Annotated in this window: 54 protein-coding genes and 9 tRNA genes (1 of these 63 running past the window's edge); 13 read left to right on the top strand and 50 right to left on the bottom strand. The window is 62.6% G+C overall.

Going from position 1 to position 55,691, the window contains the following annotated elements; translation table 11 throughout:
* Window positions 1-67: 67 nt before the first annotated feature.
* The 11 genes from N7650_RS22470 to gltX all read right to left on the bottom strand — a co-directional run bounded on the left by N7650_RS22470 (window position 68) and on the right by gltX (window position 6,721).
* Complete coding sequence (locus N7650_RS22470; protein ID WP_009403086.1) at window positions 68-511, bottom strand: Hsp20 family protein; 444 nt, start codon at window positions 509-511, stop codon at window positions 68-70.
* Between the two features lie 115 nt (window positions 512-626).
* A complete protein-coding gene (locus N7650_RS22475) occupies window positions 627-1,589 on the bottom strand; it encodes a tRNA-dihydrouridine synthase (protein ID WP_279900077.1) in 963 nt (320 codons plus the stop codon).
* A gap of 402 nt (window positions 1,590-1,991) precedes the next feature.
* Window positions 1,992-2,423, bottom strand: coding sequence for a GNAT family N-acetyltransferase (locus N7650_RS22480; RefSeq protein ID WP_279900078.1), 432 nt, complete (start codon window positions 2,421-2,423; stop codon window positions 1,992-1,994).
* A complete protein-coding gene (locus N7650_RS22485; protein ID WP_009403083.1) occupies window positions 2,420-2,860 on the bottom strand; it encodes a thioesterase family protein in 441 nt (146 codons plus the stop codon). The genes N7650_RS22480 and N7650_RS22485 overlap by 4 nt, the downstream gene beginning before the upstream one ends.
* 44 nt (window positions 2,861-2,904) lie before the next feature.
* The gene (locus N7650_RS22490) at window positions 2,905-3,738 is read right to left on the bottom strand and encodes an alpha/beta fold hydrolase (RefSeq protein WP_279900080.1); all 834 of its coding nucleotides are present in this window, start codon (window positions 3,736-3,738) and stop codon (window positions 2,905-2,907) included.
* Window positions 3,739-3,760: 22 nt separating this feature from the next.
* Window positions 3,761-4,300 carry a TetR/AcrR family transcriptional regulator gene (locus N7650_RS22495; RefSeq protein ID WP_279900081.1) on the bottom strand — a complete coding sequence of 180 codons (540 nt, stop codon included), beginning with the start codon at window positions 4,298-4,300 and terminating at the stop codon, window positions 3,761-3,763.
* A gap of 168 nt (window positions 4,301-4,468) precedes the next feature.
* Window positions 4,469-4,544: transfer RNA gene (locus N7650_RS22500), tRNA-Glu, on the bottom strand.
* Window positions 4,545-4,588: 44 nt separating this feature from the next.
* A tRNA-Ala gene (locus N7650_RS22505) sits at window positions 4,589-4,664 on the bottom strand.
* 53 nt (window positions 4,665-4,717) lie between these two features.
* A tRNA-Glu gene (locus tag N7650_RS22510) sits at window positions 4,718-4,793 on the bottom strand.
* Between the two features lie 72 nt (window positions 4,794-4,865).
* Window positions 4,866-4,941: transfer RNA gene (locus N7650_RS22515), tRNA-Ala, on the bottom strand.
* A gap of 298 nt (window positions 4,942-5,239) precedes the next feature.
* The gene (gene gltX, locus N7650_RS22520; RefSeq protein WP_009406800.1) at window positions 5,240-6,721 is read right to left on the bottom strand and encodes a glutamate--tRNA ligase; all 1,482 of its coding nucleotides are present in this window, start codon (window positions 6,719-6,721) and stop codon (window positions 5,240-5,242) included.
* Between the two features lie 143 nt (window positions 6,722-6,864).
* Between gltX and N7650_RS22525 the strand changes: the two genes are divergently transcribed.
* Window positions 6,865-7,905 carry an HlyD family secretion protein gene (locus N7650_RS22525; protein WP_009406801.1) on the top strand — a complete coding sequence of 347 codons (1,041 nt, stop codon included), beginning with the start codon at window positions 6,865-6,867 and terminating at the stop codon, window positions 7,903-7,905.
* Between the two features lie 49 nt (window positions 7,906-7,954).
* Window positions 7,955-9,445: an MDR family MFS transporter gene (locus N7650_RS22530; RefSeq protein ID WP_170394683.1), complete on the top strand. Its 1,491-nt coding sequence runs from the start codon at window positions 7,955-7,957 to the stop codon at window positions 9,443-9,445.
* A 93-nt stretch (window positions 9,446-9,538) separates the two neighbouring features.
* On the opposite strand, the gene uvrB is transcribed toward N7650_RS22530, so the two are convergent.
* Window positions 9,539-11,554: an excinuclease ABC subunit UvrB gene (uvrB, locus tag N7650_RS22535; protein ID WP_009406804.1), complete on the bottom strand. Its 2,016-nt coding sequence runs from the start codon at window positions 11,552-11,554 to the stop codon at window positions 9,539-9,541.
* A 285-nt stretch (window positions 11,555-11,839) separates the two neighbouring features.
* On the opposite strand from uvrB, the gene N7650_RS22540 reads away from it, so the two are divergent.
* Window positions 11,840-13,036, top strand: a complete 1,197-nt coding sequence (locus tag N7650_RS22540; RefSeq protein WP_279900084.1) for an aspartate/tyrosine/aromatic aminotransferase — start codon at window positions 11,840-11,842, stop codon at window positions 13,034-13,036.
* 61 nt (window positions 13,037-13,097) lie between these two features.
* Window positions 13,098-13,173 (top strand) — tRNA-Asn (locus N7650_RS22545).
* Window positions 13,174-13,309: 136 nt separating this feature from the next.
* On the opposite strand, the gene N7650_RS22550 is transcribed toward N7650_RS22545, so the two are convergent.
* From N7650_RS22550 to N7650_RS22625, 16 genes are all read right to left on the bottom strand, one after another.
* Window positions 13,310-13,870: a DUF1285 domain-containing protein gene (locus N7650_RS22550; protein ID WP_279900085.1), complete on the bottom strand. Its 561-nt coding sequence runs from the start codon at window positions 13,868-13,870 to the stop codon at window positions 13,310-13,312.
* A gap of 11 nt (window positions 13,871-13,881) precedes the next feature.
* Window positions 13,882-14,484 carry a DUF4823 domain-containing protein gene (locus N7650_RS22555; protein ID WP_064304868.1) on the bottom strand — a complete coding sequence of 201 codons (603 nt, stop codon included), beginning with the start codon at window positions 14,482-14,484 and terminating at the stop codon, window positions 13,882-13,884.
* A gap of 84 nt (window positions 14,485-14,568) precedes the next feature.
* Window positions 14,569-15,537, bottom strand: coding sequence for a radical SAM protein (locus tag N7650_RS22560; RefSeq protein ID WP_009406814.1), 969 nt, complete (start codon window positions 15,535-15,537; stop codon window positions 14,569-14,571).
* Window positions 15,538-15,665: 128 nt separating this feature from the next.
* The gene (locus N7650_RS22565; RefSeq protein WP_009406816.1) at window positions 15,666-16,304 is read right to left on the bottom strand and encodes a TetR/AcrR family transcriptional regulator; all 639 of its coding nucleotides are present in this window, start codon (window positions 16,302-16,304) and stop codon (window positions 15,666-15,668) included.
* Between the two features lie 333 nt (window positions 16,305-16,637).
* Entirely contained in the window at window positions 16,638-17,426 is a 789-nt protein-coding gene (locus tag N7650_RS22570; RefSeq protein WP_009406818.1) for a TatD family hydrolase, read from the bottom strand.
* A 37-nt stretch (window positions 17,427-17,463) separates the two neighbouring features.
* Window positions 17,464-18,450, bottom strand: a complete 987-nt coding sequence (locus N7650_RS22575; RefSeq protein ID WP_279900086.1) for a DNA polymerase III subunit delta' — start codon at window positions 18,448-18,450, stop codon at window positions 17,464-17,466.
* The gene (tmk, locus tag N7650_RS22580; RefSeq protein ID WP_279900087.1) at window positions 18,443-19,075 is read right to left on the bottom strand and encodes a dTMP kinase; all 633 of its coding nucleotides are present in this window, start codon (window positions 19,073-19,075) and stop codon (window positions 18,443-18,445) included. Before tmk ends, N7650_RS22575 begins: the two co-directional genes overlap by 8 nt.
* Window positions 19,076-19,094: 19 nt before the next feature.
* Window positions 19,095-20,243 carry an endolytic transglycosylase MltG gene (mltG, locus tag N7650_RS22585; protein ID WP_279900088.1) on the bottom strand — a complete coding sequence of 383 codons (1,149 nt, stop codon included), beginning with the start codon at window positions 20,241-20,243 and terminating at the stop codon, window positions 19,095-19,097.
* A gap of 2 nt (window positions 20,244-20,245) precedes the next feature.
* Window positions 20,246-21,061 (bottom strand): aminodeoxychorismate lyase, encoded by an 816-nt coding sequence (gene pabC, locus N7650_RS22590; RefSeq protein ID WP_279900089.1) that lies wholly within the window; start codon window positions 21,059-21,061, stop codon window positions 20,246-20,248.
* Window positions 21,061-22,305 carry a beta-ketoacyl-ACP synthase II gene (fabF, locus tag N7650_RS22595; RefSeq protein ID WP_279900091.1) on the bottom strand — a complete coding sequence of 415 codons (1,245 nt, stop codon included), beginning with the start codon at window positions 22,303-22,305 and terminating at the stop codon, window positions 21,061-21,063. Before fabF ends, pabC begins: the two co-directional genes overlap by 1 nt.
* Before the next feature lie 106 nt (window positions 22,306-22,411).
* Entirely contained in the window at window positions 22,412-22,648 is a 237-nt protein-coding gene (gene acpP, locus N7650_RS22600; protein ID WP_009406829.1) for an acyl carrier protein, read from the bottom strand.
* A 195-nt stretch (window positions 22,649-22,843) separates the two neighbouring features.
* A complete protein-coding gene (gene fabG, locus N7650_RS22605) occupies window positions 22,844-23,584 on the bottom strand; it encodes a 3-oxoacyl-ACP reductase FabG (RefSeq protein WP_009406831.1) in 741 nt (246 codons plus the stop codon).
* Window positions 23,585-23,598: 14 nt separating this feature from the next.
* On the bottom strand, window positions 23,599-24,537 hold the full coding sequence (gene fabD, locus N7650_RS22610; RefSeq protein ID WP_279900093.1) for an ACP S-malonyltransferase: 939 nt from the start codon (window positions 24,535-24,537) through the stop codon (window positions 23,599-23,601).
* 127 nt (window positions 24,538-24,664) lie between these two features.
* Window positions 24,665-25,645 (bottom strand): phosphate acyltransferase PlsX, encoded by a 981-nt coding sequence (gene plsX / locus N7650_RS22615; protein WP_064305031.1) that lies wholly within the window; start codon window positions 25,643-25,645, stop codon window positions 24,665-24,667.
* A 33-nt stretch (window positions 25,646-25,678) separates the two neighbouring features.
* Window positions 25,679-25,861 (bottom strand): 50S ribosomal protein L32, encoded by a 183-nt coding sequence (gene rpmF / locus N7650_RS22620; protein WP_009406838.1) that lies wholly within the window; start codon window positions 25,859-25,861, stop codon window positions 25,679-25,681.
* 13 nt (window positions 25,862-25,874) lie between these two features.
* Window positions 25,875-26,402, bottom strand: a complete 528-nt coding sequence (locus N7650_RS22625) for a YceD family protein (RefSeq protein WP_064304877.1) — start codon at window positions 26,400-26,402, stop codon at window positions 25,875-25,877.
* 96 nt (window positions 26,403-26,498) lie between these two features.
* Here N7650_RS22625 and N7650_RS22630 point away from each other — a divergent pair, with 96 nt between their 5' ends.
* On the top strand, window positions 26,499-27,077 hold the full coding sequence (locus N7650_RS22630; RefSeq protein WP_009406842.1) for a nucleoside triphosphate pyrophosphatase: 579 nt from the start codon (window positions 26,499-26,501) through the stop codon (window positions 27,075-27,077).
* A gap of 235 nt (window positions 27,078-27,312) precedes the next feature.
* On the opposite strand, the gene N7650_RS22635 is transcribed toward N7650_RS22630, so the two are convergent.
* From N7650_RS22635 to rluC, 3 genes are read right to left on the bottom strand one after another with little or no spacing between them, the layout of a single operon-like run.
* Window positions 27,313-28,296, bottom strand: coding sequence for a S49 family peptidase (locus N7650_RS22635; protein ID WP_009406844.1), 984 nt, complete (start codon window positions 28,294-28,296; stop codon window positions 27,313-27,315).
* Between the two features lie 7 nt (window positions 28,297-28,303).
* Window positions 28,304-28,981, bottom strand: coding sequence for an HAD family hydrolase (locus N7650_RS22640; protein WP_279900097.1), 678 nt, complete (start codon window positions 28,979-28,981; stop codon window positions 28,304-28,306).
* A complete protein-coding gene (rluC, locus tag N7650_RS22645; protein ID WP_279900098.1) occupies window positions 28,971-29,927 on the bottom strand; it encodes a 23S rRNA pseudouridine(955/2504/2580) synthase RluC in 957 nt (318 codons plus the stop codon). Before rluC ends, N7650_RS22640 begins: the two co-directional genes overlap by 11 nt.
* A 731-nt stretch (window positions 29,928-30,658) precedes the next feature.
* Between rluC and rne the strand changes: the two genes are divergently transcribed.
* Window positions 30,659-33,844 (top strand): ribonuclease E, encoded by a 3,186-nt coding sequence (rne, locus tag N7650_RS22650; protein ID WP_279900100.1) that lies wholly within the window; start codon window positions 30,659-30,661, stop codon window positions 33,842-33,844.
* Window positions 33,845-34,266: 422 nt separating this feature from the next.
* Here rne and murB read toward each other — a convergent pair whose 3' ends face one another.
* From murB to N7650_RS22690, 8 genes are all read right to left on the bottom strand, one after another.
* On the bottom strand, window positions 34,267-35,286 hold the full coding sequence (gene murB, locus N7650_RS22655; protein WP_279900102.1) for a UDP-N-acetylmuramate dehydrogenase: 1,020 nt from the start codon (window positions 35,284-35,286) through the stop codon (window positions 34,267-34,269).
* On the bottom strand, window positions 35,283-35,747 hold the full coding sequence (locus N7650_RS22660) for a low molecular weight phosphotyrosine protein phosphatase (RefSeq protein ID WP_279900104.1): 465 nt from the start codon (window positions 35,745-35,747) through the stop codon (window positions 35,283-35,285). Before N7650_RS22660 ends, murB begins: the two co-directional genes overlap by 4 nt.
* On the bottom strand, window positions 35,747-36,511 hold the full coding sequence (gene kdsB / locus N7650_RS22665; protein ID WP_009406872.1) for a 3-deoxy-manno-octulosonate cytidylyltransferase: 765 nt from the start codon (window positions 36,509-36,511) through the stop codon (window positions 35,747-35,749). Before kdsB ends, N7650_RS22660 begins: the two co-directional genes overlap by 1 nt.
* Window positions 36,508-36,693, bottom strand: a complete 186-nt coding sequence (locus tag N7650_RS22670; protein ID WP_003247142.1) for a Trm112 family protein — start codon at window positions 36,691-36,693, stop codon at window positions 36,508-36,510. Before N7650_RS22670 ends, kdsB begins: the two co-directional genes overlap by 4 nt.
* Before the next feature lie 37 nt (window positions 36,694-36,730).
* Window positions 36,731-37,741, bottom strand: coding sequence for a tetraacyldisaccharide 4'-kinase (gene lpxK / locus N7650_RS22675; protein WP_009406886.1), 1,011 nt, complete (start codon window positions 37,739-37,741; stop codon window positions 36,731-36,733).
* Window positions 37,741-38,172: a biopolymer transporter ExbD gene (locus N7650_RS22680; RefSeq protein ID WP_009406888.1), complete on the bottom strand. Its 432-nt coding sequence runs from the start codon at window positions 38,170-38,172 to the stop codon at window positions 37,741-37,743. The genes lpxK and N7650_RS22680 overlap by 1 nt, the downstream gene beginning before the upstream one ends.
* Entirely contained in the window at window positions 38,169-38,804 is a 636-nt protein-coding gene (locus N7650_RS22685; protein WP_009406890.1) for a MotA/TolQ/ExbB proton channel family protein, read from the bottom strand. Before N7650_RS22685 ends, N7650_RS22680 begins: the two co-directional genes overlap by 4 nt.
* 64 nt (window positions 38,805-38,868) lie before the next feature.
* Entirely contained in the window at window positions 38,869-41,082 is a 2,214-nt protein-coding gene (locus tag N7650_RS22690; RefSeq protein ID WP_279900107.1) for a DNA internalization-related competence protein ComEC/Rec2, read from the bottom strand.
* A 141-nt stretch (window positions 41,083-41,223) separates the two neighbouring features.
* On the opposite strand from N7650_RS22690, the gene N7650_RS22695 reads away from it, so the two are divergent.
* A complete protein-coding gene (locus tag N7650_RS22695) occupies window positions 41,224-41,763 on the top strand; it encodes a DUF2062 domain-containing protein (protein ID WP_037062198.1) in 540 nt (179 codons plus the stop codon).
* On the opposite strand, the gene N7650_RS22700 is transcribed toward N7650_RS22695, so the two are convergent.
* The 3 genes from N7650_RS22700 to N7650_RS22710 all read right to left on the bottom strand — a co-directional run bounded on the left by N7650_RS22700 (window position 41,731) and on the right by N7650_RS22710 (window position 44,207).
* The gene (locus N7650_RS22700; protein WP_279900109.1) at window positions 41,731-42,510 is read right to left on the bottom strand and encodes an ABC transporter permease; all 780 of its coding nucleotides are present in this window, start codon (window positions 42,508-42,510) and stop codon (window positions 41,731-41,733) included. The two genes, N7650_RS22695 and N7650_RS22700, sit on opposite strands and share 33 nt — an antisense overlap.
* The gene (locus N7650_RS22705; protein WP_279900110.1) at window positions 42,507-43,439 is read right to left on the bottom strand and encodes an ABC transporter ATP-binding protein; all 933 of its coding nucleotides are present in this window, start codon (window positions 43,437-43,439) and stop codon (window positions 42,507-42,509) included. Before N7650_RS22705 ends, N7650_RS22700 begins: the two co-directional genes overlap by 4 nt.
* 144 nt (window positions 43,440-43,583) lie before the next feature.
* Complete coding sequence (locus N7650_RS22710; protein ID WP_009394827.1) at window positions 43,584-44,207, bottom strand: glutathione S-transferase; 624 nt, start codon at window positions 44,205-44,207, stop codon at window positions 43,584-43,586.
* A 176-nt stretch (window positions 44,208-44,383) separates the two neighbouring features.
* Here N7650_RS22710 and N7650_RS22715 point away from each other — a divergent pair, with 176 nt between their 5' ends.
* Together N7650_RS22715 and N7650_RS22720 are read left to right on the top strand one after the other, a co-directional pair.
* The gene (locus N7650_RS22715; protein ID WP_279900111.1) at window positions 44,384-46,831 is read left to right on the top strand and encodes an acyl-CoA dehydrogenase; all 2,448 of its coding nucleotides are present in this window, start codon (window positions 44,384-44,386) and stop codon (window positions 46,829-46,831) included.
* Between the two features lie 76 nt (window positions 46,832-46,907).
* A complete protein-coding gene (locus N7650_RS22720) occupies window positions 46,908-47,318 on the top strand; it encodes a PA2817 family protein (RefSeq protein WP_009398349.1) in 411 nt (136 codons plus the stop codon).
* 138 nt (window positions 47,319-47,456) lie between these two features.
* Here N7650_RS22720 and N7650_RS22725 read toward each other — a convergent pair.
* The 4 genes from N7650_RS22725 to N7650_RS22740 form a co-directional block, all read right to left on the bottom strand.
* A tRNA-Gly gene (locus tag N7650_RS22725) sits at window positions 47,457-47,532 on the bottom strand.
* 4 nt (window positions 47,533-47,536) lie between these two features.
* Window positions 47,537-47,612: transfer RNA gene (locus N7650_RS22730), tRNA-Glu, on the bottom strand.
* Window positions 47,613-47,719: 107 nt separating this feature from the next.
* A tRNA-Gly gene (locus tag N7650_RS22735) sits at window positions 47,720-47,795 on the bottom strand.
* Between the two features lie 2 nt (window positions 47,796-47,797).
* Window positions 47,798-47,873: transfer RNA gene (locus N7650_RS22740), tRNA-Glu, on the bottom strand.
* Window positions 47,874-48,204: 331 nt separating this feature from the next.
* Between N7650_RS22740 and N7650_RS22745 the strand changes: the two genes are divergently transcribed.
* A complete protein-coding gene (locus tag N7650_RS22745) occupies window positions 48,205-48,972 on the top strand; it encodes a hypothetical protein (protein ID WP_037059958.1) in 768 nt (255 codons plus the stop codon).
* Between the two features lie 148 nt (window positions 48,973-49,120).
* Here N7650_RS22745 and N7650_RS22750 read toward each other — a convergent pair whose 3' ends face one another.
* The gene (locus tag N7650_RS22750; protein WP_009398347.1) at window positions 49,121-49,603 is read right to left on the bottom strand and encodes a GAF domain-containing protein; all 483 of its coding nucleotides are present in this window, start codon (window positions 49,601-49,603) and stop codon (window positions 49,121-49,123) included.
* Window positions 49,600-50,490, bottom strand: a complete 891-nt coding sequence (locus N7650_RS22755; protein WP_009398346.1) for an ATP-binding protein — start codon at window positions 50,488-50,490, stop codon at window positions 49,600-49,602. The genes N7650_RS22750 and N7650_RS22755 overlap by 4 nt, the downstream gene beginning before the upstream one ends.
* Before the next feature lie 123 nt (window positions 50,491-50,613).
* Here N7650_RS22755 and N7650_RS22760 point away from each other — a divergent pair, with 123 nt between their 5' ends.
* Complete coding sequence (locus N7650_RS22760) at window positions 50,614-52,932, top strand: response regulator (protein ID WP_279900112.1); 2,319 nt, start codon at window positions 50,614-50,616, stop codon at window positions 52,930-52,932.
* On the opposite strand, the gene N7650_RS22765 is transcribed toward N7650_RS22760, so the two are convergent.
* Both N7650_RS22765 and msrB read right to left on the bottom strand, forming a co-directional pair.
* Window positions 52,925-53,404, bottom strand: coding sequence for a glutathione peroxidase (locus N7650_RS22765; protein ID WP_009398344.1), 480 nt, complete (start codon window positions 53,402-53,404; stop codon window positions 52,925-52,927). The two genes, N7650_RS22760 and N7650_RS22765, sit on opposite strands and share 8 nt — an antisense overlap.
* Before the next feature lie 28 nt (window positions 53,405-53,432).
* On the bottom strand, window positions 53,433-53,825 hold the full coding sequence (gene msrB / locus N7650_RS22770) for a peptide-methionine (R)-S-oxide reductase MsrB (protein WP_009398343.1): 393 nt from the start codon (window positions 53,823-53,825) through the stop codon (window positions 53,433-53,435).
* Between the two features lie 201 nt (window positions 53,826-54,026).
* Here msrB and N7650_RS22775 point away from each other — a divergent pair, with 201 nt between their 5' ends.
* Window positions 54,027-55,238 (top strand): pyridoxal phosphate-dependent aminotransferase, encoded by a 1,212-nt coding sequence (locus N7650_RS22775; protein WP_009398342.1) that lies wholly within the window; start codon window positions 54,027-54,029, stop codon window positions 55,236-55,238.
* 213 nt (window positions 55,239-55,451) lie between these two features.
* Window positions 55,452-55,691, top strand: partial view of a protease HtpX gene (gene htpX, locus N7650_RS22780; protein ID WP_009398340.1) — the 5' end (the start) only. Its footprint extends 648 nt past the window's final position; the window shows 240 of its 888 coding nt (coding positions 1-240); its start codon is at window positions 55,452-55,454; the stop codon falls past the right edge of the window.

Here is a 55,691-nt window from a genome sequence, read left to right on the forward strand (position 1 = left end):
TAGGCCCGGAAGAACAACAAAAAAGGGCGCCTGCATGAGGCGCCCTTCTCTTTCACCTACCCCGCACTCAATTCAGCGCAGGCTGCTCCCCGTTGATCGGGATGCGCTTGGCCTTCGCTTCTTCCGGTACCACGCGCAGCAGATCGACGCTGAGCAGGCCGTTGGCCAGGGCCGCCGATTTGACCTCGATATGGTCGGCGAGGCGGAAGGACAGCTTGAAGGCACGCTGGGCAATACCCTGGTGCAGATAGGTGACGCTTGCATCGCTGTTGTCGCGTTTGCCGCCAGAGACGGTCAGCACGCCTTTTTCCACTTGCAGATCGAGGTCTGCCTCCTGGAAGCCGGCGGCGGCAACAACGATCCGATAATGGTCATCGCCATGTTTTTCAACGTTGTAGGGTGGGTAGCTGCTACCCGACTCGTTACGCGCCGCGGATTCGAACAGGTCATTGAAACGGTCGAAACCAACGGAATGGCGGAACAGTGGAGCAAGAGAGAAAGCGGTAGTCATGGTTACATCTCCTAAACATCAGCGAGTTGGATTTTTTACGCGACCCGACTTCGGCATCGCGTACTCCCTAGATGTGGACCACCGCAACGATTTCAAGCAACACCGATAAAATTTTCTATGCAGCGGCGACGAGCGGCTCGACGCCCAGCAACTGACCGATCCGCTCGCAATCGGTTTCCCGGCGAAGCTCGGTAAACAGCACGTTGGCCTGCGGGTAGCTGCGGGTCAGCATCGCCACCCACTGCTTCAGCCGGCCCGGCGCCGAACGCGGCGTCAGCTCGACCCGGACCCGGCGCCAGAAATCCTGGATCAGCGGCATCAGCTCGGCCCAGTCCATCGGCAAGACATCGACACCATCGCGCACTGCAGCGATCTGCCGAGCCAGATCCGGACGGGAAACCAGGCCACGACCGAGCATGATGTCCTTCACCCCGCTGACCTCGCGGCAGCGCCGCCAGTCATCGAGGGTCCAGACCTCGCCGTTGGCGAAGACCGGCACCTTGACCACGTCCTGCACCTTGGCCACCCATTCCCAATGGGCGGGCGGCTTGTAGCCCTCGACCTTGGTTCGCGCATGCACCACAAGGTGGGCCGAACCGCCTTCGGCCAGGGCCCGGCCGCAATCAAGCGCACCATCCGGGGTTTCGAAGCCAAGGCGCATTTTCGAGGTCACCGGGATATGGGCCGGTACGGCCTTGCGCACTTCGCTGACGATGCGGAACAGCAGCTCGGGCTCCTTGAGCAGTACCGCGCCCCCACGGGACTTGTTCACGGTCTTGGCCGGGCAGCCGAAATTCAGGTCGATCACCGGTGCACCCAATTCGCAGGCCAGGGCGGCGTTGTCGGCCAGGCAGGCCGGGTCGGAGCCCAGCAACTGCACGCGCATCGGCACACCGGCAGGCGTGCGCGACCCCTGAGCCAGCTCCGAGGCCATCTTGTGGAACGTAGCCTCGGGCAGCACCCGGTCGCAGACCCGGATGAACTCGGTCACGCACCAGTCGATACCGCCGACGCGGGTCAGCACGTCGCGCATGATGTCATCGACCAGCCCCTCCATCGGGGCCAGGGCAATTTGCATGGGGGAAGCCTCGGAAAAAAGTGCGTGCATGGTAAACGGGGATGTTTCTTACGGCCATATCGGAAGGAGCTGACATGACGGGCGCACAGTTTATCTTGAAAGTACCGCAGACCCTGTGGGAGCTGGCTTGCCAGCGATTGCGATAGTGAATTCACCGACGCAATCGCTGGCAAGCCAGCTCCCACAGGGTCCGCATTTCTAATCGGAGATCGATCACATGTCCACGTTCCTTGCCCACAGCCACCACCCGCGCACCAACGGCCGAGGAACAGGACATGCAGATCAGAAAACACAACTACGACCTTCTCAATTTCGAACCTGACCCGCCTCCCGGCCCGGGATTTCGCTTGCCGGAGCCTCCTCGGAAAAGGCGGTCCTTCATTCAGAAAGTCCGGGAAATGCTCAAGCCAGGACCTTCTCCATGAACACCCGATTGAAGCCATGCTCAGTGCCGCGATGGGTTTCGCGGTAGCCGAGGCGCTGGTAGAGCGCCACATTGCCGGTCATGGCGGCGTTGGTGTACAGGCGAATCAGGGAGAAACCGGCTTCGCGGGCACGGGCTTCGGCGAAGTCGACCAGTTGGCGTCCAAGGCCCCGCCCCTGGCACGCCGGGTCCACGGCCACGTTGGACAGCAGCATCGCCGCCGGCTCGGGGCACAGCACCAGCACCGCGCAGTCTTCCAGCAGCCAGACCTGCCCCCGCCGAATCAGATCGCCATAATCATCATCCAACGGCCCCGGACGCACGCCGATGCTTTCGATATACGGCAGGTAAGCCGCCTCGACGATCCGACGCACAGCCGCCTCGTCGCTATCGAGCGCCTGCCGTATCACGCCTGCTTTTCCAGCAAGGCCTGCCCATAACCTTCGAGGAATTCCTGCGGCATGCGCTTGGGTTTGCCTGTGGACAACTCGATACAGACGAAGGTGGTCCGGGCGCGCAGCAAGGTAATGCCGTCGCGCGGGCGGACCAGTTGGAAATGCCGGGTCATCTTCAAGCGCTGGTCCCAGTCGATGATCCAGGTTGCCAGTTGCAGCTCGTCGTCTTCGTAGGCACTGGCGAGGTAGTCGATTTCGTGACGGACCACGGCCATGGCGCGGTCCAGGCGACGATATTCGGCCAGGTCCAGCCCCAGGCGCTGGGAGTGGCGCCAGGCGCAGCGCTCCAGCCAGGTGACATACACCGCATTATTGGCGTGCCCCAATCCATCGATATCCTCGGCACCGACCCGCAGGTCGATGACGAATGGCGTTGCCAGATCCCAGCTCATGCCCGCTCCCGTTTGTAATGAACGGGCATGAGTGTAACGGATGATCAGGCCGATTGGCGCAATGGCATTGCCGTGCGCTGCAGCAGGTCCAGGACACCGGCGACCACCTGCGGATCGGCGAGAACCCGTTGATGGCCACCCTCCTCCAGCATCAGCAGACGGCTGTCGAACCAGGCGTCGTGGATTCGTTGCGCCTCGCCTGCAGGTACCAAAGCATCATCCTTGGCATGTACGATCAGCCCCGGCTGATCCAGTTGATAGCCATTGACATCCAGACGCTCGATGGCGACACCAACATCCCGCTCGACCTTGCGGATAAAGGCCGAACGCGCCCTCGGCGGCAGGTTCAGGCGGCGGGCGAAACCACGCACCACGCCGAGCAACCGTGAAGGTGCGGCGATGCTGACCACGGCTTCGGCACGCAGCCCCCATTGCAGGGCAAGCAGTACACTGGCGCCGCCCATGGAGTGGCCGATCACCGCCTTCAAGGGCGGCAACTCCGCCGCAGCCTCCAGCACGGCCCGCGCGAACAGCCCGACATGGGCAACATCACCGGGCGAGCGACCGTGAGCCGGCCCATCCAGTGCCACTGCCGTGTAACCGGCCTCCACCAGCGCCTCGATCAGGCGAGCGAACTGGGTCGGGCGCCCTTCCCAACCGTGCATCAGCAGGACCGTGGGCCCTTGCCCCCAGCGCAGGGCGGAAAGCCCGAAACGCAGGGTGATGCGCTCGGCCCGGGCCAGAACCGGCAATTCCCAGTCACGGGGCGGCCTGGTGTACGGGGTCATGAAGGCACGGTGCATCTTGCTGGCTATATGTCCGGGGACCAGTCGCCCCAGGGTGCCGTTGACGCCGCGAATCCAGCTCAGGGTATTCATCGCTTCGCTCCAGTGGGGTGGTTCAGATCACCGCCGATTTGGCGGCGCGCAAAATGCGATCGGACAGTTCATCGGTGCCCAGGGCCCGGGCCAATGCCAGGCCGCCCACCATCAGGGCGAGGTCGGCAAGGAATTTGTCGGCATCTTCGGGGCTGTCCACCAATTGCGCGGTCATCAGCTCGATATGTTCGGCCAGCACCAGGCGGAAATCCTCAGGCAACCGGGTCATCTCGCTCAGGGAGGTGGGCAACGGGCAGGCATCGACCTTGGAGTCACGGTGCTTGCGCGACAGGTAGAACGCAGCGACCAGGGCACGGCGAGCCTGGCCATCCAGCGCCGGATCGACCTGGGACAGCAAGGCACGGCGTTCACCGAGCAATTGGCTGAAGGCCTCCAGCATCAGAGCTTCCTTGCTGTCGAAGTGAGCGTAGAAGCCACCGACGGTCAGGCCGGCAGCGCTCATCACCTGGTTGACGCTGGCATCGGCAGGGCCCTGCTGGATCAATGCGCTGCGGGCAGCGTCGAGGATACGTTCACGGGTCTTGGCTTTCTTGTCGCTCATGATGGGCACCAGAAAATATTATGGGTTTAATATTATGCTCATAATATTTTCTGGCAAGTTTTTTTTGTGGCCGCTTGTCGCGTCCCGACAAAAAACTTTTTCGAGGGAAAAAACAAAAGGCTCATTCAATAATCGAATGAGCCTTGAAATTCCGCAGAGCGGATAAATTGGCGTCCCCTAGGGGACTCGAACCCCTGTTACCGCCGTGAAAGGGCGGTGTCCTAGGCCACTAGACGAAGGGGACTTGTAACCTTCGTGCAGATCCGTTTTCACGAATCCTGGCGGAATTGGTGGAGCTAAGCGGGATCGAACCGCTGACCTCCTGCATGCCATGCAGGCGCTCTCCCAGCTGAGCTATAGCCCCGGATTTCTAGCCTCTCGGCCCAGCGACCTCTTTCGATATCGCTTGTGCAAAACTGGCGTCCCCTAGGGGACTCGAACCCCTGTTACCGCCGTGAAAGGGCGGTGTCCTAGGCCACTAGACGAAGGGGACGAACCTTCTTACCTTCAAGACCCGGTTGCTGGACCCGGTCTTGCTTGCCAGCCTCGGCTGCCAAGCGGAATTTGGTGGAGCTAAGCGGGATCGAACCGCTGACCTCCTGCATGCCATGCAGGCGCTCTCCCAGCTGAGCTATAGCCCCACAATGTCGCTTTGAACTTGATTCGCTTGGCTGGGTGCTTCGCGTTTCGTTTTCGTTCATCGCTGTGGACGGGGCGCATATTAAGAGCGGATGACAGAGCTGTCAAACTTATTTTCAACAAAATTCAAAAAATTTTTCCCAGATAACAACCACTTACCTGCCTTGGGCGAGAAAAGCCCCGTGTTTGCTGGGTGTCGCCGCCTTCGGCAGTGATCGAAACGACCGTGGGGCGAGCCCCCTGCCCAGGCAAAAAGCCCACGGCAGAGGGCTCGCCCCACGAAAGAACGAGCGAATGCGATCAGGCGATGGTGCCCAACAGCTTCTCCCATTCCTTGTTTTCTTTCTTCGAAACGCCGCCCAGCAGGTCGAGAGCCTGACGCAAGCGATAGCGGGTCAGGTCCGGGCCGAGGATCTCCATGGCGTCGAGTACCGAGACCGAACTGGCCTGGCCGCTGATGGCAGCGAACATCAGCGGCATGGCATCGCGCAGCTTCAGCTCCAGCGCCTCGACCACTGCCTGGATGCAGGCGGTGATGCGGTCCTTTTCCCACTGCCGCAGGCTTTCCAGTTTCCACAGGATCAGCTGGATCACCTGGCGTACCTGGTCCGGGGACAGTTTCTTGTGCTCGAACAGCTTCGCATCCAGCTTCAGCGCACCTTCGAAGAAGAAGCCGCCCAGCGGCGCAATCTGGCTGAAGGTCTCGACCCGGCCCTGCACATGCGGCGCGATTTTCATCATGTAGTCGCGGTTGAACGCCCACTTCTGCACCCGTGCGGCGAACTCTTCCACCGGCAGGTCACGCAGCCACTGGCCGTTGAGCCAGGACAGCTTCTCGATATCGAAGATCGGACCGCCCAGCGAAACACGGGACAGGTCGAAGTGCTCGACCATTTCGGCCAGGGAGAACTTCTCGCGCTCGTCCGGCATCGACCAGCCCATGCGGCCCAGGTAGTTGAGCATGGCTTCCGGCATGAAGCCCATGCGCTCGTAGAAGGTCACCGAGGTCGGGTTCTTGCGCTTGGACAGCTTGCTCTTGTCGGGATTGCGCAGCAGCGGCATGTAGCACAGCTTGGGTTGTTCCCAGCCGAAATACTCGTACAGCTTGATCAGCTTCGGCGCCGACGGCAGCCACTCCTCACCGCGCAGCACGTGGGTGATGCCCATCAGGTGGTCGTCGACCACGTTGGCCAGGAAATAGGTTGGCAGGCCGTCGGTCTTCATCAGCACCTGCATGTCCATGCGGTCCCACGGGATCTCGACATCGCCACGCAGCATGTCCGGGACCACGCAGACGCCTTCGCTCGGCACCTTCATGCGGATCACGTGCGGCTCACCCGCAGCCAGGCGGCGCTGCACCTCCTCGGGCGAGAGCAGCAGGGCGCGACCGTCATAGCGCGGTGTTTCACCGCGGGCCATCTGCTCGGCGCGCATCTGGTCCAGCTCTTCGGCCGTGCAGAAGCACGGGAAGGCGTGCCCCATATCGACCAGCTGCTGGGCGTACTGCTTATAGATTTCACCCCGCTCGCTCTGCCGGTACGGGCCATGCGGGCCGCCGACATCCGGGCCCTCGGCCCATTCGATACCGAGCCAGCGCAGGGCATCGAAGATCTGTTGTTCGGATTCGCGGGTCGAACGCAACTGGTCGGTATCTTCGATACGCAGGATGAACTCGCCGCCGTGCTGCTTGGCAAAGCAGTAGTTGAACAGGGCGATGTAGGCGGTGCCGACATGGGGATCGCCGGTAGGCGAAGGCGCGATGCGCGTGCGAACGGTGGTCATGAGAGTCTCGAACAGGAGGTGAAACAAAGCCGGAATGTTAACAGGGAGCAGGCGCCGGGCTCCAGTAATGGGCGTGATCGTCACTTGCACCGCTGGATCCGATCTTTGTTAAATTTGCTTACATTCTTGGAACGATCGTCCTCATGCCTGCCCAACTCAAGCGTCGCCTGCTGGTTTTTCTTTTTCTGGTCCTGTTGGTCGCCCTCGCCTTCTTCGCCCATTGGTATCTGAAGGGGCGCTTTTACGAAAGCACCGACAATGCCTATGTCCAGGGCGAAATCACCCGTGTTTCCAGTCAGTTGAGCGCGCGGATCGACAGCGTGCTGGTGCAGGACAACCAGCACGTGAAAAAAGGCGACCTGCTGATCCGCCTGGAAGCCGATGACTTCCGCTTCGCCGTCGAACGCGCCCGCGCCACCCTCGACACCCGCCAGGCCGAGCGCCTGCAGGCCGAGAGCCGGTTGACCCAGCAATCCAGCCTGATCGCCGCTGGCCAGGCCCAGGTTTCCGCCAGCCAGGCTACCCTCGGCCGCACACAACTGGACCTGAACCGCGCCCAGGCGCTGCGCAAGCCGGGCTTCGTTTCCGAGGAGCGGGTCACCACCCTGTCTGCGGAAAGCAATGTAGCCCGCTCCCAGGTCAGCAAGGCCCAGGCCGACCTGCAGGGCCAACGCCAGCAGGTCAGCGCCCTGGAAGCCGAACTCAAGCGTCTCGATGCGCAGATCGCCACGGCCCGCACCGACCTGGCCCAGGCCGAACTGAACCTGGCCCGCAGCGAAATCCATGCGCCGATCAGTGGCATGATCGGCCAGCGCGCCGCCCGCGACGGCCAGTACGTGCAGAACGGCGCGTACCTGCTATCCATCGTTCCCGACGAGGACATCTGGGTGCAGGCCAACTTCAAGGAAACCCAGATCGGCAGGATGCAACCCGGCCAGCGTGCCGAACTGGTGTTCGACAGTTACCCCGATACCCCGATCGAAGGCCGCGTCGATAGCCTGTTCGCCGCTTCGGGCGCCCAGTTCAGCCTGTTGCCACCCGACAACGCCACAGGCAACTTCACCAAGGTCGTACAGCGTATTCCGGTGAAACTCACCTTCGCCGCCGATAATCCACTGCATGGCCGGATCCGCCCGGGCATGTCGGTCACCGCCACCGTCGACCTGCACGACGATGGCCGGTGACCAACTGATCCGCCCCGTCGGCGAACCCAGCCGGCGCGACTGGATCGCGGTGATGAGCGCGATGCTCGGCGCCTTCATGGCCGTGCTCGACATCCAGATCACCAACGCCTCGCTGAAGGACATCCAGGGTGCGCTGTCGGCGACCCTGGAGGAAGGTTCGTGGATTTCCACCTCCTACCTGGTAGCCGAGATCATCATGATCCCGCTCACCGCCTGGCTGGTGCAGTTGCTCTCGGCGCGGCGCCTGGCGGTATGGGTGTCCCTGGGTTTCCTGGTGTCTTCGCTGCTCTGCTCGATGGCCTGGAACCTGGAAAGCATGATCCTGTTCCGCGCCCTGCAGGGCTTCACCGGTGGCGCGCTGATCCCCCTGGCGTTCACCCTGACCCTGATCAAGCTGCCGGAACACCACCGCGCCAAGGGCATGGCGATGTTCGCCATGACGGCCACCTTCGCCCCGTCCATCGGCCCGGCCCTGGGTGGATGGCTGACGGAAAACTGGGGCTGGGAGTACATCTTCTACATCAACATCCCACCGGGATTGTTGATGATCGCCGGGCTGATGTACGGCCTGGAGAAAAAGGAAGCCCACTGGGAACTGCTCAAGAGTACCGATTACGCCGGCATCGTCACCCTGGGTGTCGGCCTCGGCTGCCTGCAGGTTTTCCTGGAGGAAGGTCATCGCAAGGACTGGCTGGAATCGAGCCTCATCGTGGGGCTGGGCAGCATCGCCCTGATCAGCCTGATCACCTTTGTCATCATCCAGTTTTCAAGACCCAACCCGCTGATCAACCTGCGCATCCTCGGCAACCGCAACTTCGGCTTGTCGAGCATCGCCAGCCTGGGCATGGGCGTGGGGCTGTATGGTTCGATCTACCTGCTGCCGCTGTACCTGGCACAGGTCCAGAACTACAACGCCTTGCAGATCGGCGAGGTGATCATGTGGATGGGCATTCCGCAGCTGTTCCTGATTCCGCTGGTGCCCAGGCTGATGAAGGTGATCCCGCCCAGGGTCCTGTGCGCATTGGGTTTCGGTCTGTTCGGGCTGGCCAGCTTCAGCTCCGGCGTGCTCAACCCGGATTTCGCCGGGGCCCAGTTCAACCACATCCAGATCATCCGCGCCCTTGGTCAGCCGATGATCATGGTAACCATCTCGTTGATCGCCACCGCCTACATCCAGCCGCAGGATGCCGGGTCGGCATCTAGCCTGTTCAACATCCTGCGCAACCTGGGCGGCGCGATCGGCATCGCCTTGCTGGCAACGCTGCTGGATGCACGGACCAAGGTGTACTTCGATTACCTGCGCGAATCGATAGTGCCAACCAATCCCCAAGTGGCGGAACGGTTGGGGCAACTGGCGGAGAAACTGGGGAGCGATGGGGCAGCACTGGGGCGGTTGAGCGAAATCACTCATCAGCAGGCGCTGATCATGGCGTACAACGATGCCTTCCATTTTGTCGGGATCGGGTTGGCGATCAGCATGGTTGCGGTGTTGATGACCCGGACGTTGCCGCAAGGGCTCAAGGCTGGAGAGGCTCATTGAACTTCAGGGCCTAATCGCTGGCAAGCCAGCTCCCACACAACCCTGTGGGAGCTGGCTTGCCAGCGATGAGGCCCTCAACAGCAGCAAAGAACTTCAGGCAGTAATCAGCTTCTCCCGCAACTTGGCAATGTCGTCGCGCATCTGCGCCGCCGCTTCGAACTCCAGGTCCCGCGCCAGCTGGAACATCTTTTCTTCCAGCTGCTTGATGCGCTTGGTGATCTCCGCCGGCGAACGCAGCTCGGCTTCGTACTTGGCGCTCTCCTCCGCCGCCTTGGCCATCCCTTTGCGCTTCTTGCTGCGCGAGCCCGGCACGTTGGCGCCTTCGAGGATGTCGGTGATGTCCTTGACCACGCCCTTGGGCACGATGCCGTGCGCCTGGTTGAAGGCGATCTGTTTTTCCCGGCGCCGCTCGGTTTCGTCGATTGCCCGCTGCATCGACCCGGTGATCTGGTCGGCGTAGAGAATCGCCCGGCCATTGAGGTTGCGCGCGGCGCGGCCGATGGTCTGGATCAGCGAACGCTCCGAACGCAGGAAGCCCTCCTTGTCCGCATCGAGGATCGCCACTAGCGACACCTCGGGCATGTCCAGGCCCTCGCGCAGCAGGTTGATCCCCACCAGTACGTCGAACGTGCCCAGGCGCAGGTCGCGGATGATCTCGACCCGCTCCACCGTGTCGATATCCGAGTGCAGGTAGCGCACCCGCACGTCGTGATCGGCGAGGTAGTCGGTCAGGTCCTCGGCCATGCGCTTGGTCAGGGTGGTAACCAGCACGCGCTCCTCCACCGCCACGCGCTTGCGGATTTCCGAAAGCAGGTCGTCGACCTGGGTCAGCGCCGGGCGGATCTCCACCTGCGGGTCGACCAGGCCGGTCGGTCGCACCACCTGCTCGACCACACGACCGGCATGCTCGGCCTCATAAGGCCCCGGGGTCGCGGAAACGAAAATGGTCTGCGGGCTGACGCTTTCCCACTCGTCGAAGCGCATCGGCCGGTTGTCCAGCGCCGACGGCAGGCGGAAGCCGTATTCCACCAGGGTTTCCTTGCGCGAACGGTCACCCTTGTACATCGCCCCGACCTGCGGAACGCTGACGTGGGATTCGTCGATCACCAGCAGCGCATCCGGCGGCAGGTAGTCGTACAAGGTGGGCGGCGGTGCCCCGGCCGGCCGGCCGGACAGGTAGCGCGAGTAGTTTTCGATACCATTGCAGTAACCGAGCTCGAGGATCATCTCCAGGTCGAAACGGGTGCGCTGCTCAAGACGCTGGGCTTCCACCAGCTTGTTGGCCTTGTGCAGGTACTCCAGACGGTCCTTGAGCTCCTCCTTGATGCCGTCCACCGCGTCCAGCAGCGTCTCCCGCGGCGTGACGTAATGACTCTTGGGGTAGAAGGTGAAGCGCGGCAGCTTGCGGATCACCTCGCCGGTCAACGGGTCGAAGGCCGAGAGGCTCTCCACTTCGTCGTCGAACAGCTCGATGCGGATGGCTTCCAGGTCCGATTCGGCGGGAAATACGTCGATCACGTCGCCACGCACGCGGAAGGTGGCACGGGCGAAGTCCATTTCATTGCGGGTGTACTGCAGGTCGGCAAGGCGGCGCAGCAAGGCGCGCTGGTCGAGTTTGTCGCCGCGGTCGATATGCAGGACCATTTTCAGGTAGGTTTCGGGGCTGCCGAGGCCGTAGATGCAGGAAACCGTGGTGACGATGATGGCATCGCGCCGTTCAAGCAGCGCCTTGGTCGCCGACAGGCGCATCTGTTCGATATGGTCGTTGATCGAGGCATCCTTCTCGATGAAGGTATCCGACGACGGCACGTAGGCTTCCGGCTGGTAGTAGTCGTAATAGGAAACGAAGTACTCGACGGCGTTGTTGGGAAAGAACGCCTTGAACTCGCCGTACAACTGCGCGGCCAGGGTCTTGTTCGGTGCCAGGACCAGGGTCGGCCGCTGCACCTGGGCGATGACATTGGCGATGCTGAAGGTCTTGCCCGAGCCGGTCACACCGAGCAGGGTCTGGTGCGCCAACCCCGCCTCGATGCCCTCTACCATCAGGCGGATGGCTTCCGGCTGATCGCCGGCCGGCTGGAAACGGGTGACCAGTTGAAACTCGGACATGACGGACCTCTGCGCGAATGCGGATACAGGCAACTGTATTTTTAGCCAGTAGTTATACCCAATTAATGCCGCTATGTGCCAGTTTCAACCCTGGCCGTCCACGGTTGACCGGGGGATTCGACTAACGGTCGAAAAATATTCCCCCAAACAGCAGGAAAAGCTGCGCCCGACTGTCGCAGTGACCGAGCGGTATCACTATACTGACTCCCCGTTTGTGCACCGCTCTAGTGCATTCGGCTGGAGCGTGCAGACCCTACTCACCCTCCATTCAGAGCCAAGGTAATAATGAGCCTGTTTTCCGCTGTCGAGCTGGCACCACGCGATCCCATTCTGGGCCTCAACGAAGCATTCAACGCCGACACCCGCACCGAGAAAGTCAACCTCGGCGTAGGCGTTTACTGCAACGAAGAAGGACGCATCCCACTGCTGCGTGCGGTCATCGAAGCCGAAACCCAACGTGCCGCCCAGCACGCTTCCCGCGGCTACCTGCCGATCGACGGTATCGCCGCCTACGACCAGGCCGTGCAGAAACTGCTGTTCGGTGCCGAGTCGCCGCTGCTGGCCGAAGGCCGCGTAGTCACCGTCCAGGCCGTCGGTGGTACCGGCGCCCTGAAGATCGGGGCCGACTTCCTCAAGCAACTGTCGCCGAACGCCGTCGTCGCCATCAGCGACCCGAGCTGGGAAAACCACCGCGCCCTGTTCGAAACCGCCGGTTTCCCGGTGCAGAACTACCGCTACTACGACGCTCCGAGCAACGACGTCAACCGCGCCGGCATGCTGGAGGACCTGAACAACCTGCCAGCGGGTTCGATCATCGTCCTGCACGCCTGCTGCCATAACCCGACCGGCGTCGACCTGAGCCTGCAGGACTGGAAAAACGTCCTGGAAGTGGTCAAGGCCAAGGGTCACGTGCCATTCCTGGACATGGCCTACCAGGGCTTTGGCGATGGCATCGCCGAAGACGCCTTCGCGGTCCGCCTGTTCGCCGAATCGGGCCTGGAATTCTTCGTCTCCAGCTCGTTCTCCAAGTCGTTCTCGCTGTACGGCGAGCGCGTCGGCGCCCTGTCGATCGTCACCAGCGCCAAGGAAGAAATTGCGCGCGTGCTGTCGCAGGTCAAGCGCGTGATCCGCACCACCTACTCCAACCCGCCAACCCACGGCGCCAGCATCGTCGCTGCCGTACTGAACAGCGCCGAGCTGCGTCAGATGTGGGAAACCGAGCTGGGCGAAATGCGCGGCCGCATCCACGGCATGCGCAAGCAGATGGTCGAGCTGCTGGCCGAATACGGCGCCAAGCGCGACTTCAGCTTCGTCGGTCGCCAGCGCGGCATGTTCTCCTACTCGGGCCTGAGCGTCGAACAAGTGGCCCGCCTGAAGAACGACTACGGCATCTACGCCCTGGACACCGGCCGCATCTGCGTGGCCACCCTGAACCAGAGCAACATCCACGTGGTGACCAAAGCCATCGTCGAGGTGCTGTAAGCGATAAATTCCCGGGGGAAGCTTGACTTCCCCTTGGGAATCAGTAAGATACGCCCCAGATTCCGCGATAGCTCAGTCGGTAGAGCAAATGACTGTTAATCATTGGGTCCCTGGTTCGAGTCCAGGTCGCGGAGCCAAATACTGAAAACCTCCAGATGCGCAAGCACTGGAGGTTTTTTTATTTCAGCCACAAGCTGCAAGCTTCAAGCTGTAAGAAAAAGAGTAAGCGGCGCAGTCGCTTTTTCTTGCAGCTTGAAGCTTACGGCTTGCAGCTCAAAGCCGCCCGATCGGATAGAACTCGCCGCCGCTCCATACCCCGAGCCAGACCTCACCGTCGATCTCGCGGGACTCCGCCAGCTCCACCAGTTCATAGAACACATTGCGGTGAATCAAGGCTTCAAGGTTGGCCCGTATATGCACGTAGGGCGAAGGTTCCTGTGTCAGCGGATCAATGACGAAACGCAGCGGATGATCCGGACCGGCCTCGACCTGGTCCTCCACATTGCTGGTAAAGCGCAGCACCTGCGCTTCACCACTGCCCTGCACGTCCACGCTGACCGCCACGAACGGCGCATCATCGACCTTGATCCCGACCTTCTCCACCGGCGTGACCAGGAAGTAATCGTCACCGTCACGACGGATGATGGTGGAGAACAGCCGCACCATGGGTTTGCGGCCGATCGGCGTGCCTTGATAGAACCAGGTGCCATCACGGGCGATACGCATGTCGATATCGCCGCAGAAGTCCGGGTTCCACAGGTGCACGGGCGGCAAGCCTTTTTCCGCCTTTGGAATCTGCGCCAGCAGGTCGCCCGCCTTGCCCGTATCCGCCATGCTCAAGCCCCTCAGTTACTCAGTCCCAGAAGAGCACGAGCGTAGTCCTCCAGAGGCTGGGCAAGCAAATCTTCCGGCTTGTTGTCATGGAATGTCAGCAATCCGCCGCGGGTGTGGATGCGCGCCGTGTCGATGAGGTAGCGGGTGCTGGTTTCGATCAGCATCAACTGGATGGTGCCGGTATCGATACCCAGGCGATCCACGGCTTGCTCGTCATACCATTCATCACCGTTGCCGATACGGTTGTCCGCCTTGGCGAAACGGGTATAGAGCAAGTAATGGGCGCCGACGGAGCGCGCTTCGCCCAGCGCATCTTCCAGGCCGATCGGCCCTTGTGCGCGGCGCACCAACGGGAAATATTCGACGAAGCCCTTGAACGCCTCTTCCGCCACCACGTTGGGACGCGGATAGGCCCGACCCGGCGGCACGAAAACGCCCTGGGCGATGAAAATGAACGAGTCGGGTTGCAGGCGCAGCGACATCGAACGCTGGGTATTGCTGTGGTCCAGCAGACCGGCATCGCTCATGTGATAGCGGGTGGCTTCACCCATATCGCTGACATTCATGCAGCCACCCAGCGCGACGAACGCCAGCAGCAGAACCAGGCTACGCATCTTTCCTCCAGAGGCCGGCGACGGAAAACCGGCGGACAGCCCGTGGATGCAGGTTCTGTTCCAGCTTGCCGTCCCTGGAGGGGTTCAACCGCCGATGATCTTCATCACAGTGGCGCCACCAGAAAAGGCCACGCTCTGTTTGTCGCCAAGCGCCTTGACCAGCAGGCCCTGCAACGCCGGCAAAGCCTGGTGGCGAGGCCGGTCGAGCAGGTCGCCGATGTAGTGGCGGTTGCTTGACGACAGGCAACCGTGCAACCAGCCGGTGGAAGAAAGGCGAAGGCGCGAACAGGTACGGCAGAACGGCACGCTCTCGTTGGCGATCACACCGAAACAGCCCTGCCCCGGAATCCGATAGCGCAAGGCAGTGGCATCGATCGGCGCTTCGGCCTGGGCGTACTCATAGCGCTCGCCAATCACTTGCAGCAGGGTCTCCAGGCCGACGAACTGCTGCAGGAAGGCGTTGTTGTCACGTGCCAGGTGGCCCATGCGCATCAACTCGATGAAACGCAGTTCATAGCCGTGCTCCAGGCAATACTCCAGGAGCGGCAGCACCTGGTCGAGGTTCTGCCCGCGCAGCGGCACCATGTTGACCTTGATTTTCATCCCCGCAGCCGCCGCTTGCGCCATGCCATCGAGCACGCTGGGCAGGTCGCCTCCGCGGGAGATGCTGCGAAATGCCTTGGCGTCGAGCGTATCGAGCGACACGTTGAGCCGTCGGATCCCCACCTCGCTCAGCAGCGGCAGCTTGCGCGCCAATAACTGGCCGTTGGTGGTCAGGCTGATGTCGTCCAGGCCGAAGCCGGCCACGGTCCTGAGGAAGGTTTCCAGCTTGGGACTGACCAGCGGTTCGCCGCCGGTTACCCGCAGGCGTTCGATGCCGGCTGCTTCGATCAGCCAGGCCACGCCGCGAGCCAGGGCTTCGGCGGAAAGCTCGTCCTGGGCGGCGACCAGACGCTTGCCGTCGGGCACGCAGTAGGTGCACGCGTAGTTGCAAGCGGCGGTAAGGCTGACACGCAAATTGCGAAAACGCCTGCCTTGACGGTCGACGATCATGGAGAACTCCGGGATGGAATGATTCGGGCCTGCAAAACCTGACTCAAAAATCAGGTTTTTGCAAGCCTCGCCTCCAAAGTATATTCCTGCCCCGTCATCACCGACAGCGACGGTGTCGCAGGCAGGTATCAGTTCGCCGCTGGTTCCGGGTCGCGCTTGCGCTTGTTGCCCATGCGCACGCCGATATCCATCAGGAACTGGAAGAAGCCCTCCTGGTCCTCCAGCACGTTGCTCCAGAATGGCGAGTGGTACAGCGCCACGGCGCCGTGTACCAACGCCCAGGCGGCGCAGTAGTGGAAATACGGCGGTACATCCTCGAGCTTGCCCTCACTGATGCGGCCCTTGATCAGCAGGGTCAGGCGGTCGAAGTTCGAGGCGCGGATCTTGTGCAGTTCCTCGACCATTTCCGGTACCTGGTGCCCCTTGACCACCTTTTCCTCAAGGCGGTCGAACAGGCGGTAGCGCTGAGGATCGCGCATGCGGAACTCGAAGTAGGCGCGCGACAGGGCTTCCTTGTCGCGGTCGACATCGGCGGAGTGCAGCAGTTGGTTCAAATCCCGCTCGTAGTCGAGCATCAGGCGCAGGTAGATCTCCGCCTTGGACTTGAAGTGCTTGTAGATCGTGCCTTTGCCGATACCCACAGCATCAGCGATCATCTCGACGGTGACGCTATCTTCACCCTGTTCGAGAAACAGCTTGAGTGCGGTATCGAGAATCTCTTGCTCACGGCGACGAAATTCACGGACCTTGCGAGGTTCTTTCTGCATAAGAAGGACTGGATCAAAATCGAAGCCAAGTATTATGCCTAACTTGCGGGAAAATGCACGGATCATCCAAGCATGTTCATGGCTTCGAGAACCTTTGCCAGGAGCGATGCGCTCTCAGCAGCGGCGGGCGTATTCCAAATCTGTTTAAAAAACGAGCAGCCTGGGCTGGAAGCCCATCAATCCTGATTAATACTTGAATTGTTGGCGGGGCATATCCCCCAAGTGTCTCGCCGATAAAGGTGATCAGGGAGTGTTCGCCTTTGTTTTACTCCTAATGGTCTTGACCCGGATTCCCCCCCCAGAACCCGGGTTTTTTTTGCCCGTTCGCCGGGCTCAGGCCGCGGACACGCGGGCCAGCGGGAACAGCCGGCGGAAGTTGGCGGTGGTCTGCTCCGCCAGTTGCTCGTAGCGCTCGCCCCGCACCAGGGCAATGAACTCGGCAACATCACGTACGTATTCCGGCAGGTTCGGCTTGCCACGATGGGGAATGGGCGCAAGGTAGGGCGAGTCGGTTTCCACCAGCAGGCGGTCGGCCGGCACCTGGCGCGCGACATCCCGCAGCGCGTCGGCATTGCGGAAGGTGACGATGCCGGACAGGGAAATGTAATAACCAAGATCCAGCGCCGCCCGGGCCATGTCCCAATCCTCGGTGAAACAATGCAGCACACCGGCCTGGGGCAAGTCGGCCTCGCGCAACAGGGCCAGGGTGTCGGCCCGCGCGGCACGGGTGTGGATAACCACCGGCTTGCCGGTGACGCCGGCAGCCTCCAGGTGCAGGCGGAACGAAGCTTGCTGCAACTGCGCCGCGTCCGGCTCGTAGTGATAGTCAAGGCCGGTCTCACCGATGGCCACCACGTTCGGATGGTTCAGCTCCTGCAGCAGCCAGTCCAGCGCCGGCTCGGCCCCCGGTGCCAGGTCCAACGGATGGACGCCCACCGAACAGTCCACATCGGCGTAACGCTCGGCCAGGGCCTTGACCTGGGCGGCATTGTCGGCGCTGACCCCGATGCACAGGAAATGCCCGACCCCACGGGCACGCGCCGCGTCCAGCGCAGCATCCAGGGAGCCATCATGGGCAGCGAGATCAAGACGGTCGAGGTGGCAATGGGAGTCTACGAGCATGGCGAAGTCACGATTCGAAAAGAGAAATTGAGGAAATTCAGCGCTGCCCGGGCAACATGGCCCAGGAAGCCAGCAGGGCCTCCAGCAACAGCAAGCGGTTGAGATTGGCCTTGCCGAGGACTTTCTGACGCTGTTCGAGAATCCAGTCCTGGATCTCCAGCACCCTGCCCTGCGGGCTTTTCTGCGCGAGGTATTGCACGACCTTGCGCATATCGGCCAGGCCAAGGCCCTCCTCATCCTGGGTCAACTGGTAGCGCAGGATCAGGTTCGACCAGTCGCAGAACCAGTCGAACAGGTGCAACAGGGAGACATCCTTCCAGGATTCGGCAAGCTGGCTGGGCGATTGCTGCTGCTTGAGCAGTTTCTTCACCCCGTCGACCACTTGGGCACGGTGCTCCCGCACACCCTGGCCTTGCAGATCGACTGCCATCAGCGGTGACCCGGCGGCCAGGCTCAGCAGCTCGATGCGTTCCTGCTCCTCGCATCCAGGCAGGGCCGAGGCCAGCCAGGCCTGGCTTTCGGCCTCCTTCGGTTGCGGGCAGGCAATCTGCTGGCAGCGACTCTTGATCGTCGGCAGCAAGCGGCTTGGCTGGTGACTGACCAACAACAGAACGGTATCGCCAGAAGGCTCCTCAAGGCTTTTGAGCAAGGCGTTGGCGGCATTTACGTTCATCGCCTCCACCGGCTCGATCAATACCACCTTGCGTCCTCCCAACTGAGCGGTCTGGGTGACGAAGCCGACCAGGTCACGAACCTGGTCGACCTTGATCGGTTTGTCCGCCTCTTCCGGCTCCAGCACGTAGTTGTCAGGGTGACTGCCTGCCGCCAGCAGCATGCATGACTTGCATTGTCCACAAGCCCGGAGTTCCGCAGGACGCTGGCACAACAGCAGCGCCATCAGGTTCTCGGCCAGGGCACGCTTGCCGATTCCCTGGGGACCATGCAGCAGATAGGCATGGGCATGCCGGGCGCGGCCGGCCAATTGCTGCCAGAGCGCCGCCTGCCACGGATACGCTTCAGCCACGGCAACGGTCCACGATCTGCCCGATCAGGCCGTCCAGCGACTGCTGCACCGCTGGCAGCGGCTGCGCCGCATCGATCAGGCAGTAACGTTGCGGGTCGGCCTTGGCCCGGTCGAGGTAGGCCTGGCGCACGGCTTCGAAGAAACCCTGGCCTTCCTGCTCGAACCGGTCCAGGCGCCCCCGGGCGGCGGCCCGGGAAAGGCCGACTTCAACCGGAAGGTCGAACAGCAGCGTCAGGTCAGGCTGCAACCCTTCCTGGACGAACCGTTCGAGCGTGGCGATACGCTCCACGTCCAGGCCACGACCACCTCCCTGGTAGGCATAGGTGGCATCGGTGAAACGATCACAAAGCACCACGGCACCACGAGCCAGGGCCGGGCGGATCACTTCGGCCAGATGCTGGGCCCGGGCGGCGAAGACCAGCAACAGTTCGGTATCGGCATGCATTTTTTCATCACTGGGCGCGAGCAACAGCTCGCGGATCCGCTCGGCCAGGGGAGTGCCGCCCGGTTCGCGGGTCAGCAGCACATCCAGGCCGCGGTCGCGCAGATGCCGCGCCAGATAGTCGCGGTTGGTGCTCTTGCCGGCGCCTTCCGGGCCTTCCAGGGTAATAAACAAACCGCTCACTCGGCGTCCTCGAAAATGGTCATTGCTGGATAGCGTCCCCGGCGGCCGGCGTCTCGACCGGACCAACGGCGGGTGGCACCGCGGGTGCCTCCTGCGGTACGGGCTCGTCCTTCCGGGCCTTGTCATCACCGTTGAGCGGCGCCGGGCTGGAACGATAGTCGGCGCGACGCTTCAACTGATATTCGCGTACCGCCGAGTTGTGGGCGTCGAGATCGTCGGAGAAGACATGGCTGCCATCACCGCGGGCAACGAAATACAGGCTGGTACCGGGCGCAGGATTGAGTGCGGCATGGATCGCCTCGCGACCGACCATGGCGATGGGCGTCGGCGGCAGGCCGCTGATCACGTAGGTGTTATAGGGCGTGGGCTCACGCAGGTCGGCGCGGGTGATCTTGCCGTTGTAGCGCTCGCCCATGCCGTAGATGACGGTAGGGTCGGTCTGCAACTGCATGCCGATCTGCATGCGCCGGACGAACACCCCGGCGATCTGGCCACGCTCATGGGGTACCCCGGTTTCCTTTTCGACCAGCGAGGCCATGATCAGCGCCTGGTAAGGGTCACGATAAGGCAGTTCGGCGGGACGATCGGCCCACTCCTTGGCCAGCACCTCTTCCAGGCGGGCATAGGCCTGTTGCAGCAACTCGACATCGGAGGTGCCGCGAACGAACTTATAGGTATCGGGGAAGAAGCGGCCCTCGGGGAAAACCGTCGGATGACCCAGTTCGTCCATCACCTCGGCATCGCTCATGCCGTCCAGGGTGTGCTTGATCTTTTCATGCCTGGCCAGAGCTGCGCGCACCTGGCGGAAGGTCCAGCCCTCGACCAGGGTCAGGTTGTACTGGACCACGTCGCCACGGCGCCAGGCGTCGAGCAGATCGCGGACGGTCATGCCCGGCGTCATGCGGTACTCACCGGTATGCAGCGCGGTACCGGCCATATTGAAACGCCAGTAAAGACGCAGCCAGAAGGCGTCCTTGATCAGGCCCTGGCCTTCCATGCGATAGAACATGCGATTGGGGTTGGTGCCGGTGGGGACATCCAGCAGTTCCTCGCCACCAAGGTGCAACGGCTGGTCCACCGACGAACTGACCTTCCAGGCGGAATAGCCGAGCACCAGGCCGCCCAGGATCAGGATGATCTCCAGCAGCAACAACAATTTACGTCTCAAAATCAGGCATCCAGCAGCGTGCGGGCGATGGCCTGCAGTTTACGGGTGAGAGGCCCCGGCGACCAGTTCAGCGATGCGAACGAGCGCACCGGCCAGACACCGTAGACACTGTTGCAAAGAAACAATTCATCCGCCTGCTCGAGGTCGTCCAGGGTCAGGTCGCGGATCTGCACGGCAATTCCTTCGCGGCCGGCGGCGTCGAGCAGCGCCGCGCGCATGACGCCTGCCACGCCACAGCGACTCAGGTCAGCGGTAAGCAACTGCCCGCCATGTACCAGGAACAGGTTGCTGTATACCCCTTCGATGACACGACCGGACATATCCAGCATCAATCCTTCAGCGTACTCGGCGCCCTGCCATTCGGCGCGCGCCAGTACCTGTTCCAGGCGATTGAGGTGTTTGAGACCAGCCAATAGCGGCTGCTCGGCAAGGCGGGTGCGACAAGGGAAGAGGCTTACGCCCTGGTCAGCATGTTCAGAGGGATAAACCGGTGCGGGATTGCCCTGGAGAATCCGCCGCGGCATGGCCCCGGCGACAGCTGCGTAACCGCGCTGGCTATCGCCCCGGGTCAGGATCAGCTTGAGCACGCCGTCGCCGAGCAGCACGGCATAGCGGCAGCACTCGTCACGAATCAGTTGGAGATCAACCTCGATGGCCAGGCGCTGGCAACCCAAGGCCAGGCGATCGAGGTGATAATCGAGCAGCGAGGCTTTCCCCGCCTTGACGGCGATGGTCTCGAACAAACCATCGCCATAGGCCAGGCCGCGGCTTTGCAGCGCCAGGGTATCGGCGCCCTGCCCATCGACCCAGGCCTGCATCAGCCGACGAACCGACGGAACACCAGCGAGCCGTTGGTACCGCCAAAACCGAACGAGTTGGACAGCACCACGTCGATTGGCATGTTGCGCGCTTCATGAGGCACGAAGTCGAGGTCGCAGCCGACATCCGGTTCGTCGAGGTTGATGGTTGGCGGCGCCACCTGGCTGTTGATCGCCAGGACGCTGAAGATCGCCTCTACCGCTCCGGCCGCGCCCAGCAGGTGCCCGGTCATGGACTTGGTGGAACTGACCGCCAGGTTGTAGGCGTGCTCGCCGAATACCGACTTGATCGCTGCCACTTCCGCCAGGTCGCCGGCAGGCGTCGAGGTACCGTGGGCATTGATGTAGTTGACCTGCGTCGGATCGACCTGTGCGTCACGCAGCGCATTGGCCATGCAGCGGGCGGCACCGGCACCATCCTCGGGTGGCGAGGTCATGTGGTAGGCATCGCCGCTCATGCCGAAACCGACCAGTTCGGCATGGATGGTCGCACCGCGGGCCTTGGCGTGCTCCAGCTCTTCGAGCACCAGGGCACCGGAACCGTCGGACAGGACGAAACCGTCGCGGCCCTTGTCCCAGGGACGGCTGGCGCGGGTCGGGTTGTCGTTGCGCGTGGACAGCGCACGGGAGGCGCCGAAGCCGCCCATGCCGAGGCCGCAAGCGGCCATCTCGGCACCGCCGGCAATCATCACGTCGGCTTCGCCGAAAGCGATGTTGCGCGCGGCCATGCCGATACAGTGCGTACCGGTGGTGCAGGCGGTGGCGATGGCATAGTTTGGCCCCTGCACACCCAGATGGATGGACAGGAAACCGGAAATCATGTTGATGATCGAGCCAGGCACGAAGAAGGGCGAAATGCGCCGCGGACCTTGCTCGTGCAAGGTACGACTGGTGTCTTCGATATTGGTCAGGCCGCCGATGCCCGAGCCCATGGCCACGCCAATGCGCTCACGGTTGGCATCGGTGACTTCCAGGCCGGCATTGCGCACCGCCTGAAAACCGGCCGCCAGGCCGTACTGGATGAACAGGTCGAGTTTGCGAGCTTCCTTGAGCGACAGGTACTGCTCGACATCGAAGCCCTTCACCGAGCCACCGAAGCGGGTGGAATAGGCAGAAAGGTCAGTATGCTCGATCAGACCGATGCCACTGCGGCCAGCCAGAATGCCCTGCCAACTGCTCGGTACATCGGTACCCAGTGGCGACAGCATGCCCATACCGGTGACCACGACGCGTCTACGCGACACAGCGCTCTCCTTTTTCTATATGTCTACATCTCTTGCAAAGAAAAAACCGCACGCCAGCAAAGGCAGTGCGGTTTTTCCCTGACAAGAAGTAACGACTAAAGCAGTCTTAGCCCTGGTGGCTGTTGACGTAGTCGATAGCAGCTTGAACAGTAGTGATCTTCTCGGCTTCTTCGTCAGGAATCTCGGTCTCGAATTCCTCTTCCAGAGCCATCACCAGCTCAACGGTGTCAAGCGAATCGGCACCCAGGTCCTCAACGAAGGAAGACTCTGGCTTCACTTCTTCTTCCTTGACGCCCAGTTGCTCGGCAACGATTTTCTTGACGCGTTCTTCGATGGTGCTCATACCTTGTTTTCACTCCTAATGGACATATGTCAGGCAGCTGGCCGGTGTGTAAGTTTATAGAAAGGCGCCTGCTTTTCAAGCTAAACGCGCCCTCCTGCATCGCACCTGCCGCTACCCCTGGAATTTGGTTGCAGCTTTATAACGGATTTTAGTCAGCACGTATGACATTTTTTTAAAACAATCCGTCACATTTAACTACATGTACATCCCGCCGTTGACCGGAATGGTTGCGCCGGTCACGTAAGCCGCACCGTCGGAAGCCAGGAATGCGACCACCTTGGCGATCTCATCGGCCTGGCCCAGACGGCCCAGCGGAATTTGCGTCTGCAGCGCTTCACGCTGCGCTTCAGGCAGCTCACGGGTCATATCGGTGTCGATAAAGCCCGGAGTCACCGAGTTCACGGTGATGGCGCGGGAACCCACTTCGCGGGCCAGCGCGCGGCTGAAGCCCTCCAGGCCAGCCTTGGCGGCAGCGTAGTTGGCCTGACCGGCGTTGCCCATGGCACCCACCACCGAACCGATGCTGATGATACGGCCCCAGCGCGCCTTGGTCATGCCGCGCAGGACCCCCTTGGACAGACGGTAGAGGCTGTTCAGGTTGGTATCGATGACATCGAACCACTCGTCATCCTTCATGCGCATCATCAGGTTGTCGCGAGTGATGCCGGCGTTGTTGACCAGGATAGCCGGCGCACCGAACTGCTCCTGGATGGTCGCCAGGACCGCGCTGACGGATTCGTCGCTGGTGACGTTCAGTTCCAGGCCGGTACCGGTGATGCCATGCTCCTTGAGGGTAGCGGCGATACGCTCGGCGCCGGACGCAGAGGTAGCGGTACCGATCACGGTAGCGCCCAGGCGACCCAGCTCCAGGGCGATGGCCTGGCCGATGCCACGGCTTGCGCCAGTGACCAGTGCAACTTTACCTTGCAGACTCATGCAGGCTCTCCTAATCAGGCCAGCGCCGCGCGAGTGGCGGCGAAGGCATCCGGGGTATTGAGGTTGTGGGTGGTCACGCCGTCGGCGCACCGCTTGTTGAGACCGGCAAGCACCTTGCCAGGACCGCACTCGACCAGTTGCACCGCGCCCTGGGCAGCCAGGGTCTGCACGCACTCGACCCAACGGACCGGCTTGTACAGCTGCTCCAGCAGGTCGCGCTTGAGGGCATCCAGGTCAGCCGGCACCGCCGCGCTGACGTTCTGCACCACGGGAATGGCCGGGGCCTTCCACTCGATGGCGCTCACCGACTCGGCGAAGCGCTCGGCGGCCGGACGCATCAGTTCGCAGTGCGATGGCACGCTGACTGCCAGTGGCAGGGCACGCTTGGCACCACGGGCCTTGCAGCCCTCCATGGCACGATCGACCGCAGCCTTGGCGCCGGCGATGACCACCTGCCCCGGCGAGTTGAAATTGACGGCGCTGACTACTTCGCCCTGGGCCGCTTCGGCACAGATGGCTACGACATCGGCGTCATCCAGGCCGAGGATGGCAGCCATGGCGCCCTGCCCGGCCGGAACGGCTTCCTGCATCAGTTGACCGCGACGCTCGACCAGCCTGACCGCATCGGCCAGGCTCAGGCTGCCAGCGGCGACCAATGCACTGTATTCACCCAGGCTGTGACCGGAGACGAATGCCGGACGCGCACCACCCTCCGCCAGCCACAGGCGCCACAGGGCAACCGAAGCGGTCAGGATGGCAGGCTGGGTTTTATCGGTTTGGTTGAGTTGCTCTTCCGGACCCTGCTGGACCAGCGCCCAGAGATCGTAGCCCAGAGCCTCGGAGGCCTCACGGAAGGTCTCGATGACCAGTGGATACTGGGCGCCCAGCTCGGCGAGCATGCCGAGGGACTGCGAACCTTGACCGGGAAAGACGAATGCGAGGGATGCAGACATTGAACAAGCCCCTAGTGATCTTGTCGTCGAAAATGAGTGTCCAGCCGTAGCTGGACACAAGAAAATCGAAAGTTGGATGGTAACGAGAACCAAGCGGTCACATTTAACCACTTCCCGGCGATTATGCCTAAAGCAACAGATCCTCGAGTCGACCGTGCAAACGCTCGGGCAGGTTTTCCTGGATTTCGATCAGGGCCCGCTGGATTGCACTCTGGAAACCCTGCACACCGGCGGAACCATGGCTCTTGATGACGATGCCCTGGAGCCCGAGGAAACTTGCGCCATTGTGTCGCGCCGGCGCCAGGTCAGCCTGCAGGCGCTTGAGCAGCGGCATCGCCATGGCCCCGACCAGGCGCGATGCCATGCTGCTACGGAACAGCGCTTCGATACGGGCGCCGATCATGGTCGCCAGGCCCTCGCTGGATTTGAGCAGGATATTGCCGACGAAGCCGTCGCACACCACCACGTCGGCTTCGCCGCGATACAACCCGTCGCCCTCGATGAAACCGATGTAGTTCAGGCCGCGGGCCTGCTGCAGCAGATTGGCCGCCAGCTTGACCTGCTGGTTGCCCTTGATGTCCTCGGTACCGACATTCAGCAGCGCCACCCGCGGGCGGGAGATCCCCAGGGCCTGGGCTGCCACCGAGCCCATCACGGCGAACTGGTAGAGATGCTCGGCACTGCAATCGACATTGGCGCCAAGGTCGAGCAACTGGCAGTAGCCGGTGCGGGTCGGGATCGCCGCGACCATGGCTGGACGATCGATGCCGGGCAGGGTCTTCAGCACATAGCGTGAAAGCGCCATCAAGGCGCCGGTATTGCCGGCACTGACGCAGGCCTGAACCTTGCCATCGCGCAATAATTCGAGAGCGACGCGCATCGACGAATCGGGCTTGCCACGCAACGCCTGGGAGGGCCGCTCATCCATGCCGATCACTTCGCTCGCCGCAACAATCTGCAGCCGCGCGCGATCCGCTGCCGACTGGCCAGCGATCAGATCTTCAAGGAGGGAGGGTTGACCGACGAGGGTCAGGTGAAGCGAGGGGGTAGCCGAGAGACAAGCGAGACTTGCCTGGACAATGCTGCGGGGACCGAAGTCCCCGCCCATTGCGTCGATCGCAATGATCTGAGCGGACAAGGATTACTCGTCAGCGCCCTTGTCGATCACTTTACGGCCACGGTATACGCCTTCTGGCGAAACGTGGTGACGCAGGTGAACTTCACCGGTGGTTTTCTCTACGGACAGGGCGTTGGCTTCGAGGGCATCGTGCGAACGGCGCATGTCACGGGCAGAGCGGGATTTTTTGTTCTGCTGAACAGCCATAATTGATTAACTCCTAAACGTTTGGGTCACGCTTTAACTGCGCCAATACACTGAACGGGTTGGACCGCTTTACCTCGTCCTCGCTCGGTTCGGGCTCATCGGCGCCCGCCGGCTGCTGGCATTCTTCCGGATGATGAGCAGGCACGATGGGCAAGGCGAGCAACAGCTCTTCCTCGACCAGCGCCCGCAGATCCAAAGGATCCTCGCCCAGTTCCAGCACGTCATAACCTTTCGGCAACGACTGGGTATTCGCACCCTCCTTCACCACGGCGTAAGTACACTCGCTGTGGATCGGCAGGGTGACCAGCTCAAGACAACGCTGGCAAACCATCTTGACCTCGACGTTCAGGTCGGTGTGGAAAACCACCGCGCCCTGCTCGTCTCGCTCAAAATCGAATTTGGCCTGCACCGTACCGACATTGTCGGAAAGCGGGTCGCAGAGTCTCTCCAAATCGGCGAGCGGTACGCTTCCTTCGATGGAAACGCCACGATCGGCCAATTTGCGCGGGTCAACGTGAGGTGGAATCGGGTCATTCAACATAGGCGCAGCATTCTAGGGATGCCCCCCGCCCCTGTCAAAGGAAATTCCGTCCCGGCCCAACATGTTAGAATCGGCGAACCTGCACTGGAGTATTTCATGCTACCGCTGATACTGGCTTCCAGCTCACCCTACCGGCGCGAATTGCTGGCGCGCCTGCATCTGCCATTCGATTGGGCCTCGCCGGATATCGACGAACGGCGCATCGACGACGAGCCCGCCGTCGACCTGGTCAAGCGCCTCGCCCGGGAAAAGGCCCTGGCCCTGGCCGACCGGCATCCGGCGCACCTGATCATCGGCTCCGACCAGGTGGCAGTACTCGGCGAGCAGATCCTCGGCAAACCGCACACGTTCGACAAGGCCTGCGAGCAGTTGCTGGCAGCAAGCGGAAACCATGTCACCTTCCTGACCGGGGTCGCCCTGCTCAACAGTGCAACCGGTGAATGCCAGGTGGACTGCGTTCCGTTCAGCGTGCACATGCGCGACCTGGACCTGCCGCGCATCGAGCGCTATCTGCGCATCGAGCAACCCTACGATTGCGCTGGCAGCTTCAAATGCGAAGGGCTGGGTGTCAGCCTGTTCCAGGACACCCACGGCTGCGACGCGACCAGCCTGATCGGACTGCCGCTGATTCGTCTGGTGGATATGCTGATAAAGGAAGGCGTGAGCGTACCCTGAGCAGCAAAAGCACTGCGGACCTTGTGGGAGCGGGTTTACCCGCGATTGCTGTAGTGAACTCACCATAGCAATCGCGGGTCAACCCGCTCCCACAGGGTACGCGTCGCGCCTTGGAACTGTCTCTGTGCGACAGCGCAATCTGAAAGACTGGGCGGACTCCCACAGGTTTTGTGTCCAGCTTGATGCCCAACAAAAAGCCGACCATCGAGGTCGGCTTTTTATCAGCAGGAAAGAATCAGCGCAGGCTCGGCCCCTGGAACCCCATCCACATCGCCAGGTGCTCGGCGACGCTGGCCCCGAGGCGCTTGGAGAAGCGATCGAACGGCGACTCCTCGATGGTGAAGTCCACAAGATCCTTTTCACCCACCACTTCCCTGGCCACATAGCCAGCACTGCCCAGGGCATCCACCAGCCCCAGATCCACAGCCTGCTCGCCAGACCAGATCAACCCACTGAACAGCTCGGGATGTTCCTTGTCCTTCAAGCGCTCCCCTCGCCCCTGCTTGACGCTGGCGATGAACTGCTTGTGGGTGGTATCCAGCACACCCTGCCAGAACGCAGTCTCCTCGGGCTTCTGCGGCTGGAATGGATCAAGGAACGCCTTGTGCTCGCCGGCAGTGTAGGTACGGCGCTCGACCCCAAGCTTCTCCATGGCGCCGACAAACCCGTATCCGGCCGCGGTAACGCCGATGGAACCGACCAGGCTTGCCTTGTCGGCATAGATCTGGTCTGCCGCGCTGGCAATGTAGTAGGCACCCGACGCACCGAGATCGGTGATCACCGCATACAGCTTGATCTGCGGATATTCGCCACGCAGGCGGCGGATTTCGTCATACACGTAACCCGCCTGCACAGGACTGCCGCCCGGGCTATTGATGCGCAGCACGACGGCCTTGGTCTTGGGATCCTTGAACGCCGCACGCAGGCTGCCGATGATGTTGTCGGCACTGGCCTCTTCCTTGTCGGCAATGACCCCGCGCACCTCGACCAACGCCGTGTGCCCGGCACCTCCGACAGCACCCTTCTCCATCTTCGCCAGAGGCGAGAACAGGAAGAGGATGCCGAACAGATAAAGGAACGTCAGCAACTTGAAGAAGATCCCCCAGCGCCGCGCCCTGCGCTGTTCCTGGACGCTGGCCAGCAAGGTCTTTTCCAGCAACTTCCAGCTTTTCTGCTCTTCGTCGTTTTCTTCGCGAGGCGCTTTCCACTCGTCGACCATGCTTTACCTACCCTGGAAATACCGGTGTAGCCGCCCGGGCAAGCCAGGCCGGCAACTGTGAGAAGTGTTCGATAGACAACTGCGGACGGTGAACGCTCAACGTCTCCAGCGACATGGCACCATACCCCACCGCGACCGAATGCATCCCGGCGTTCTGCGCCATGAGCAGGTCGAAGGACGAGTCACCGACCATCAGCGACCGCGACGCCGGGACCCGGCAGTGCGCCATGATCTCTTCCAGCATCAGCGGATGCGGCTTGCCGCGGGTTTCGTCGGCAGCGCGGGTGATATCGAAGAAATCCTCCCAACCATTGGCCTTGAGCACCCGATCCAGCCCGCGCCGGGCCTTGCCGGTGGCGACGGCCAGGCGGTAGCCCTCGGTGCGAAAGGCGTCCAGCGCCTCGACCACGCCCGGGAACAACGGCGAAGGCTGGTCATCGAGGGCCATGTAGATGTCCGCGTAGTGCTGACGGAAAGCCATGACTTCGGCCTCGACCAGTTGCGGATACAAGGTACTGATGGCTTCGGGCAGGGCCAGGCCGATGATGCCCTTGACTGCCTCGTCGCTGCACAACGGATAACCGGCACGCTCGGCGGAGGCATGCATGGCCTCGACGATACGACCGATGGAGTCGGCCAGCGTACCGTCCCAATCGAAGATCAGCAGGTCGTAGTCACGTTGCACTCAGGCGCTCCACGGTCTGGGCCCACATCTCGTCCACCGGCGCCTCGAGCTTGAGCTCACCGCCATCTGGCAAGGGTACGACCAGGGCATAGGCATGCAGGAACAGGCGCTTGCCACCCAGCTCGCGGATCTCCCGGGTAAAGTCCTCGTCGCCGTACTTGCTGTCACCGGCGATGGCATGCCCGGCGTGCAGGGCATGGACCCGAATCTGGTGGGTGCGACCGGTGATCGGGCGGGCCTCGACCATGGTGGCGAAGTCACCGAAGCGGCGCAGCACGCGGAAGACCGTCAGTGCCTCCTTGCCCTCGTCATTGACTTCAACCATTCGCTCTCCGGAGCGCAGATTGCTCTTGAGCAATGGCGCATTGACCTGCTTCTTGCCGGTCGCCCAATGACCACGAACCAGCGCCATGTAGCGCTTGTCCACGCCATCGCCACGCAAGGCGGCGTGCAGGTGGCGCAGCATGCTGCGCTTCTTGGCGATCATCAGAAGGCCGGAGGTGTCGCGGTCGAGACGATGAACCAGCTCCAGCTCCTTGGCATCCGGGCGCAACTGACGGAAGGCTTCGATCACCCCGAAGCTCAGGCCGCTACCGCCATGCACGGCGATGCCGGCCGGCTTGTTCAGCACGATCAGCGCCTTGTCTTCATAGACGATCGCCGCCTCGAGCCGCTGCAGCAGCCCCTGGGCCACCGGCACCGGCTCGTCGCGCTCGGGCAGGCGTACGGGCGGCACACGCACGATATCGCCGGACTGGATCTTGTATTCGGGCTTGATGCGCCCCTTGTTCACCCGCACTTCACCTTTGCGCAAAATGCGATAAATCAAGGTCTTGGGTACGCCCTTGAGAACATTGACAAGGAAGTTATCGATACGCTGGCCGGCAAGTTCCGGCGGGACTTCGATCAGCTGGACGCTGGAAGTCTGGGGGGTAGAGGTCGTCATTTGGCGGATCATAACAATTTTTTATGGATTTGAAGCACTTAATGATTGCTGCTATAGTCGCGAACGCCGCCAAAAGCGGCTGGCCAGCGGACCAATGGCTTCAAGCCGGCCCTGACCGACGCAATTCTCGAGGACGCGAGGCCGTCCGACGGGGCTTTCGCCAGTTTACAGAAATGCCTGGAATCGCCACCAGCGCCGATGAGAGAAGACCGATAAAAAACAACAAGAGCGGCTTTTGACCCTCCCTTTCCGTTTTTTTTCGATGCCACTCTTCTCAGTGCCAACGCTTTCACGCAGTCATGGCGGATGCTTCGGAAATACCTGCCTTAGCCATAAACTGCGCGGGCTCCCGTATGGAGCCGGCGATAAATGCAACCCGTTGCGGATTCAGCGCGCGGCAGCACCCGATTATCAGGGATACGTGTAGGGTGGAGATGCACAACCGTCGGACCGTGTAGTACCGCGTCCCGGCCTCAGCGCCGGACCTGGTCTCGAAACAGGATGCCCACCGGGCGTCCACGGACGAAGGCTGATTCCTCCTCCTGACTGACGTGCATATGACACAACAGCAAGCAGGACGCGTCGTCGCGGCCTCGGCAACACTGGTCACCAGTCAGCCGGAAGTCGCTGGACACGGGATGGCCCGCCACCCCTGACGCACCTGACACCGACCGTGAGAAGTCGTGTGTGCCGAACGCCGTTTCCGGCAGCCCGGAAACCGACGGTATTACATGAAAAGAATGCTGATTAACGCGACTCAACCCGAAGAGTTGCGTGTTGCTCTGGTAGACGGCCAGCGCCTCTACGACCTGGACATCGAGTCCGGTGCGCGCGAGCAGAAGAAGGCCAATATCTACAAAGGCCGGATCACCCGTATCGAACCCAGCCTTGAAGCCGCTTTCGTCGACTTCGGCTCCGAACGCCATGGCTTCCTGCCACTCAAGGAAATCTCCCGCGAATACTTCAAGAAGAACCCGGAAGGCCGGGTCAACATCAAGGAAGTACTGAGCGAAGGCCAGGAAGTCATTGTCCAGGTCGAAAAAGAGGAGCGTGGCAACAAGGGCGCAGCCCTGACCACCTTCATCAGCCTTGCCGGCCGCTACCTGGTACTGATGCCGAACAACCCGCGTGCCGGCGGGATTTCCCGTCGCATCGAAGGCGAAGAACGCAATGAACTGCGCGAGGCCCTGAACGGCCTGGTTGCTCCGGCCGACATGGGCCTGATCGTGCGCACTGCCGGCCTCGGTCGCAGCAGCGAAGAAATGCAGTGGGACCTCGACTACCTGCTGCAACTCTGGACCGCGATCAAGGAAGCCTCCCAGGACCGCGCCGCGCCCTTCCTGATCTACCAGGAAAGCAACGTCATCATCCGCGCCATCCGCGACTACCTGCGCCAGGACATCGGCGAAGTGCTGATCGACAGCATCGATGCCCAGGAAGAAGCCCTGACCTTCATCCGCCAGGTGATGCCGCAGTACGCCAGCAAGATCAAGCTGTACGAAGACAGCGTCCCGCTGTTCAACCGTTTCCAGATCGAAAGCCAGATCGAGACCGCCTTCCAGCGCGTGGTCGACCTGCCGTCCGGCGGCTCGATCGTGATCGATCCGACCGAAGCCCTGGTGTCGATCGACATCAACTCGGCGCGTGCCACCAAAGGTAGCGATATCGAGGAAACCGCCCTGCAGACCAACCTGGAGGCGGCCGAGGAAATCGCCCGCCAACTGCGTCTGCGCGACATCGGCGGCCTGATCGTCATCGACTTCATCGACATGACCCCGGCCAAGAACCAGCGCGCCGTGGAAGAAAAAGTCCGCGAGTGTCTGGAAGCCGACCGCGCCCGCGTCCAGGTCGGCCGCATCTCGCGCTTCGGCCTGCTGGAAATGTCCCGCCAGCGCCTGCGCCCGTCCTTGGGCGAAAGCAGCGGCATCGTCTGCCCGCGCTGCAGCGGCACCGGTATCATCCGTGACGTCGAGTCGCTGTCGCTGGCGATCCTGCGCCTGATCGAAGAAGAGGCTCTGAAGGACCGCACCGCCGAGGTTCGTGCGCAGGTGCCGATCCCGGTCGCCGCATTCCTGCTCAACGAAAAGCGCAACTCGATCACCAAGATCGAACTGCGCACCCGCGCGCGCATCATCATCCTGCCGAACGATCACCTGGAGACGCCGCACTTCGAAGTCCAGCGCCTGCGTGATGACAACCCGGAAGCCCTGAGCGCCCAGTCCAGCTACGAGATCGCTGCTGCCGAGGTCGAGGAAGCGCCGCAAGCCGCCGCCACCCGCACCCTGGTTCGCCAGGAAGCCGCAGTGAAGACCGCACCGGCCCGCGGCAACGCCCCGGTCGCCGCCGAGCAGCCTGAAGCAGCCGCTCCTGCAGCGCCTGCCCACGTCGCGCCGGAACCAAGCCTGTTCAAGGGCCTGGTCAAGTCGCTGGTGAGCCTGTTCGCCGGCAGCAAGGAAGAGCCAGTCGCGCCTGCTGCTGCCGCGAAGCCAGCCACCACCGAGCGTCCGCAACGCAACGAAGAGCGCCGCAACGGTCGCCAGCAGAGCCGCAACCGCAACGGCCGCCGCGATGAAGATCGCAAGCCGCGCGAAGAGCGTGCCGAGCGTGCACCGCGTGAAGAGCGCCAGCCTCGCGAGGAACGCGCGCCACGGGAAGAGCGTCAGCCGCGTGAAGAGCGCGCACCACGTGAAGAGCGCCAGCAACGTGCTCCGCGTGAAGAGCGTCGTCCTCGTGAAGATCGCCCGGTCCGCGAACTGCGTGAACCACTGGATGCTGCTCCGGTCGCACCAGTCGTTCGTGAAGAGCGTCCTGAGCGTGCCCCGCGTGAAGAGCGTGCACCTCGCGAAGAACGCGCACCGCGTGAAGAGCGTCAACCTCGTGAAGAACGCGCCCCGCGGGAAGAGCGTCAACCTCGCGAAGAGCGTGCTCCACGCGAAGAACGTGCACCTCGTGAAGAGCGCCAACCGCGCCCACCGCGCGAAGAGCGCCAGCCACGCCCTGCCGAGCAGGCTGCCGAAGCTGCCGAGGAGCAACTGCCGAACGAAGAACTGCTGCAGGACGACAACCAGGAAGGCGCCGAAGGCGAACGTCCACGTCGTCGCTCCCGTGGCCAGCGTCGTCGCAGCAACCGCCGTGAGCGTCAGCGTGATGCCAATGGCGAACTGATCGAAGGCGGCGAAGAAGCCTCTGAAGAAGGCCAGGAGCCAAGCACTGCCGAACTGGCTGCCGGCCTGGCCGTGACCGCTGCGGTCGCCACCACTGCCATCAGCGCCAACGCCGAAGCCGAGGCTCACGCCCAGGCCGAACGCGCTACCGCCAAGGTCGAGGAAAGCGCTCCACAGGTCGAACCTGCGCCAGTGCAATCCCAGGCCGCCGAGATCGCCGAAGTGGCCGAGGCCGTGAAACCGGCCGAAGCAGCGGCTGAAACGAGCATTGCCCCTGCGGTCGAGCAACCGGCTGCCGTCGTCGAAGCCGTCGAGCCGAGCGTCGAGCCAGTGGTCGAAGTGACTCCACAGCCTGTCGAGCAGCCTGCCGAAGTGGCCACGCCTGTGGTTGAAGCGGCTCCGGCCGTGGAAGCCGCGCCTGAGCCAGTCGTTGCCCAGGAGCAGCCGCAAGCCCAGGAACCGGTCGTCGAGGTTCAGCCAGTGGTTGAAACGCCAGCGCCAGCCGTTGCCGAGGAAACCCCGGCAGCAGTGGTCGAGGCTCCAGTCGCCGAGCCGGCCCCCGTCGAAGCGCCTGTCGTGACTACCTCGAACGGCCGCGCCCCGAATGATCCGCGTGAAGTCCGCCGTCGCAAGCGTGAAGCCGAAGCAGCAGCTGCTGCCGCGGCCGCCGCAGCGGCTGAGGCCCAAGCCCAGGTCACCGAGGAAGCCCCGAAAGCCCTGGAAACCACCGAAGAGCACAAACCGCACTTCTGATTTCCAAAGGCTGAAAAAAAGCCCCGCCAGTGAAAACTGGCGGGGCTTTTTATTATCTTGGCCGAAAGAACAACCGAGGACCCTGTGGGAGCTGGCTTGCCAGCGATGGCGGTGGTGACTTCAACTACCAATCGCTGGCAAGCCAGCTCCCACAGGTTCCGTGCAGGGCTTTTAATACAGATTCGGCTCCATCTCGAGTTCGACACCAAACCGCTCGAGAACGTCGCCGGGCCAGTTCGGCACTGACTTCTGATTTCCAAAGGCTGAAAAAACCCCCACCAGTGAAACTGGCGGGGCTTTTTAATGAGACAGATCCAAAGAAAAACGCGGTCCCTGTGGGAGCTGGCTTGCCAGCGATGGCGGTGGTGACTTCAACTACCAATCGCTGGCAAGCCAGCTCCCACAGGTTCCGTGCAGGGCTTTTAATACAGATTCGGCTCCATCTCGAGTTCGACACCAAACCGCTCGAGAACGTCGCCCTGGATCTTCTGCGCCAGCTCATGCACCTGCTCGCCAGTCGCCTGGCCATAGTTCACCAGCACCAGCGCCTGCATCCTGTGCACACCGGCATCGCCGTCGCGATAACCTTTCCAGCCCGCCTCCTCGATCAACCAGCCCGCTGCCAGCTTCACCCGACCGTCGGCCTGTGGATAAGCCACGACACCCGGATGCTGGTCACGAATGCACTGGGCCAGTTCGGCACTGACCACCGGATTCTTGAAGAAACTTCCAGCATTGCCCAGCGTGGCCGGGTCCGGCAGTTTCTCTGCGCGAATGCTGCAGATCGCCTCGCTGACATCCCTGGCCGTCGGCTGCGTGATGCCCTGGTCTGCCAGGCGCTGACGCACCGGGCCGTAATCCAGATGCAGCGCCCCAACCCGGCTGAGCGCAAAACGCACCCGAAGAATGATCCAGCGTCCCGGATTTCGCTTGAAGTGGCTGTCACGGTAGGCGAACTCGCACTCCTCCAGGCTGAACTCACGCAGATCGCCTGTCTGGCGATCCAGCGCGGTCAACCCGGCGAAGACATCCTTGATCTCGACACCATAGGCGCCGATGTTCTGCATCGGGGCAGCACCGACGGTACCTGGGATCAGGCTAAGGTTTTCCAGCCCGGCCAGGCCCTGCTCCAGAGTCCACTGCACGAACGGATGCCACGGCTCCCCCGCCTCGGCCTCGACCACCACTCGCTCGCCATCATCCGAGAGCACGCGGACGCCGCTGCTGTTCATGCGCAGGACCAACGCGGTGACGTCCCGGGTCAGCAAAAGGTTGCTGCCACCGCCAATCACCAGGACCGGCAGGTCCTCACTGGCGGCATAGGCCAGCAATTGACGGACATCGTCGTCACTACGGGCCTGGGCGAAATGAAGCGCCTCGGCGTCGATCCCGAAGCTGTTGTACGGCTTGAGGGAAACCTGCGATTCAACCTTGGCGCTCATAGCCGCCCCTTCAATTCGCTGACCAGGCCGCGACAGGCCGCTTCGATCAGATCAAGCACATGCTCGAAGCCCTGCTCGCCGCCGTAGTAAGGATCCGGCACCTCTTCCAGGGCGCCTTCGTAGCGGCGCAGGAACAGGTCCAGCTCGGCACTGGCGTGACCCGGGCGCATCGCCTGGAGATTGGCCAGATTGCTCTTGTCCATGGCCAGGATCAGGTCATAACGGGTGAAGTCCTCCACGCTGACCTGCTGCGCCCGCTGGGCCGACAGATCGTAGCCACGCAACTGGGCGGCGCGACGGGTGCGGCTGTCCGGCGGGTTGCCGACATGCCAGTCGCCGGTGCCCGCCGACGCCACATGGATCACCTCGGCCAGCCCAGCCTCGGCCAATTGATGACGCAATACGCCTTCAGCGGTCGGCGAGCGGCAGATATTGCCCAGGCAAACGAAGAGGACGCGCATCAGGCCTCCAGCAAGCGCCGCACGCGCTCGAGGTCTTCGGCCGTATCGACACCCACGGGCGGTGCTTCCAGGGCATCGGCGACATGGATACGCACGCCATGCCAGAGCGCGCGCAACTGCTCCAGTGCTTCAGTCTGTTCCAGCCAGCACGGGCCCCAGCCAACGAAGTCCTGGAGGAAGCCGGCACGGTAGGCATACATGCCGATATGCCGACGGTAGGGCACCCCAGCCGGCAGTTGCTGGCGATCCCGGGCCAGCGCGTCACGGGCCCAAGGCAGCGGCGCACGGCTGAAGGTCAGGGCCAGCCCGTTGCAATCGGCGACCACCTTGACCACGTTCGGATTGAACAATGCCTCGACCGATTCGAGGGGCTCGCCAAGCGTAGAGATGCCCGCTTCCGGATGGGCAGCCAGGTTGGCGGCCACCTGGTCGATGATCGACGGCGGGATCAGCGGCTCGTCGCCCTGCACGTTGACCACGATGGCATCGGCAGGCAAGTCCAGCGCGGCCGCCACTTCGGCAAGGCGGTCGGTACCGGATTCGTGGTCCGCGCGGGTCAGCAGGACCTCGGCACCGAAGGCCTTGCAGGCCTCGACGATGCTGGCATCGTCGGTGGCGATGACCACGCGGGCGGCGCTGCTCTTGCGCGCCTGTTCCCAGACATGCTGGATCATCGGCTTGCCGGCGATCGCCAGCAGCGGTTTGTTCGGCAGGCGCGTAGAACGCAGGCGCGCCGGGATCACCACGGTGAAGACCAGGCTCATTTATCCAGGCGCTCATCGTCGGTCAGGGTACGGGCTTCGCTTTCCAGCATCACCGGGATACCGTCGCGGATCGGATAGGCCAGGCCGGCACCCTTGCTGATCAGCTCGGTCTTGTCGGCGCTGAGCTTGAGCGGGCCCTTGGTGATCGGGCAAGCGAGGATATCGAGCAGTTTGGTGTCCATGGTGTGTTCCTCAGGCCTGTGGCCGAAACGAAATAGATCAGGGTTGCCGGCTATCCGGCAGCAATCGCGCCAGGCGCTCGTCGAGCCAGCTCACGAAGGCCGGCGACGGCTGCGCATCGACGGCAAGATACCACCAGTCATCCCCGGCGAAACTGCGACATTTCACGGCATCCTTCTCGGTCATCACCAGCGGCAGCGATGGCACGAACGCCAGGGCTTCGCCGCTGAACACGGCATGATCGGCGAAAGGATGCTCGACGGGAGCCCAGCCCAGCGTGCGCAAGGTATCGAAGAAGCGCTGCGGATTGCCGATACCGGCCACCGCATGCAGCGCCTGCCCAGCGGGAAAATGATCCAGCGGCCGGCGCTCGCCACTGCGCAGGTTGACCAGCGCCGTGGGTTGCAAGGTAAAGGCGTAACCGTCGTCGCGATCGGCCAGCGCACCGTTGTACAGCAGGGCATCGACCTCGCCCAGGCGCTCCACCGGTTCGCGCAGCGGACCGGCGGGCAGGCAGCGGCGATTGCCGAGACCACGGGCGGCGTCGATCAGCACCAGTTCCAGATCGCGGGCCAGACGGTAATGTTGCAGACCGTCGTCACACAGGATCAGGTCCAGCGGCTCGGCTTCGAGCAAGGCGCGCACGGCCCGGGAGCGGTCGGGGTCGATCATCAGCGGCACACCGCTGCGCTGCACGATCAGCAGGGGTTCGTCGCCGGCATGGGCGGCCGGCTGGTCGGCGCGTACCCGCCAGGGCAATTGCGGCGGCCTGGCGCCATAGCCACGGCTGACCACGCCGACCTTCAGCCCGCGCTGGCGAAAATGCTCGACGAGAAACAGGATCAGCGGCGTCTTGCCGGTGCCGCCCACGGTAATGTTGCCCACCACCAGCACCGGCACCGGCGCGCGGTAGATGCGGCCCTCGCCTGCCAGGAAGCGCTGGCGCTTGCCGCGCACGATCCTGCGGTAGAGGGCTTCGAGAGGAGACAGCAGGGCGAGCAGCGGGTGGCCCTTGTACCAGGCCTCCAGCAGGCGGTCCGAGAAAGCCATCAGGGCGTCCCCGGTGCGGCCTCGACCGTGGTCATGCGCAAATGGCTGAAGCCGAGCTTGCCGGCCGCGTCCATCGCCGTCACCACCGCCTGGTGCGGAGTCTTGCCATCGGCGCTGATCGCCAGCGGCAGCTTGGTATCACCGCCAGACTCCTTCTGCAGGGCCTCGGTCAGGGTCGCCAGGTCGCTCTTGGGCAGCAGGTGATTGTTCACCGAATAGACACCTTCGGCGCTGATGGTGATTTCCACCAGTTTCTGCTCGGATTCCGGCATCGGCGCGCCGCTGGAGGCTTCCGGCAGTTCGACGCGCAATTGCGTCTCGCGGGTGAAGGTGGTGGTGACCACGAAGAACAGCAAGAGGATGAACACCACGTCGATCAACGACGCCAGGTTGATATCCACGTTCTCGCGTTGCTTGCGCCGGAATTTCACGCTTTGCCCCCGGCCAGGTCGACATCGCGGTCGCCCTGCAGCACTTCGACCAGCTTGATCGCCTCCTGCTCCATCCCCACCACCAGCTCATCGATGCGGCGCTGCAGGAATCGGTGGAAGAACACCGCCGGGATGCCGACCATCAGGCCTGCGGCGGTGGTGATCAGCGCCTTGGAAATGCCGCCGGCGAGCACGGCTGCGTTGGCCGTCATGCCCGAGCCCATGAACGAGCTGAAGATGTCGATCATCCCCAGCACGGTGCCGAGCAGGCCGAGCAACGGTGCCATGGCGGCGATGGTGCCGAGGGCGTTGATATAGCGCTCCAGCTCATGGATGACCCGGGCGGCGGCTTCCTCGATGCATTCCTTCATGATTTCACGACCATGACGGGAATTGGCCAGGCCGGCGGCAAGGATCTCGCCCAGCGGCGAATCGGCCCGCAGTTCCTTGAGTTTTTCGGTGCTCAGTTGCTTGTCCTTGATCCAGCGCCAGACCTGCCCAAGCAGGTGCGGCGGGGTCACGCGGGCGGCACGCAGGGTCCACAGGCGTTCGGCAACGATAGCCATGGCGGCGATGGAACTCAGAATGATCGGCAGCATCATCCAACCACCGGACTTGACCAATTCCCACACTGTAAGGACCCCCTCGGAAAAAGTTCTGCACTCTACCATAGGGGGCCATGGCTGCCGAAGGCTGTCATGTCGGATCGCGCCAGAATTTGCCCCGCTCGCGCTCGCCACGCGCGCTGCCGAAGCTGCCCAGGCGCAGATGCACCGCACCGAGCACGGCGCTGTCGTAGACAGCGATATGCCGCGCGGCGTAGCGGGCCGTTACCAGCGGCGACGGATGGCCGAAGCCATTGTGGCGACCACGGGAAACCAACACCCCGCGAGGCCGCAGCACATCCAGGAACGCGGCACTGGAGGAGGTCCGGCTGCCATGATGCGGCGCCTGCAGCCAATCCACCGGCCCGGCCTGGAAGCCTTGCAGCCAGGCCTGCTCCGCGAAGCGATCAATATCGCCGGCCAGCAGCAGGGTTTCACCGGACGCCTCCACCTTCAGGACGCAAGAGTGCTGGTTGCTGTCATCCGCGCCCTGCCATTGCCAGAGTGAAAAGCGCACTTCGTCCCACACCCAGACCTCGCCACTGGCGCAGGCATCGGCCGGCCAGGACGGATCCGGCTCGCCGGCAACCACCCGCCGCACCGGCAAGCCACGCTGCACTGCGAGGGCACCGCCGGCATGGTCGGCGTGGGCATGGCTGATCAACATCAGGTCCAGTCGGCGAATGCCAAGCTTGAGCAGGGTCGGCACCACCACCCGCTCGCCGAGATCCACATCGCCTCGCGCGGGACCGGCGTCGTAGAGCAAGGTGTGGTCCCGGGTGCGCAGAACGAACGCCTGCCCCTGGCCGACATCCAGTTGCCAGACATCCACCTGTCCCGGCGGAACGGCAGCTCTCGGGGTGAAGCCGGCCAGCAGCAACAGGGGCCAACCCAGTTGGCGCATCGGCAACCCTGCAGGCAGCAGCAACAGAAACGCGCCCAAGCAGACCAGCAGCCAGCTCCACAGCGGCAATGCCGGTGGAATCCAGGCCGGACGCCAGGCCGCCATCCAGCCGAGCAGATCGAACAACCATCCGAGCAAACCACCCGCCAGCCAGAGCAGCCCTTCGCCGACCAAGGGCAGCGGCAACAGCAAGGTTCCCGCCAGGGCCAGCGGCAGCACCAGGATGCTCAGCCAGGGCACCGCCACCAGGTTGGCCAGCGGCGCGCTGAGACTGACCGGCAAACCCAGCGCCAGCAGCGGCGGCAGCAGACCGATGGCGATGAACCATTGCATCCGCCCCCAGGCCGTCCAGATCGGCCAGCGTCCCAATCGACCGCCGAGCACCATGACCAGTACCGCAACGGCACCGAACGATAGCCAGAAGCCCGGCAACAGCGCTGCCAGCGGCTCGAACAACAGCACGCCGTTCAGCGCGACCAGCAACGGCCAGGCGACCCCGAGATGGCGAAAGCGCAAACGCCAGAGCAGCACGACCGCCAGCATAATGCAGGCACGCTGCACCGGGACCTGGAACCCGGCCAGCACGCCGTAGCCCAACGCAGCGGCGAACGCCAGCCCGCAGGCCCAGGGCAACCAGGGCTGGCGCTGCGGCCACCAGCCGAGGCGGAACAGGCCGACCACCAGCCCGTAGACCAAGCCGGCCAGCAAGCCGATATGCTGGCCGGAAATCACCAGCAGGTGCACGGTGCCGGTAGCTTGCAGGACGTTCCAGTCTTCCCGCGCCAGGCCGGCGCCATCGCCCAGCACCAGGGCCGCCAGCGCCGCCTCCCGGCCATTGGCCGGTGTCGCCAGCAACCGCTGGCGAATACCATCGCGCCAGGCACCACTGGCCGGCGCCGTGCGAACACCATCCTTGACCGAGCCCAGCCCGCCGATGCCCCGGGCCAGCAGCATCGCCTCGGCATCCGCGGCATGAGGATTGAGCAGGCCTTGCGGCCGTTTCAGATTGACCGCCAGGCGCCAGTGCTCGCCGCTGTTGAGCGCCGGGCCGTCCTGCCAGGTCAGGCGCAGGCGGCGCGGCAATTCGGCACGGCGTGATTGCGCGTCCTGCAACTCGAAGCGCACCCGCTGTCCACCCTGCTCCGGCAAACCGACCACCCGCCCCTCGATCCACAAGGTCCGGCCATCGAGCTGACGCGCCAGGCGATCATCCAGCGCGCTTTGTGCGCAGAGGCTGGACCAGCACACCCCGAAGAGGAAAAACGCCAGGGGGAACAAGCGCCGCCACAGGCAAACCAGGCACAGCACGGCGAGGACCGACAGCGTTCCGACGGACGGCAACGCGGTCAGAAAGATCGGACACAAAAGCCCGAGCGAGAGCGCCAACATCCCTGTGCGCATCGGTTGAACCCCGGATAAAACCATGACCTCGCAGGCTTAGCCTATGGCGAAGCGGGGCTCACTTATTAATTGTCACAAAGTCTGAATGGGCACAGTTTGTAATAGGTGCATACTTGCCCCTTCCGAACGCCGAGACCCCACATGCCGCGTCGACTTTTTAAACGCTACATGCCCGATCCGACGAGCATCCGGGAACATAAATCCTTACGTTTTCTCGGTCGGCTGCTGCATGACGCCAACCTCTGGCACTTGAACCGCCATTCGGTGGCCCGGGCCATGGCGGTAGGCCTGTTCGCCGCGTTCATTCCGATCCCGATGCAGATGCTGCTGGCCGCCAGCCTGGCGATCCTGGTGCGCGGCAACATGCCCATCGCCGTCAGCCTGGTCTGGCTGACCAATCCCATCACCATGCCCCCGGTGTTCTACTGCACCTACCAGATGGGCGCCTGGCTCATGGGCATTCCTCCACGCACCCTGCCCGAGGAAATCACCTTCGACTGGATCACCGAGCAGTTGTCGACCCTGTGGCAACCCTTCCTGCTCGGCTCGGTGGTCTGCGGGCTGCTGCTGGGCGCCCTCGCCTACTGCCTGACCATGCTCTATTGGCGCTGGTGGGTGGGCAGGCAGTGGCGCCGGCGCAAGGCGAGATCAGCTGCGCATTCCGCGCCCACTGACCAGTAGCCGGACGCAGCCGAAATACAGCACGGCGGTGGCGATCAGCATGAAGGTGATGGCCACGCCGATGCGGATGTCGGACACGCCGAGGATGCCATAGCGGAAAGAATTGACCATGTGCAGCACCGGGTTGGCCAGCGACACGGTCTGCCAGAACGGCGGCAGCAGGTTGATCGAGTAGAACACCCCGCCCAGGTAGGTCAGCGGCGTCAGGACGAAGGTCGGAATGATCGAGATATCGTCGAAATTCCGCGCGAACACCGCATTGATGAAGCCGAGCAGCGAGAAGATGGTCGCGGTGAGCAGCACCACCAGCACGGTGATGCCCAGGTGATGCACCTGCAGATGGGTGAAGAACAGCGACAGCAGCGTCACGATCACTCCGACTGCAAGCCCGCGCAGGACACCGCCCAGGGTGTAGCCGATCAGGATGGTGTGCGGCGACACCGGCGAGACCATCAGTTCCTCGATCGAGCGCTGGAACTTGCTGCCGAAGAAGCTGGAAACCACGTTGCCGTAGGAGTTGGTGATCACCGACATCATGATCAGGCCCGGCACGATGTACTCCATGTAGCTGAAGCCGCCCATGTCGCCGATCTGGCGGCCGATCAGGTTACCGAAGATCACGAAGTACAGGACCATGGTAATCGCCGGCGGCAGCAGGGTCTGCGGCCAGATCCGGGTGAAACGGCGTACTTCGCGGTAGACGATGGTGTTGAGGGCGACCAGGTTGGCGCGCAGTTCCGAACTCATATCGCCACCTTGGACAGATTCTTTTCAACCAGGGACACGAACAGCTCCTCGAGACGGTTGGTCTTGTTGCGCAGGCTGGTCACTTCGATGTTCTGCAAAGCCAGCTGAGTGAACAGCGCAGTGATGCCTGCATCCTTGTCCACCTGGACTTCCAAGGTATGGGCATTGATAAGGCGACACGGGTAGCCGGCCAGTTGCGGAGCCTGGGTCAGGTCATGGCGCAGGTCGAGGACGAAGGTTTCGACATGCAGCTTGCCCAGCAACTGGCGCATGCTGGTGTTCTCGACGATGGTGCCGTGGTCGATGATGCCGATGTTGCGGCACAGCTGCTCGGCCTCCTCCAGGTAATGGGTGGTAAGGATGATGGTAATGCCCTGCTGGTTCAGCTCGGTGAGGAAACTCCACATCGACCGGCGCAGCTCGATGTCGACACCGGCGGTGGGCTCGTCGAGGATCAGCAGGCGCGGCTGATGGATCAACGCCCGGGCGATCATCAGGCGGCGCTTCATGCCGCCTGACAGCGAGCGGGAAGGCACGTCGCGCTTTTCCCACAGGCCCAGCTGGGTCAGGTACTGCTCGGCGCGCTCCTTGGCGACCTTCGCCGGAATGCCGTAGTAACCCGCCTGGGTCACGACGATGTCGAAGGTCTTTTCGAACTGGTTGAAGTTGAACTCCTGGGGCACCACGCCGATGCTGCGCTTGAGCGCGGCAGGCTGGCGATCAAGGTCATGCCCGAAGACACTGACGCTGCCGCTGGTCTTGTTCACCAGGGTCGAAAGAATGCCGATGGTGGTGGATTTGCCGGCACCGTTGGGGCCCAGCAAGGCAAAGAAGTCGCCCTCGGCGACATCCAGGTCGATGCCCTTGAGGGCCTGGAAGCCATTGCCGTAGGTCTTGGTTAGCTGCCGAATGGACAGGGCTGAACTCATGGCGGGTCCGCGTACCTTTGGAATTGTTCGGGAAATCTGCCTAGCCGGGCATACCGGCCAGGAGAAATGCGGCCATGGTGCTCACCTTGGCCGCACAAGTACAGTCAACTCTATCGATATTAACTATCACATCGAGCGAAACGATCAGGTCAACGCGGTCATCACCGCCGCCTGGTAGGCCGGGCGTTCGCGCAGACGATCGTACCAGGCGCGCAGATGACGCATCTGCGGACGCTCGATGGGCATCTCGAACCAGGCGTAGACGAAGCAGCCCAAGGGGATGTCGCCCATGCCCACTTCCTGACCGGACAGGAACGGCTGGGAGGCCAGGGCCTCGTCGGCGATCGACAACAAGTGTGCACAGGCCTTCTGCGCCGCGTTGATCGCCACCCAGTCCTGCTGGTCCGGTGGCGTACGCAGGATGCCCCAGAACAGGGGGCGGAACGGCGTGGCCAGGGACGAGGTGGTCCAGTCCATCCATTTCTCCGCCTTGGCCCGCACCACCGGATCCTCGGGATACCAGGAGGTACCGGGAGCGTACCTGGCACCCAGGTAGCGCACGATAGTGTTGGACTCCCATAGCACCAGCCCGTCGTCCTCTATCGTTGGCACCACACCATTGGGATTGAGTGCGCGGTAGTGCGGCTCGTTGACCACGCCGAACGCTCCACCGGCATCCACCGCCTCGTACTGCAACCCCAGCTCCTGCGCGCACCACAGCACCTTGCGTACGTTGCTGGAATTTTTCCGACCCCAGATCTTGAGCATTTTTACATCCTGTTACCTGCGAGGGAGGCCCAGTCTACCCCAGCTCGCTGCCCAGGCAACCGCCGCCGAACTCCTTTGGAAAGGACCTGTCACTGTTCAGACGAGGCCGTTGCGCAGAGACCGACTACGCTCTGACGGATGTCCTGACACGTGAAAGGTTTCCAGGAGGAAAGACTATGTTGCTGTTGTGGTTGCTTGTGCTCGTACTCGGGGCCGCCTGGCTCGCGCATCGCCGTACCCCCGCCCTGCCCGCCCTGGCACTGGTGGCGGCCTATGTGATTGCCATGGGCATCTTTTCGCGGGCACCGGGCTGGCTGGTCTTCGTGCTGTTGCTGGTGGTCGCCGCCATCGCCGCGCCCCTGTTGCTTCCAGACCTGCGCCGCAAGCTGCTCACCGCGCCGCTGTTCGCCTGGTTCCAGCGCACCCTTCCGCCGATGTCGGTCACCGAGCGCGAAGCCATAGACGCCGGCACCGTGTGGTGGGACGGGGAACTGTTCAGCGGCCGCCCGAACTGGAACACCCTGCTGGGCTACTCGAAGCCTGAACTCACCGTGGAAGAACAGGCGTTCATCGACGGCCCCACGGAAGAACTCTGCGCCATGGTCAGCGACTGGCAGATCGGTCAGGACATGGACCTGCCAGCACAGGCCTGGGAGCACATCAAGACCCATGGATTCTTCGCCCTGATCATCCCCAAGGAGTACGGAGGCAAAGGTTTTTCCGCCTACGCCCATTCCCAGGTGGCGATGAAGCTGGCCACCCGCAGCGGTGACCTGGCCTCGACCGTGATGGTCCCCAACTCGCTCGGCCCAGCAGAATTGCTGCTGCATTACGGTACTGATGAGCAGCGCAACCACTACCTGCCGCGCCTGGCCCGTGGCGAAGAAATTCCCTGTTTCGCCCTGACCGGCCCGCTGGCCGGCTCCGACGCCGGTGCAATGCCGGACACCGGGATCATTTGCAAAGGCCAATGGAAAGGCGAAGAAGTCATCGGCCTGCGCCTGAACTGGGAAAAGCGCTACATCACCCTCGGACCTGTCGCAACCCTGCTCGGCCTGGCCTTCAAGGCATACGACCCCGAGCACCTGCTGGGCGAGGAAGACGAACTGGGCATCAGCCTGGCGCTGATCCCCACCGACACGCCCGGCGTCGAGATCGGCAAGCGCCACCTGCCCCTCGGCGCGGCGTTCATGAACGGCCCCAACGAAGGCAAGGACGTGTTCATCCCGCTGGACTTTCTCATCGGCGGCCAGGCCATGCTCGGCAAGGGCTGGATGATGCTGATGAACTGCCTGTCGGTAGGCCGGTCGATCTCGCTGCCGGCCGTGGGTACCGGCGCGGCCAAGTTCACCAGCCTGGTCAGTGGCCAGTACACCCGGATCCGCGAACAGTTCAACGTGCCCCTGGCGGCCTTCGAAGGCATCCAGGAATCCCTGGCGCGCATCGGCGGCAACGCCTGGCTGATGGACAGCGCCCGCCTGCTCACCGCCAAGGCGGTGGACCTGGGCGAAAAGCCCTCGGTGCTGTCGGCGATCCTCAAGTACCACCTTACCGAGCGCGGCCGCGAGTGCATCCAGCACGCCATGGATATCCACGGCGGCAAGGGCATCATCATGGGCCCGAACAACTACCTGGGCCGCAACTGGCAGGGGGCGCCGATCTTCATTACCGTGGAGGGTGCCAACATTCTTTCGCGTAACCTGATGATCTTCGGCCAGGGCGCGATCCGCTGCCATCCGTTCGTGCTCAAGGAGATGGCCCTGGCCGGACGCGAGGACCGTGATCAGGCGCTGCGTGAATTCGACCGGTTGCTGATGCAGCATATCGGTTTCGCCGTCGGCAATGCGGCAAGTACCCTGGTGCTGGGGCTGGGCCTCGGGCATTTCGAGAAAGTCCCCGGCGACCCGCTGAGCCAGGGCTACTTCCGCGCGTTGAACCGCCAGGCCGCAGCCTTTGCCCTGCTTGCCGACCTGTGCATGATGCTGCTCGGTGGCGAACTTAAACGCCGGGAGCGCCTGTCGGCGCGCCTGGGTGATGTTCTCAGCTACCTGTACCTGGGTTCGGCAGCGCTCAAGCGCTACCACGACCTGAATTCCCCTTCGCATCTGCAACCCCTGCTGCGCTGGGCCATGGAAGAAAGCCTCGGCCAGGCGGAACAGGCGCTGGACCGGCTGCTCGACAACTTCCCCAACCGCCTGCTCGGCTGCGCGTTGCGCCTGGTGGTGTTCCCGTTTGGCCGCCGGCATACAGGGCCAAGCGACGAACTGGACGCGGAAATCGCCGAACTGATCGGTCGCAGTGCCGGGGACCCGGCGCTGGAAGCGCTGCTCGACGGCTGCTACCGCCCGACCGATCCAGAAGATCCGGTAGGCGCGCTGCAGCACGCCAGCCAGTTGCTGGGCGACAGTGCCGACGCCCACAAGAACCTGCGCCATGCCCTGAAAAACGGAGAATTCACAGTCGATGCCGGCGAGTCGCTGATCGACGCGGCGCTGCGCAGCGGTGCGCTGGACACGGCACAAGCGGAAAAACTGCGTGAGGCCGAAGCGGCGCGGCGCAAGGTCATCGATGTCGATGCCTTCACCAAGGAGGAACTGCTACCGAGCGCCGGCAAGGTGCGCTGATCGTCATCCGACCGGGACATCGGGCGCGGGGGGCCTTATACTCCCGCGCCCGTTTTTGCTTTAGAGGATCGCCCGCATGGCCAATGCACACCTGGACTACCACCTTGTCCTGCTCAAACACCTGCGCAGCATCCTCGCCGCCCTGGGCGAAGCCGAGCAGGTACCGGAAGAGAGCCACGCCCTGTTCCTCGAACGCTTCGACGAACTGCTGGAACAACTGCCGCAGGACCCGCTGGAAAGCCAGTACCTGGGCCAGGACCTGATGTGCCAGGTCATCCAGCGTTATCCACAGATCGCCCACCTGGTACCGCGGGACCTGCTGTGGTTCTTCGGTGGTGATTGCCTGCACTTCATGCCGGATGAAGAACTGGATCTGTACCAGGAGCTGGAAGAACGCCGTTACGCTGCTGAGCAGAACGACGAGCCGTTCGACTGGAACCAGGAAAAGCAGTTGCTGAGCATGTCCGAGCAGGACAGCAAGCACTGAAAAGTGTGGGAGCTGGCTTGCCAGCTCCCACAGGGTCCGCGCCGCGTTTTGAATTGTGTTTTTAAGCAGAAACGAAAAAAGGACCCGAAGGTCCTTTTTTCCTGGCTACCCGACCCGAAGATCCAGTAGCGCCATATTTGGAGCGGGAAACGAGACTCGAACTCGCGACCCCGACCTTGGCAAGGTCGTGCTCTACCAACTGAGCTATTCCCGCATATTGGCGTCCCCTAGGGGACTCGAACCCCTGTTACCGCCGTGAAAGGGCGGTGTCCTAGGCCACTAGACGAAGGGGACTCTTCCTGAAACAAGCAGTCGCTTGATTCAGTGACCAGTATCGAAAGCATGGGCTTCAAAACTGGATTTTTTACAAGTCCCGCCATGAAGGCGAAACCTTTGTAAATTGGAGCGGGAAACGAGACTCGAACTCGCGACCCCGACCTTGGCAAGGTCGTGCTCTACCAACTGAGCTATTCCCGCATTGGCGTCCCCTAGGGGACTCGAACCCCTGTTACCGCCGTGAAAGGGCGGTGTCCTAGGCCACTAGACGAAGGGGACACGCTACAACTTTTCACTTCCTGCCGCGTTTCGCTGTGTGCTTTACGCTGCAAGTGGCGCGCATTCTAGGGGGGCTTTTCAGGGTCGTCAACCCCAAATTAGAAATTTATTTAAATCAATGACTTCGGGCGGTTTTCAGACCCCCAAAAGGCCTGTGCCCTGTTGAATTGTCCGACGCTGCCGACAAAGAAAAAGCAGGGAATGAGTTGTCCAACTGTGACTCACGGCAAATTGCCATCAATCCCCGGCCGGCTTCTGCCAAACTGCTCTATCCGGGCAAATGGGAAGCCACTACACTCAATCGGTATACCTGACTGACGAGGCGTGAACGGTGACACCACTAATGATTACCCTGCTTATAGTGGCGGGTATCGCCTTACTGATCGTGATCGGCTATCTCAACAACGTGGTCGAGAACAACAAGCTGGAACGCGCGCGACTAAAGGTCGAGCTGGCCGACCGCTTGCGGCGCGTGGGCGAGATCACCGAAACCTTTCCCGGCCAGCTGATGACCCCGGCCCTCAAGCTGCTGCTGACCCGCCTCGAACTCAACCTCAACCAGCGCCAGTTGGCCCTGGACAAGAACAACGACGCCATTCGCACGCGTATCGGCGAACTGGATACCCTGATCGCCCAGGGCGAATCGCTCCCGGTGACCAACCCGCCTTCGCCGATCCAGACCGAAGCCAAGGCCAAGGACATCCGCTTCCTGCTGGAGGCGCTGCACAGCCAGGTAGTGCGCGCCTGCCAGGAAGGCTTCCTGGCTACCAACGAAGCCAAGTACTGGGTCAAGGAAATCCGCCACATCCTGGTGGTGCTGCATATCGAGTTCTTCAATAACCTCGGCCAGGCCGCACTGCAGCAGAACCAGCCCGGGCATGCCCGCCTGGCCTTCGAGCGCGGTGTGCAGTACCTGCGCAAGCAACCGGAGCCCGCGCAATACCGGGAGCAGCTGGAATACATGGAAAAGATGCTGAACCGCGCCAATTCCATGGTCCTGGATACCATCGAACCGACCGCCGACGACACCAACGCTCTCACCGAGGGCTTGAAGACCGACGAAGAAGAAAACTGGAAGAAGAAAGTCATCTACGACTGATATCGTAGCTGTAGATTTCCGCTGTTGCTGATGGCCTCATCGCTGGCAAGCCAGCTCCCACAGGCACCGCAGGACACTGTGGGAGCTGCGGTGCGGCGGTCCGACTTGCCAGCGATGAGGCCATCAGCCCGGAATCAAATCTCGAGAATCAGCAATCCGTCGCCTGCAGGAAAATCTCCGCCAATCGCTCCAGCCCCGCCTGATCCTCCACGCCAAACCGCGCCAGCTTCGGACTGTCCAGGTCCAGCACACCAATCAGCCGACCGTCCTTGACCAGCGGAATCACCAGCTCGCTGTTGGACGCACTATCGCAGGCGATATGCCCGGGAAAGGCGTGCACGTCCTCGACCCGCTGGGTCTCCAGGCTTGCAGCTGCAGCGCCGCACACGCCACGCCCGAAGGCAATGCGCACGCAGGCCACCTGGCCCTGGAACGGGCCCAGCACCAGTTCACCATCCCGGTTCAGGTAAAACCCTGCCCAGTTCAGGTCATCGACCTGGTTGTACAGGAACGCGGAAAACTGCGCGGCATTGGCAATGAAGTCGCGCTCGCCGGAAAGCAAGGCTTCCAGCTGCGCCGCCAGCAGGGCGTAACCACCCAGTCCGGCGCCTGCCGCATTCAAATCGATCATTTGTGTTGCTCCAGCAGTTTGAGTCCGACCCAATAGCGGGCGAACTGATAGGCACAACGGCCATTACGGTTGCCGCGGCCGGTTGCCCAGCGGATCGCGGCCTTGTCCAGTTCTTCGTCGCGCTGCCAGACCAGGCCGGGGCCCTTGGCCAGCTGGCCTATCCAGTGCTCGACGACATTCAGGAAATGCTCCTGGCTGAACGGATAGAACGACAGCCACAGGCCGAAACGATCGGACAAGGCGATCTTGTCTTCCACCGCCTCGCTGGGATGCAGCTCGCCGTCGATCATCTTCCAGTTCTCGTTGTCGCTCTGCTTCTCCGGCACCAGGTGGCGGCGATTGGACGTGGCATACAACAGCACGTTGTCCGGCGCCTGTTCCAGGGAGCCGTCAAGTACGCTCTTGAGCACCCGGTAGTCGCCCTCCCCGGCTTCGAACGACAGGTCGTCGCAGAACAGCACGAAGCGCTGCGGCAGCCTTTGCAACTGTTCGACCACCCGCGGCAGGTCGGCGAGATGATCGCGCTCGATCTCGATCAGGCGCAGACCGGCGCCGGCATGTTCTGCCAGCAAGGCACGCACCAGCGACGACTTGCCGGTACCGCGCGAACCCCACAGCAGTGCATGGTTGGCCGGCATGCCATCGAGGAACTGCCGGGTGTTGCGTCCAAGCTGTTCACGTTGCTGATCGACACCGATCAGGTCGGACAGGCGGATGTCCAGGCTCACTTCCAGCGGCAGGAGAAAACCGCTGCGTCCATCGCGCTGCCAGCGCGCCGCCAGGCACAGGTTCCAGTCGATGTCCGGGCGCGGCATCGGCAACAAGGGTTCGAGACGCGCCAATACGGTTTCGGCACGTTCGAGAAACGCATTCAATCGGGAGTCCACGGGAATTCCTCGGTCAGATTCAGGCATTAACGAGCGAGCTGAATGTGTGACAGTACATGCCAGCAGCCGGGGTTGATCGGCTATGCTTGCGCAGCGCATGGAATGTGGAACTGGCTCGGGACCATGGATATCAAGTTCACCAATCGCCTGTCGTACAAGCAAGCCCGGCTGACCGTCCTCGTCGGCTTCATCCTGGGAACCTTGCTCAGTCTCATCCAGATAGGCATCGATTATGCCAGCGAAGACGCTTCCATCAACCGCGAGATGCAAGCGCTGCTGGATATCAGCCACAACACCGCCTCGCGCATCGCCTACAACATCGATGCCGAACTGGCCCAGGAGCTGACCCTCGGCCTGCTGCAATCCCCGGCCATCGTCCGTGCCCGGCTGGTCGACAACAACGATACCGTGCTCGCCGATATGCAGCGCCCCCGCGAGGAAAGCACCTACCGGGCCATCAGCGACTTCCTGTTCGGCAACAACCGCGAATTTCGCAACCGCCTGTATCTCAGCCATATGCCCGACGAGTACCTGGGCACCCTTTATATCGATGTCGATACCTTCGCCTTCGGCAGCCGCTTTCTCAAACGGGCGGAAGTCACCCTGCTCAACGGCTTCGTGCGCAGCCTGGTATTGACCGGGATTCTCCTGGCGCTGTTCTACATGATGCTGACCAAGCCGCTGGTGCGGGTGATCAGTGCCCTGAGCAACAGTGACCCGCGCAACGGCGCGCAAGGCAAGCTGCCCTTTCCGGTGGGCCACGAAGACGACGAAATCGGCGTGCTGGTCAGGGTTGCCAACCAGCAGTTCGTCACCATGGCCACCGAGATCCAGCAGCGGCGCAACGCGGAAAACCGCCTGACCGATTACCTCAACCAGCTGGAGAACATCGTTTCGGCGCGCACCAACGAACTCAAGGCCAGCAACAACCGCCTGAGCCAGTCCAACCTGGAACTGGAAGACGCCCGCCGCCGCGCCCTCGACATGGCCCAGGCCCGCGCCGCCTTCCTGGCCAACATGAGCCACGAGATCCGCACGCCGCTCAACGGCCTGCTGGGCATGATCGCGCTGTCGCTGGACAGCCCGCTGACCACCGAGCAGCGCCAGCAACTGTCGATTGCCCACGACTCGGGCAAGGTGCTGGTGGAGTTGCTCAACGATATCCTCGACCTGTCCAAGTTCGATGCTGGCCAGCTGGAATTGGAGCGGATTCCCTTCGACCTTGGCACGCTGGTGGAAGACACCGCCAACCTGCTGTCGCAGAACACCGCGCCGAACGTCGAGCTGACCTGCCTGATCGATCCCGGATTCCCCTCGATGGTGCTGGGCGACCCGACCCGGGTCAGGCAGATTGTCAGCAACCTGCTATCCAATGCCCTCAAGTTCACCCGCTTCGGTCGGGTCGACGTGCGCTTGAGCGCGCAAAGCGGCGGCGTGCGCATCGATGTCTGCGATACCGGCATAGGCATCGCCCCGGAAGCCCAGAGCCGTATCTTCCAGCCTTTCACCCAGGCCGGCGCCGGTATCACCCGGCAATACGGTGGCACCGGCCTCGGCCTGACCCTGACCAACAACCTCTGCGAAGCCATGCAAGGGCGCTTGAGCATCAGTTCCGAGACAGGTTTCGGCAGCCAGTTCAGCGCCGAGCTGCCATTGCCCGGCCATACCGCAGCGGTCATGCCGGAGCCGCTGCACGGCCAGGTGGTCGCCATCAGCAACGCCAAAAGCGGCCTGGCCGAGCTGCTGCATACCTTGCTGCCTCGCTGGGGCCTGCACTATCGGCGCCTGGATTCGCTGGACGATCTCGGCGGCGAAGCCCCCGACCTGCTGATTACCGATGACCTGGACTGCGTTCTGACCCTGCGTCCGGCGAGCAAGGCCCCGATCCTGCTGGTTACCGCCTACGGCAACTTTCTTCCCGGCGAGCAGGCCGCGAGCCTGGCTCCGCTGCAACAACAGGCCAGGCCACTGGCTCGCAGCGCGCTGTACCAGGCCTTGCGCCGGGTACTGACGCGGGCGGACGAAGGCGTCCAGGTCAAGCAGCCCGACCAACCGAAAGATGTGTCGCGGGGGCGGATCCTGCTGGTGGAGGACAACCCGGTCAACCAACTGGTAGCCAAGGGCATGCTGGCCAAGCTGGGCTGCGAAACGAGCGTCGCCGCCCACGGTGCCGAAGCCCTGGAGCAACTGGAGCAAGAACAGTTCGACCTGGTCCTGATGGACTGCAACATGCCAGTAATGGACGGCTACGAGGCCAGCCGCCGCATTCGCCAGAGCGGGCGCTGGCCGAACCTGCCGATCGTCGCCCTGACGGCCAACGCCATGCCCGAGGAGCGCGAGCGGTGCCGCGCTGCGGGCATGAACGATTATCTGGCCAAGCCGTTCCGGCGCGAGGAGCTGGAGGCCATGATCGACCACTGGGCCCCGCCGCAGATCACTTGAGCAGCGCCTCGATGCTGGCGTTCAAGGCTTCGGGCTTGGTAGTAGGGGCATAACGGCTGACGGTGCCGGTCTTCGGGTCGAGGAGGAACTTGGTGAAGTTCCACTTGATGCCCTGGGAGCCCAGCAGGCCGGGCGCGCGCTTCTTCAATTCGACGAACAGCGGGTGGGCGCCCGGGCCGTTGACATCGACCTTGCGAAACAGCGGGAAGCTGACGCCGAAGTTCAGCTCGCAGAACTGCGAGATCGCCCGCTCATCCCCCGGTTCCTGCTTGCCGAACTGGTTGCAGGGAAACCCGAGCACCACCAGGCCGCGCTCGCGGTAGTCTTGCCAGAGCTTTTCCAGCCCCTTGTACTGTGGGGTGAAACCGCACTGGCTGGCGGTATTGACGATCAGCACGGCCTTGGCCGGAAAGTCCGCCAGGGTCTTCTGCTCGCCCTTGATGGTGGTGCAGGGGATGTCCAGCAAAGCCATATGACGCTCCTTTCATGCAAGGCGCCGTTCAGCGCGGTTCCAGTTCCAGGCACACGGAATTGATGCAGTAACGCAGCCCGGTCGGCGGCGGGCCGTCCGGGAATACATGCCCCAGGTGCGCGTCGCAGCGCGAACAGGTGACTTCGGTACGGATCATGCCATGGGAGGTGTCGCGGATTTCGATCATCGCGCTGTCCTCGATCGGCTCGTAGAAGCTCGGCCAGCCGCAGCCGGAGTCGAACTTGGCGCGCGAGTCGAACAGCGGCGCGTTGCAGCAGATGCAATGGTAGATGCCATCGGTCTTCGTCGAGTTGTACTTTCCGCTGAACGGGCGTTCGGTGCCCTTCAGGCGACACACCTGGTACTGCGCGGGGTCGAGCATCGCGCGCCATTCTTCAAGGGTTTTCTCGATCTTTTCCATGGGCAGGCCTCGTCAAATAAAAAGCCCGTGCTGCTTCTTTTCGCCGGCACGGGCGAGACGTATCATTGCGCCTCAATTCAGGCAACAGTCTGGCACCCGGATTACCCGCATTTCAAACCTTTTCATGGCGCGGCAGGGTTTGTACGAACGCTGTTTTCGTACAAGGGCCAGGCGGCGATCTTTTCTTATCGGGATCACATCATGCAGGTCAGCAAATCGAACAAGCTCGCCAATGTCTGCTATGACATTCGCGGCCCGGTGCTCAAGCACGCCAAGCGCCTGGAGGAGGAAGGCCATCGCATCCTCAAGCTGAACATCGGCAACCCGGCACCCTTTGGTTTCGAAGCGCCGGAAGAAATTCTCCAGGACGTGATCCGCAATCTGCCGACCGCCCAGGGCTACAGCGACTCCAAGGGCCTGTTCAGCGCGCGCAAGGCCGTGATGCAGTACTGCCAGCAGAAACAGATCGAAGGCGTCGGCATCGAGGACATCTACCTCGGCAACGGGGTGTCCGAACTGATCGTGATGTCGATGCAGGCCCTGCTCAACAACGGTGACGAAGTGCTGATCCCGGCCCCGGACTACCCGCTGTGGACCGCCGCGGTGAGCCTGGCCGGCGGTCGCCCGGTGCATTACCTGTGCGACGAGGGCGCCGACTGGTTCCCTGACCTGGAAGACATCAAGGCGAAGATCACCCCGAACACCAAGGCCCTGGTGATCATCAACCCGAACAACCCGACCGGCGCCGTGTATTCGCGCGAAGTCCTGCTGGGCATGCTCGAACTGGCCCGCCAGCACAACCTGGTGGTGTTCTCCGACGAGATCTACGACAAGATCCTCTACGACGAAGCGGTCCATGTGAGCACTGCGTCCCTCGCTCCGGACCTGCTGTGCCTGACGTTCAACGGCCTGTCCAAGTCCTACCGGGTCGCCGGTTTCCGCTCGGGCTGGCTGATCATTTCCGGGCCCAAGCAACACGCCCAGAGCTATATCGAAGGCCTGGACATCCTCGCCAACATGCGCCTGTGCGCCAACGTGCCCTCCCAGCACGCAATCCAGACCGCACTTGGCGGCTATCAGAGCATCAACGACCTGGTCCTGCCGCCGGGCCGCCTGCTGGAGCAGCGCAACCGCACCTGGGAACTGCTCAATGACATTCCGGGCGTCAGCTGCGTCAAGCCCATGGGCGCGCTCTACGCCTTCCCGCGGATCGACCCGAAGGTCTGCCCGATCTTCAACGACGAGAAATTCGTGCTCGACCTGCTGCTCTCGGAAAAACTGCTGGTCGTCCAGGGTACCGCCTTCAACTGGCCGAGCCCGGATCACTTCCGCGTGGTGACCCTGCCACGGGTCGATGATCTTGAGCAGGCCATCGGGCGCATCGGAAATTTCCTGAAGTCCTACCGGCAGTAACCTACAGTCATACCTGTGTGGGAAAAGACGCAGGTATCGACCCTCCCCACGTCAGAATTTTCGCCCCGCGGCTCTGAGCCGCGGGTTGGGTCGGTGTACCTGGCTGTCAGACACGTACACAGTTTGAAATAGTCCCCCAGTTGAATCGCCACCAAGCGCACCTTATATAGCCGCATACGCTACATATCTATCCGTCTGGAGAACGTAACAACCATGATGCGCATTTTGCTGTTCGTAGCCACCAACCTCGCGGTCGTGCTGGTTGCCAGCATCACCCTGAGCCTGTTCGGCTTCAACGGGATCATGGCGGCCAACGGCGTCGACCTGAAGCTCGACTCGTTGCTGGTGTTCTGTGCCGTGTTCGGCTTTGCCGGCTCGCTGATCTCGCTGTTCATCTCCAAGTGGATGGCGAAGATGAGCACCGGTACGCAGATCATCAGCCAGCCGCGTACC

The sequence above is a fragment of the Pseudomonas sp. GD04058 genome, from assembly GCF_029836855.1.
GTDB classification, from domain to species: domain Bacteria; phylum Pseudomonadota; class Gammaproteobacteria; order Pseudomonadales; family Pseudomonadaceae; genus Aquipseudomonas; species Aquipseudomonas bharatica.

What these genes read in the sequence shown, in the direction of transcription:
- N7650_RS22470 (WP_009403086.1), bottom strand. Translation starts at nt 511, where the DNA reads ATGACTACCGCTTTCTCTCTTGCTCCACTGTTCCGCCATTCCGTTGGT.
- N7650_RS22475 (WP_279900077.1), bottom strand. Translation starts at nt 1,589, where the DNA reads ATGCAAATTGCCCTGGCCCCGATGGAGGGGCTGGTCGATGACATCATG.
- N7650_RS22485 (WP_009403083.1), bottom strand. Translation starts at nt 2,860, where the DNA reads ATGAGCTGGGATCTGGCAACGCCATTCGTCATCGACCTGCGGGTCGGT.
- N7650_RS22490 (WP_279900080.1), bottom strand. Translation starts at nt 3,738, where the DNA reads ATGAATACCCTGAGCTGGATTCGCGGCGTCAACGGCACCCTGGGGCGA.
- N7650_RS22495 (WP_279900081.1), bottom strand. Translation starts at nt 4,300, where the DNA reads ATGAGCGACAAGAAAGCCAAGACCCGTGAACGTATCCTCGACGCTGCC.
- gltX (WP_009406800.1), bottom strand. Translation starts at nt 6,721, where the DNA reads ATGACCACCGTTCGCACGCGCATCGCGCCTTCGCCTACCGGCGATCCC.
- N7650_RS22525 (WP_009406801.1), top strand. Translation starts at nt 6,865, where the DNA reads ATGCCTGCCCAACTCAAGCGTCGCCTGCTGGTTTTTCTTTTTCTGGTC.
- uvrB (WP_009406804.1), bottom strand. Translation starts at nt 11,554, where the DNA reads ATGTCCGAGTTTCAACTGGTCACCCGTTTCCAGCCGGCCGGCGATCAG.
- N7650_RS22540 (WP_279900084.1), top strand. Translation starts at nt 11,840, where the DNA reads ATGAGCCTGTTTTCCGCTGTCGAGCTGGCACCACGCGATCCCATTCTG.
- N7650_RS22550 (WP_279900085.1), bottom strand. Translation starts at nt 13,870, where the DNA reads ATGGCGGATACGGGCAAGGCGGGCGACCTGCTGGCGCAGATTCCAAAG.
- N7650_RS22555 (WP_064304868.1), bottom strand. Translation starts at nt 14,484, where the DNA reads ATGCGTAGCCTGGTTCTGCTGCTGGCGTTCGTCGCGCTGGGTGGCTGC.
- N7650_RS22560 (WP_009406814.1), bottom strand. Translation starts at nt 15,537, where the DNA reads ATGATCGTCGACCGTCAAGGCAGGCGTTTTCGCAATTTGCGTGTCAGC.
- N7650_RS22565 (WP_009406816.1), bottom strand. Translation starts at nt 16,304, where the DNA reads ATGCAGAAAGAACCTCGCAAGGTCCGTGAATTTCGTCGCCGTGAGCAA.
- N7650_RS22570 (WP_009406818.1), bottom strand. Translation starts at nt 17,426, where the DNA reads ATGCTCGTAGACTCCCATTGCCACCTCGACCGTCTTGATCTCGCTGCC.
- pabC (WP_279900089.1), bottom strand. Translation starts at nt 21,061, where the DNA reads ATGCAGGCCTGGGTCGATGGGCAGGGCGCCGATACCCTGGCGCTGCAA.
- acpP (WP_009406829.1), bottom strand. Translation starts at nt 22,648, where the DNA reads ATGAGCACCATCGAAGAACGCGTCAAGAAAATCGTTGCCGAGCAACTG.
- fabG (WP_009406831.1), bottom strand. Translation starts at nt 23,584, where the DNA reads ATGAGTCTGCAAGGTAAAGTTGCACTGGTCACTGGCGCAAGCCGTGGC.
- fabD (WP_279900093.1), bottom strand. Translation starts at nt 24,537, where the DNA reads ATGTCTGCATCCCTCGCATTCGTCTTTCCCGGTCAAGGTTCGCAGTCC.
- plsX (WP_064305031.1), bottom strand. Translation starts at nt 25,645, where the DNA reads ATGGGCGGGGACTTCGGTCCCCGCAGCATTGTCCAGGCAAGTCTCGCT.
- rpmF (WP_009406838.1), bottom strand. Translation starts at nt 25,861, where the DNA reads ATGGCTGTTCAGCAGAACAAAAAATCCCGCTCTGCCCGTGACATGCGC.
- N7650_RS22625 (WP_064304877.1), bottom strand. Translation starts at nt 26,402, where the DNA reads ATGTTGAATGACCCGATTCCACCTCACGTTGACCCGCGCAAATTGGCC.
- N7650_RS22630 (WP_009406842.1), top strand. Translation starts at nt 26,499, where the DNA reads ATGCTACCGCTGATACTGGCTTCCAGCTCACCCTACCGGCGCGAATTG.
- N7650_RS22635 (WP_009406844.1), bottom strand. Translation starts at nt 28,296, where the DNA reads ATGGTCGACGAGTGGAAAGCGCCTCGCGAAGAAAACGACGAAGAGCAG.
- rluC (WP_279900098.1), bottom strand. Translation starts at nt 29,927, where the DNA reads ATGACGACCTCTACCCCCCAGACTTCCAGCGTCCAGCTGATCGAAGTC.
- rne (WP_279900100.1), top strand. Translation starts at nt 30,659, where the DNA reads ATGAAAAGAATGCTGATTAACGCGACTCAACCCGAAGAGTTGCGTGTT.
- murB (WP_279900102.1), bottom strand. Translation starts at nt 35,286, where the DNA reads ATGAGCGCCAAGGTTGAATCGCAGGTTTCCCTCAAGCCGTACAACAGC.
- N7650_RS22660 (WP_279900104.1), bottom strand. Translation starts at nt 35,747, where the DNA reads ATGCGCGTCCTCTTCGTTTGCCTGGGCAATATCTGCCGCTCGCCGACC.
- kdsB (WP_009406872.1), bottom strand. Translation starts at nt 36,511, where the DNA reads ATGAGCCTGGTCTTCACCGTGGTGATCCCGGCGCGCCTGCGTTCTACG.
- N7650_RS22670 (WP_003247142.1), bottom strand. Translation starts at nt 36,693, where the DNA reads ATGGACACCAAACTGCTCGATATCCTCGCTTGCCCGATCACCAAGGGC.
- lpxK (WP_009406886.1), bottom strand. Translation starts at nt 37,741, where the DNA reads ATGGCTTTCTCGGACCGCCTGCTGGAGGCCTGGTACAAGGGCCACCCG.
- N7650_RS22690 (WP_279900107.1), bottom strand. Translation starts at nt 41,082, where the DNA reads ATGCGCACAGGGATGTTGGCGCTCTCGCTCGGGCTTTTGTGTCCGATC.
- N7650_RS22695 (WP_037062198.1), top strand. Translation starts at nt 41,224, where the DNA reads ATGCCGCGTCGACTTTTTAAACGCTACATGCCCGATCCGACGAGCATC.
- N7650_RS22700 (WP_279900109.1), bottom strand. Translation starts at nt 42,510, where the DNA reads ATGAGTTCGGAACTGCGCGCCAACCTGGTCGCCCTCAACACCATCGTC.
- N7650_RS22705 (WP_279900110.1), bottom strand. Translation starts at nt 43,439, where the DNA reads ATGAGTTCAGCCCTGTCCATTCGGCAGCTAACCAAGACCTACGGCAAT.
- N7650_RS22710 (WP_009394827.1), bottom strand. Translation starts at nt 44,207, where the DNA reads ATGCTCAAGATCTGGGGTCGGAAAAATTCCAGCAACGTACGCAAGGTG.
- N7650_RS22715 (WP_279900111.1), top strand. Translation starts at nt 44,384, where the DNA reads ATGTTGCTGTTGTGGTTGCTTGTGCTCGTACTCGGGGCCGCCTGGCTC.
- N7650_RS22720 (WP_009398349.1), top strand. Translation starts at nt 46,908, where the DNA reads ATGGCCAATGCACACCTGGACTACCACCTTGTCCTGCTCAAACACCTG.
- N7650_RS22750 (WP_009398347.1), bottom strand. Translation starts at nt 49,603, where the DNA reads ATGATCGATTTGAATGCGGCAGGCGCCGGACTGGGTGGTTACGCCCTG.
- N7650_RS22760 (WP_279900112.1), top strand. Translation starts at nt 50,614, where the DNA reads ATGGATATCAAGTTCACCAATCGCCTGTCGTACAAGCAAGCCCGGCTG.
- N7650_RS22765 (WP_009398344.1), bottom strand. Translation starts at nt 53,404, where the DNA reads ATGGCTTTGCTGGACATCCCCTGCACCACCATCAAGGGCGAGCAGAAG.
- msrB (WP_009398343.1), bottom strand. Translation starts at nt 53,825, where the DNA reads ATGGAAAAGATCGAGAAAACCCTTGAAGAATGGCGCGCGATGCTCGAC.
- N7650_RS22775 (WP_009398342.1), top strand. Translation starts at nt 54,027, where the DNA reads ATGCAGGTCAGCAAATCGAACAAGCTCGCCAATGTCTGCTATGACATT.